At 71.8% G+C, this 51,961-nt stretch carries 47 protein-coding genes; 13 read left to right on the forward strand and 34 right to left on the reverse strand.

The annotated features are described in order from the left end of the window. Positions 1–281 precede the first annotated feature (281 nt). From guaA to BIU90_RS06620, 7 genes are all read right to left on the reverse strand, one after another. Positions 282–1,865 carry a glutamine-hydrolyzing GMP synthase gene (guaA, locus tag BIU90_RS06590; RefSeq protein WP_071299445.1) on the reverse strand — a complete coding sequence of 528 codons (1,584 nt, stop codon included), beginning with the start codon at positions 1,863–1,865 and terminating at the stop codon, positions 282–284. After that, positions 1,862–2,308, reverse strand: coding sequence for a DUF3817 domain-containing protein (locus tag BIU90_RS06595; RefSeq protein ID WP_071299446.1), 447 nt, complete (start codon positions 2,306–2,308; stop codon positions 1,862–1,864). The genes guaA and BIU90_RS06595 overlap by 4 nt, the downstream gene beginning before the upstream one ends. A 9-nt stretch (positions 2,309–2,317) precedes the next feature. Then, the gene (locus tag BIU90_RS06600) at positions 2,318–3,106 is read right to left on the reverse strand and encodes an SURF1 family cytochrome oxidase biogenesis protein (RefSeq protein ID WP_071299447.1); all 789 of its coding nucleotides are present in this window, start codon (positions 3,104–3,106) and stop codon (positions 2,318–2,320) included. Positions 3,107–3,111: 5 nt separating this feature from the next. Further along, complete coding sequence (locus BIU90_RS06605) at positions 3,112–4,527, reverse strand: cation:proton antiporter (RefSeq protein WP_071299448.1); 1,416 nt, start codon at positions 4,525–4,527, stop codon at positions 3,112–3,114. A gap of 4 nt (positions 4,528–4,531) precedes the next feature. After that, positions 4,532–5,065 (reverse strand): cation:proton antiporter regulatory subunit, encoded by a 534-nt coding sequence (locus BIU90_RS06610; protein ID WP_071299449.1) that lies wholly within the window; start codon positions 5,063–5,065, stop codon positions 4,532–4,534. Between the two features lie 125 nt (positions 5,066–5,190). Further along, positions 5,191–5,814, reverse strand: a complete 624-nt coding sequence (locus BIU90_RS06615; protein WP_071299450.1) for a response regulator transcription factor — start codon at positions 5,812–5,814, stop codon at positions 5,191–5,193. Then, positions 5,814–6,983, reverse strand: coding sequence for a sensor histidine kinase (locus BIU90_RS06620; protein WP_071299451.1), 1,170 nt, complete (start codon positions 6,981–6,983; stop codon positions 5,814–5,816). Before BIU90_RS06620 ends, BIU90_RS06615 begins: the two co-directional genes overlap by 1 nt. 149 nt (positions 6,984–7,132) lie before the next feature. On the opposite strand from BIU90_RS06620, the gene BIU90_RS06625 reads away from it, so the two are divergent. Both BIU90_RS06625 and BIU90_RS06630 read left to right on the forward strand, forming a co-directional pair. Beyond that, positions 7,133–8,224: an ABC transporter permease gene (locus BIU90_RS06625; RefSeq protein WP_071299452.1), complete on the forward strand. Its 1,092-nt coding sequence runs from the start codon at positions 7,133–7,135 to the stop codon at positions 8,222–8,224. Beyond that, a complete protein-coding gene (locus BIU90_RS06630) occupies positions 8,221–8,922 on the forward strand; it encodes an ABC transporter ATP-binding protein (RefSeq protein ID WP_071299453.1) in 702 nt (233 codons plus the stop codon). Before BIU90_RS06625 ends, BIU90_RS06630 begins: the two co-directional genes overlap by 4 nt. A 41-nt stretch (positions 8,923–8,963) precedes the next feature. On the opposite strand, the gene BIU90_RS06635 is transcribed toward BIU90_RS06630, so the two are convergent. From BIU90_RS06635 to BIU90_RS06660, 7 genes are all read right to left on the reverse strand, one after another. Further along, complete coding sequence (locus BIU90_RS06635; protein WP_071299454.1) at positions 8,964–10,835, reverse strand: glycerol-3-phosphate dehydrogenase/oxidase; 1,872 nt, start codon at positions 10,833–10,835, stop codon at positions 8,964–8,966. Positions 10,836–10,898: 63 nt separating this feature from the next. Further along, positions 10,899–12,020 carry a GuaB3 family IMP dehydrogenase-related protein gene (locus BIU90_RS06640; protein WP_071299455.1) on the reverse strand — a complete coding sequence of 374 codons (1,122 nt, stop codon included), beginning with the start codon at positions 12,018–12,020 and terminating at the stop codon, positions 10,899–10,901. Positions 12,021–12,115: 95 nt separating this feature from the next. Continuing rightward, positions 12,116–12,295, reverse strand: a complete 180-nt coding sequence (locus BIU90_RS18215; RefSeq protein ID WP_139195144.1) for a hypothetical protein — start codon at positions 12,293–12,295, stop codon at positions 12,116–12,118. Positions 12,296–12,458: 163 nt separating this feature from the next. Next, entirely contained in the window at positions 12,459–13,184 is a 726-nt protein-coding gene (locus BIU90_RS06645) for an ABC transporter ATP-binding protein (protein WP_071299764.1), read from the reverse strand. A gap of 77 nt (positions 13,185–13,261) precedes the next feature. Beyond that, positions 13,262–14,230: an ABC transporter ATP-binding protein gene (locus BIU90_RS06650; protein ID WP_071299456.1), complete on the reverse strand. Its 969-nt coding sequence runs from the start codon at positions 14,228–14,230 to the stop codon at positions 13,262–13,264. After that, positions 14,223–15,209, reverse strand: coding sequence for a branched-chain amino acid ABC transporter permease (locus tag BIU90_RS06655; protein ID WP_071299457.1), 987 nt, complete (start codon positions 15,207–15,209; stop codon positions 14,223–14,225). The genes BIU90_RS06650 and BIU90_RS06655 overlap by 8 nt, the downstream gene beginning before the upstream one ends. 13 nt (positions 15,210–15,222) lie before the next feature. Then, a complete protein-coding gene (locus BIU90_RS06660; RefSeq protein ID WP_368086271.1) occupies positions 15,223–16,662 on the reverse strand; it encodes a branched-chain amino acid ABC transporter permease in 1,440 nt (479 codons plus the stop codon). 258 nt (positions 16,663–16,920) lie between these two features. Here BIU90_RS06660 and guaB point away from each other — a divergent pair, with 258 nt between their 5' ends. Together guaB and BIU90_RS06670 are read left to right on the forward strand one after the other, a co-directional pair. Next, on the forward strand, positions 16,921–18,423 hold the full coding sequence (guaB, locus tag BIU90_RS06665) for an IMP dehydrogenase (protein WP_071299458.1): 1,503 nt from the start codon (positions 16,921–16,923) through the stop codon (positions 18,421–18,423). A gap of 255 nt (positions 18,424–18,678) precedes the next feature. Next, positions 18,679–20,016, forward strand: a complete 1,338-nt coding sequence (locus BIU90_RS06670) for an ABC transporter substrate-binding protein (protein WP_071299459.1) — start codon at positions 18,679–18,681, stop codon at positions 20,014–20,016. A 147-nt stretch (positions 20,017–20,163) separates the two neighbouring features. On the opposite strand, the gene rarD is transcribed toward BIU90_RS06670, so the two are convergent. Next, entirely contained in the window at positions 20,164–21,105 is a 942-nt protein-coding gene (gene rarD, locus BIU90_RS06675) for an EamA family transporter RarD (RefSeq protein WP_071299460.1), read from the reverse strand. A 155-nt stretch (positions 21,106–21,260) separates the two neighbouring features. Then, positions 21,261–21,557: a co-chaperone GroES gene (gene groES, locus BIU90_RS06680; RefSeq protein ID WP_056121496.1), complete on the reverse strand. Its 297-nt coding sequence runs from the start codon at positions 21,555–21,557 to the stop codon at positions 21,261–21,263. Positions 21,558–21,703: 146 nt separating this feature from the next. Here groES and BIU90_RS06685 point away from each other — a divergent pair, with 146 nt between their 5' ends. Further along, positions 21,704–22,909 carry a class I SAM-dependent methyltransferase gene (locus BIU90_RS06685; RefSeq protein WP_071299461.1) on the forward strand — a complete coding sequence of 402 codons (1,206 nt, stop codon included), beginning with the start codon at positions 21,704–21,706 and terminating at the stop codon, positions 22,907–22,909. A gap of 42 nt (positions 22,910–22,951) precedes the next feature. Here the strand turns inward: BIU90_RS06685 and BIU90_RS19155 are convergent, their stop codons facing one another. From BIU90_RS19155 to BIU90_RS18625, 5 genes are all read right to left on the reverse strand, one after another. After that, complete coding sequence (locus BIU90_RS19155; protein WP_071299462.1) at positions 22,952–23,737, reverse strand: DUF4190 domain-containing protein; 786 nt, start codon at positions 23,735–23,737, stop codon at positions 22,952–22,954. A 68-nt stretch (positions 23,738–23,805) separates the two neighbouring features. Continuing rightward, entirely contained in the window at positions 23,806–24,855 is a 1,050-nt protein-coding gene (tsaD, locus tag BIU90_RS06695) for a tRNA (adenosine(37)-N6)-threonylcarbamoyltransferase complex transferase subunit TsaD (protein ID WP_071299463.1), read from the reverse strand. Next, positions 24,848–25,387 carry a ribosomal protein S18-alanine N-acetyltransferase gene (rimI, locus tag BIU90_RS06700; protein ID WP_254786967.1) on the reverse strand — a complete coding sequence of 180 codons (540 nt, stop codon included), beginning with the start codon at positions 25,385–25,387 and terminating at the stop codon, positions 24,848–24,850. The genes tsaD and rimI overlap by 8 nt, the downstream gene beginning before the upstream one ends. Beyond that, on the reverse strand, positions 25,384–25,998 hold the full coding sequence (gene tsaB / locus BIU90_RS06705; RefSeq protein WP_071299464.1) for a tRNA (adenosine(37)-N6)-threonylcarbamoyltransferase complex dimerization subunit type 1 TsaB: 615 nt from the start codon (positions 25,996–25,998) through the stop codon (positions 25,384–25,386). Before tsaB ends, rimI begins: the two co-directional genes overlap by 4 nt. Positions 25,999–26,024: 26 nt before the next feature. Next, positions 26,025–27,899 carry a hypothetical protein gene (locus tag BIU90_RS18625; RefSeq protein ID WP_175470150.1) on the reverse strand — a complete coding sequence of 625 codons (1,875 nt, stop codon included), beginning with the start codon at positions 27,897–27,899 and terminating at the stop codon, positions 26,025–26,027. A gap of 59 nt (positions 27,900–27,958) precedes the next feature. On the opposite strand from BIU90_RS18625, the gene arr reads away from it, so the two are divergent. From arr to BIU90_RS06730, 4 genes are all read left to right on the forward strand, one after another. Next, a complete protein-coding gene (gene arr, locus BIU90_RS06715; RefSeq protein ID WP_071299466.1) occupies positions 27,959–28,417 on the forward strand; it encodes an NAD(+)--rifampin ADP-ribosyltransferase in 459 nt (152 codons plus the stop codon). Between the two features lie 121 nt (positions 28,418–28,538). Further along, positions 28,539–29,456 carry a CPBP family intramembrane glutamic endopeptidase gene (locus BIU90_RS06720; RefSeq protein ID WP_071299467.1) on the forward strand — a complete coding sequence of 306 codons (918 nt, stop codon included), beginning with the start codon at positions 28,539–28,541 and terminating at the stop codon, positions 29,454–29,456. Beyond that, entirely contained in the window at positions 29,443–30,708 is a 1,266-nt protein-coding gene (locus BIU90_RS06725; protein WP_139195145.1) for a sensor histidine kinase, read from the forward strand. The genes BIU90_RS06720 and BIU90_RS06725 overlap by 14 nt, the downstream gene beginning before the upstream one ends. Next, positions 30,705–31,373: a response regulator transcription factor gene (locus tag BIU90_RS06730; protein ID WP_071299468.1), complete on the forward strand. Its 669-nt coding sequence runs from the start codon at positions 30,705–30,707 to the stop codon at positions 31,371–31,373. Before BIU90_RS06725 ends, BIU90_RS06730 begins: the two co-directional genes overlap by 4 nt. Here BIU90_RS06730 and tsaE read toward each other — a convergent pair. The 5 genes from tsaE to glmS are packed head-to-tail and all read right to left on the reverse strand — an operon-like array spanning position 31,370 to position 36,381. Further along, the gene (gene tsaE, locus BIU90_RS06735) at positions 31,370–31,855 is read right to left on the reverse strand and encodes a tRNA (adenosine(37)-N6)-threonylcarbamoyltransferase complex ATPase subunit type 1 TsaE (RefSeq protein ID WP_071299768.1); all 486 of its coding nucleotides are present in this window, start codon (positions 31,853–31,855) and stop codon (positions 31,370–31,372) included. The two genes, BIU90_RS06730 and tsaE, sit on opposite strands and share 4 nt — an antisense overlap. Before the next feature lie 38 nt (positions 31,856–31,893). After that, positions 31,894–33,057: an alanine racemase gene (gene alr / locus BIU90_RS06740; protein WP_175470151.1), complete on the reverse strand. Its 1,164-nt coding sequence runs from the start codon at positions 33,055–33,057 to the stop codon at positions 31,894–31,896. Next, the gene (alr, locus tag BIU90_RS06745) at positions 33,054–34,157 is read right to left on the reverse strand and encodes an alanine racemase (protein ID WP_071299469.1); all 1,104 of its coding nucleotides are present in this window, start codon (positions 34,155–34,157) and stop codon (positions 33,054–33,056) included. Before alr (BIU90_RS06745) ends, alr (BIU90_RS06740) begins: the two co-directional genes overlap by 4 nt. Further along, the gene (locus BIU90_RS06750) at positions 34,154–34,525 is read right to left on the reverse strand and encodes a holo-ACP synthase (RefSeq protein ID WP_071299470.1); all 372 of its coding nucleotides are present in this window, start codon (positions 34,523–34,525) and stop codon (positions 34,154–34,156) included. Before BIU90_RS06750 ends, alr (BIU90_RS06745) begins: the two co-directional genes overlap by 4 nt. A gap of 8 nt (positions 34,526–34,533) precedes the next feature. Beyond that, entirely contained in the window at positions 34,534–36,381 is a 1,848-nt protein-coding gene (gene glmS, locus BIU90_RS06755; protein ID WP_071299471.1) for a glutamine--fructose-6-phosphate transaminase (isomerizing), read from the reverse strand. Positions 36,382–36,452: 71 nt separating this feature from the next. Between glmS and BIU90_RS06760 the strand changes: the two genes are divergently transcribed. Beyond that, on the forward strand, positions 36,453–36,938 hold the full coding sequence (locus tag BIU90_RS06760; protein WP_071299472.1) for a glutathione peroxidase: 486 nt from the start codon (positions 36,453–36,455) through the stop codon (positions 36,936–36,938). A gap of 103 nt (positions 36,939–37,041) precedes the next feature. Continuing rightward, on the forward strand, positions 37,042–37,986 hold the full coding sequence (coaA, locus tag BIU90_RS06765) for a type I pantothenate kinase (RefSeq protein WP_071299473.1): 945 nt from the start codon (positions 37,042–37,044) through the stop codon (positions 37,984–37,986). Between the two features lie 138 nt (positions 37,987–38,124). On the opposite strand, the gene glmM is transcribed toward coaA, so the two are convergent. From glmM to BIU90_RS06795, 6 genes are all read right to left on the reverse strand, one after another. Next, positions 38,125–39,498, reverse strand: coding sequence for a phosphoglucosamine mutase (gene glmM / locus BIU90_RS06770; protein ID WP_071299474.1), 1,374 nt, complete (start codon positions 39,496–39,498; stop codon positions 38,125–38,127). A 22-nt stretch (positions 39,499–39,520) separates the two neighbouring features. Next, a complete protein-coding gene (rpsI, locus tag BIU90_RS06775) occupies positions 39,521–40,006 on the reverse strand; it encodes a 30S ribosomal protein S9 (RefSeq protein WP_071299475.1) in 486 nt (161 codons plus the stop codon). A gap of 36 nt (positions 40,007–40,042) precedes the next feature. Continuing rightward, positions 40,043–40,489: a 50S ribosomal protein L13 gene (rplM, locus tag BIU90_RS06780; RefSeq protein WP_071299476.1), complete on the reverse strand. Its 447-nt coding sequence runs from the start codon at positions 40,487–40,489 to the stop codon at positions 40,043–40,045. A gap of 235 nt (positions 40,490–40,724) precedes the next feature. Next, positions 40,725–43,796, reverse strand: a complete 3,072-nt coding sequence (locus BIU90_RS06785; protein WP_071299477.1) for an ExeM/NucH family extracellular endonuclease — start codon at positions 43,794–43,796, stop codon at positions 40,725–40,727. 109 nt (positions 43,797–43,905) lie between these two features. Then, complete coding sequence (locus BIU90_RS06790) at positions 43,906–44,652, reverse strand: MBL fold metallo-hydrolase (RefSeq protein ID WP_071299478.1); 747 nt, start codon at positions 44,650–44,652, stop codon at positions 43,906–43,908. Then, positions 44,649–45,539, reverse strand: a complete 891-nt coding sequence (locus BIU90_RS06795; protein ID WP_071299479.1) for a tRNA pseudouridine(38-40) synthase TruA — start codon at positions 45,537–45,539, stop codon at positions 44,649–44,651. The genes BIU90_RS06790 and BIU90_RS06795 overlap by 4 nt, the downstream gene beginning before the upstream one ends. Positions 45,540–45,641: 102 nt before the next feature. On the opposite strand from BIU90_RS06795, the gene BIU90_RS06800 reads away from it, so the two are divergent. Next, a complete protein-coding gene (locus BIU90_RS06800; protein ID WP_071299480.1) occupies positions 45,642–46,634 on the forward strand; it encodes an ATP-binding cassette domain-containing protein in 993 nt (330 codons plus the stop codon). After that, a complete protein-coding gene (locus BIU90_RS06805; protein ID WP_083403768.1) occupies positions 46,631–47,461 on the forward strand; it encodes an ABC transporter permease in 831 nt (276 codons plus the stop codon). Before BIU90_RS06800 ends, BIU90_RS06805 begins: the two co-directional genes overlap by 4 nt. Here the strand turns inward: BIU90_RS06805 and BIU90_RS06810 are convergent. Together BIU90_RS06810 and BIU90_RS06815 are read right to left on the reverse strand one after the other, a co-directional pair. After that, positions 47,443–50,691, reverse strand: coding sequence for a BTAD domain-containing putative transcriptional regulator (locus BIU90_RS06810; protein WP_071299481.1), 3,249 nt, complete (start codon positions 50,689–50,691; stop codon positions 47,443–47,445). The genes BIU90_RS06805 and BIU90_RS06810 overlap by 19 nt on opposite strands. A 29-nt stretch (positions 50,692–50,720) precedes the next feature. Beyond that, positions 50,721–51,848, reverse strand: coding sequence for an aromatic acid exporter family protein (locus tag BIU90_RS06815; protein WP_071299482.1), 1,128 nt, complete (start codon positions 51,846–51,848; stop codon positions 50,721–50,723). Positions 51,849–51,961: the final 113 nt, after the last annotated feature.

Raw genomic sequence — 51,961 nt, forward strand, 5'->3', positions numbered from 1 at the left:
CGATCGCCGGGGCCCTTCGTCGTTCGCGGTATGCGGTAGCGCTGGTCGCAGCCCGCACCCCACAGCCCGCAGCCAGAAGCCCGCAGCCCGCAGCCCGCAGCCCGCAGCCCGCGAGGTTCCACAACTCGCCGCTCGTGTCCGCCGAGGTGTCACGAACACCCGGTGCGTCGCCTCGAGATGCCGGAATTCTGGAACCTCGGGGGGCCCGACGAACGACGAAGCGCCCCACGAACGACGAAGGGCCCGACGCCTGCGCGCCGAGCCCCGTCACCGCGGGAGGATCACTCCCACTCGATGGTCCCCGGCGGCTTCGACGTGACGTCGAGCACGACGCGGTTCACGTCGCGGACCTCGTTGGTGATGCGGTTGGAGATCTTGGCGAGCACGTCGTACGGCAGGCGCGTCCAGTCGGCCGTCATCGCGTCCTCGGAGGACACCGGGCGCAGGACGATCGGGTGACCGTAGGTCCGGCCGTCCCCCTGGACGCCGACGGAACGGACGTCGGCGAGCAGGACGACCGGGCACTGCCAGATCTCGTCGTCCAGACCGGCGGCGGTCAGTTCCTCGCGGGCGATCGCGTCTGCAGCGCGGAGGATCTCCAGCCGCTCCTTGTCGACGGAACCCACGATGCGGATGCCCAGGCCCGGACCGGGGAACGGCTGGCGGCCCACGATGACCTCGGGCAGCCCGAGCTCGCGGCCGACGGCGCGGACCTCGTCCTTGAACAGGGTGCGCAGCGGCTCGACGAGCTTGAACGTCATGTCCTCGGGCAGACCGCCGACGTTGTGGTGCGACTTGATGTTCGCGGTGCCCGATCCACCGCCGGACTCGACGACGTCGGGGTAGAGCGTCCCCTGCACGAGGAACTCGACCTGACCGTCGTCGGACGGGTCGGCGCGCGCCTCGAGCACGAGGGCCTCGGCGGCGGCCTCGAACGTCCGGATGAACTCGCGCCCGATGATCTTGCGCTTCTGTTCCGGGTCGCTGACGCCGGCCAGGGCGTCGAGGAACTGCTGCTCGGCGTCGACGGTGACCAGACGGACACCGGTCGAGGCCACGTAGTCCTCTTCCACCTGCTTGCGCTCGTCGGCGCGCAGCAGCCCGTGGTCGACGAACACGCACGTCAGCTGGTCACCGACGGCCTTGTGCACGAGCGCGGCGGCGACGGCCGAGTCCACCCCGCCCGACAGCCCGGCGATGACCCGCGCGGAACCGACCTGCTCGCGGATGCGGGCGACCTGCTCCTCGATCACGTTGTTCGAGTTCCAGTCGCCCGGCAGCCCGGCGGCCCGGTGCAGGAAGTTCTCGAGCACCGCCTGCCCGAACGCCGAGTGCTTGACCTCGGGGTGCCACTGCACGCCGTAGAGCTTGCGCTCGTCCGAGGCGAAGGCCGCGACCGGCGTGGAGGGGCTGGACGCCAGGACGGCGAACCCCTCGGGTGCCGCGGACACGGAGTCGCCGTGCGACATCCACGTGGTCTGCGACGCGGGCTGTCCGCCCAGCAGGACACTGTCGGTGCCCGTCACGTCGACGGCGGTCGCGCCGTACTCGCGCAGGCCGGTGTTCGCCACCGTGCCGCCGAGGGCCGATGCCATCGCCTGGAAGCCGTAGCAGATGCCGAGCACGGGGACGCCAAGCTCGAGGATCTCGCCGTCGAGCGCCGGGGCGCCTTCCTCGTACACGGACGACGGACCGCCGGACAGCACGATCGCGGCCGGGTCCTTCGCCCGGATCTCGGCGGCACTCATCGAGTGCGGGACGATCTCGCTGTAGACGTTGGCCTCACGCACACGTCGCGCGATGAGCTGCGCGTACTGGGCTCCGAAGTCGACGACGAGGACGGGACGCTGGTCGGTCTCGCTCACCGAGCGCTCTCTTTCTCCCGCGCCTGCTGCGCGGTCAGCTCGTGGTAGGTGGTCATGGCGGCCTTCTGCATGCGGTGCTCGACCACGAAGGACATGAACGGGATGATGCCGCCGAGGGCGATGAGCAGGAACCGCGACGGGCGCCAGCGCATGATGCTCCACAGGCGGAAGTCCATGAAGAGGTAGACGACGTACAGCCAGCCGTGGGCGATGAGGATCGCGATCGACAGGTTGAACGTGCCGGGGGCTTCACCGGCGGTGCCGTTGGGGACGAAGAACGGCCCGTTGCCGAGCTGCATCTCCCGCTGGAGCGGCGTGTACTTGATGATCACCTCGACCACCAGGGCGAGCAGCAGCACGCCCGTGATGTACGCGGAGATGCGGTACAGCCGCACCGCCCCCGGGATCTTGGGGATGTCGCGGGTACGGACGGTCAGGGCCATACGGCAATCCTACCGTCGGTCGGCGACGGCCTCGGCTGGCTGTGGATCCGTGGAGCGAGCCTGTTCGCGCTCGTCCTCCTCACGCTCCCAGGTGTCCTTCACGAAGCGCCACCAGAGGAACACGGCGAACCCGGCGAAGACGACCCACTCGATCGCGTAGAACAGGTTGAGCCAGTCGAACTGGACCTCGCGCGTGGGCGCCCGGTCGGCGATGGTGCCGAGGTCGGCCTGCGCTGCGGTGGTGCCGTCGGCGACGACGTAGCCGCCGTACATCCGGTCGTCGAACGCCTTCCAGGTGTTGACGAACCGAGCGGGCGCGACGGCCGAGTACGCGGACTGCTGGAACGCGTCCTGGTCCGGGGACTCGGACGGGTAGTAGCGGCCCTCGACCGTGATCGACGCGTCGTCCGTCAGGCGGTCGCCACCGGCGATGGCGGCCGAGCGCTGGTCGGACCAGCCGATGACGACCGGGAGGCTCGCCCCGGTGGTCGTGTCGACCATGTGTCCGACGGTCTGGTAGCGACCACCCCCGCTGCGGCCGGTCAGCACGGTGGTGTCACCGGCGACGAAGCGCCCGGTGACCGTGACCTTCTGCCCGGCGAGGCTGTCGCCCACGCCCCGTTCCGGCTTCGAGACGTCGGAGAGCACGTGCCGCGTCTCGGTGGTGGCGGGCTGCGGCTTGCCGTTCTCGATGCTGCGTTCCAGCTGCCACTTGCCCAGGGCGGCGAACACCGCAGCGAGGACCAGCGCCAGCACCAGCAGCGCGATCCACCTCGGTCGACGTGCGACGGCCCACATGCGTGTCAGTACTCCGGATCGCGTGCTCGGACCGGGCGTTCGGGACGCTCGGCGGGGATCTCCACGGACGACGTGCCCGTGCTCACCGTCTCCGGCTCGGGCTCGGGCGTCGTCTCCGGTGCACCATTCTCGCGCTCGTCCCTGCCAGCCGCCTCCACGAGGGCGATCTCCTCGGCGAACCGACGGTCGCGCTCGGCCTTGCGCGCAGCGGCTGCCTCGGCGGCGGCACGCTCGCGGCCGCGGAGCTTGCGCACCCGCGCTGGGCGGAGCACGAGGCGGCCGATCCGGTCCGAGTTCGTGGCCAGGATCGGCCCCAGCACGGCCATGATCAGGACGTACAGACCCGCGAACGCGGTGATCCGTTCCTCGAGCCCGGCGGCGGCCGACAGCGTCGCGAGGATCAGCGCGAACTCGCCCCGGTTCACCAGGATGACGGCGGTGTTGATGCCCTGCTGCGCGGAGAACCCGTTCATGCGGGCGACGAGCTGGCCGGCGACGGCGTTCAGCACGACGGTCATGCCGATCGCGCCGAGGACCGGCCAGAACACCTCGCCGAAGGTCGACACGTCGAGCCCGAGCCCGAAGTTGACGAAGAAGAACGCCGCGAAGACGTCGCGCATCGGCAGGGCGAGCTGCTCGATGCGGTCGCGGTAGCGGGTGGCACCGCAGAGCAGCCCGATCACGAAGGCACCGATGGCGTCGGTCACGCCGAGCAGGTCGCCGATGCCGCCGAACATCACCGCGAGCCCGAAGAACAGCACGGTGAAGAGCTCGTCGTCGCGCGTGGCGAAGATCCGCGAGACCTGCTTGCCACCCCAGCGGGCCAGGCTGAACATGACGATCAGGAAGCCGAACGCGAGCGCGAGCTTGCCGATCACGCCCCAGATGTTCGTGTCGCCGGACAGCACGACCGACACGATCGCCAGGTAGATCGCGATGAAGACGTCCTCGATCACCGTGACGCCGAGGATCATCGGGGTCTCGTCGTTCGCCAGACGCCGCAGCTCGATGAGGAGCTTCGTGACGATCGCGCTCGACGACGTCGCCGTCATGCCCGCGATCACCAGGGCTTCGCGGGTGCCCCACCCGAGCGAGAAGCCGAACGCGAAGCCGACGGCCATGTTGATCGCGACGTACGTGCCGCCGGAGACCAGGAGCTTGCCGGCGTTGCCGTAGAACTCTTCCTGGTCGAACTCGAGCCCGAGGTTGAACAGCAGCAGGATCAGCCCGAAGGTCGCGATCAGCTCGATGGTGTGCGACTCGACGCTCAGGCCGATCCACGGGGTGTGCGGGCTCGCGATGAGCCCGACCACCATGTAGATCGGGATGGCCGGCAGCCCGATGAGCTTGCCGAGCCGGCCGAGGACGTAGGCGATGAGGAACAGGCCGCCGATGGTCAGCAGCTCACCACCCAGGTGCATGCCCCTAGCTCCGGGGCGGCGCCTCGGCCGCGGAAGCCGCCGCGAGCGCACCGCTGCGGTAGAACGAGAACGCCTTCGCGACCTTCTCGGGAGCGCCGGCGACCACGATGGTGTCGCCCGGGAAGACGACGAAGTCCGCCGAGGGTGCCGGGTTGGCGCTGTCGCCACGCACGACGGCGACCACGGTCAGGCCGATGAAGCCCGAGTCGTGCAGGTCGCCGAGCGGCTTGCCGGCGATGGCGTCGTCGTAGTCCACGGAGAACCAGTCGATCGACAGCCCGGGGATCTCGTCCAGCTTGTCGAGGCCCTCGGTGATGCGGGTGCCGCCGAGCAGTTCGGCGAGGGTGTGGGCTTCGTCGTCGCTCAGGCGCAGCGAGACCTTCTCGGACTTGTCGGCACCGTCGGAGACGTCGGCGAAGGAGATGAGGTCGGAGTGACCCGACCGGTGCGTGATGACCCCGCACTTGCCACCGTCGTCGGTGTAGAAGCTGTGCAGCACGCCGACTCCGGGGAGTTTGACGCGATGAACGTCGACCATGATGGCTCCCTTTCCCAGGACACCCATGCTAACCACCGGGACCCGCCACCCATTCCCCCTGTGGAGAACGAGCACTGTGGAGAACGAGCACGGTGGAGAACCCGACGCACGGGTCCGGGCAGCCGTCACCGCAGGACGCCGAGGCCCCGGGCGGCGGACACCGCGGCCGTCCGCGACGAGACCCCCAGCTTCGAGAACACGTGCACCAGGTGCGACTTCACCGTGGCGTCGGTGATGTGCAGCGTCCGGGCGACCTGCCCGTTCGAGGCACCGTCGGCGACGAGCCGCAACACCTCGATCTCGCGCGCGGACAGGTTCACCTGCGGCGAGCGCATCCGCTCGAGCAGCCGTGCGGCGATGGCCGGTGCGAGCGCGCTCTGCCCGGCGGCTGCGGCGCGCACCGCGGCGATGAGCTCCGCGGGCGGGGCGTCCTTCAGCAGGTACCCACTCGCGCCGGCCTCCACCGCACCGAGGATGTCGCCGTCGGTGTCGTAGTTCGTCAGCACCAGGACGTACGGCGCGGGTTCGAGCGCGCGGATCCGCCGCGTGGCGTCCGCACCCGTGGTGTCCTGGCCGAACTGCAGGTCCATCAGCACGAGCTCGGGGTCGCACGACGCCGCGAGCTCCACCGCACGGTCGGGATCACCCGCCTCGCCGACGACCTCGATGCCCTCGGCAGCCTCGAGCAGCGCGCGCAGGCCGGCCCGGACGACGGGGTGGTCGTCGGCGATCACGATGCGGACGACCATCAGCGCTCCAGGACCACGCGCAGGACGGTGCCGCGCCCGGGGCTGGCGTCGATGTCGAGCGTCCCGCCGAACTGCGCCACCCGCTCGGCGATGGCCCGCAGGCCGAACGAGTCCGACGTCCCCGATCGGTCCTGGACGGCCTGCGGGTCGAACCCGACGCCGTCGTCCGTGACGCTCAGGCGGACGAGGTCCTGGCCGACCGAGAGCTCGAGCCGGGCCCGGTGTGCGTGCGCGTGCTGCTCGACGTTCGCCAACGCGCCCTGGGCGATGCGGAGCACGGCGGTCTGCAACTGCATCGGCAGGTCGTCCGCCCCGGTGACGTCGACCTCGACCGCCAGGTCCCCGTCTGGGCGGCGGGTGCCCGCGAGTCGTCGGAGTGCCGCCCCGATGCCCTGGTCGAGCGAGGGCGGACTCAGCTCGCGGATGAAGCGGCGGGTGTCCGCCAGTCCCTCGGCCGCGGTCTGGCGCGCGAGCCGGACGTGCTCGATCCCCGGTCGGTCCGCGTCGACGGCCTCGGCCGCGTGCAGGAGCATCTGGATGCTCGACAGGCCCTGCGCGACGGTGTCGTGGATCTCGCGTGCGAGTCGAGCGCGTTCGGCGAGCGCCCCCTGCTCGTGCTGGGTCGCCGCGAGTTCGCGCTGGGTGGCGAGGAGCTCGGCGAGGATCGCTTCGCGTTCGGCGGCGTTCCGGCTCAGGGTCCGGGAGCCCAGACCGATGAGCAGGGCGACGCCGGCCCCGACCAGCGGTCCGACGACCCCGCCGACCGTGAAGCCGCTGTGGACCCCGAGTGCGACGACCGCGACGAGTGCTGCGAGGACGACGGCGGCGGGGCCGGTCCAGCGGGGCAGCACGTGCAGGTAGAGGAAGAAGAGCGGGAACGCCAGGTAGGCCGCGTCCGGCACGAGCACCATGAGCAGGACCCACAGCACGGAGAGCGCCGACACCCACAGCGTGGTCGTCCTCCGGCGACGTGCGACGTCGACCCCGGCGACCCGACCGCCGAGCAGGTACACGACCGCGAAGAGGACCACGACGACCAGGGCCACCCACACCGACGGCGACCGGACGACGAGCACGCGCACGACGACGACCGCCAGCAGCACCGCGACGAGGGCGTGCAGGCCGCGGCGCAGGCCGGCGAAGACGTGCCGGGGATTCGTGTGGGGCATCTCCCTCCCAGGGTAGGCACCGACCGGCCGGGCCGGATCAACCGAAAGTCGGAGCGCAGGACCGACCGCGGTGGCGATGGCGCGCGAGACGCCGACGGCGAGGGTGGTGGACGTGCCGCGGAGGGTCCTCGGCACCGGAAGGGAACACCGTGTTCGTCGCCTGGCGCGACCTCCGACATGCCCGAGGACGCTTCGTGCTCATCGGTGCCGTCGTGGCGCTCATCACCCTGCTCGTCGGGTTCCTGGCCGGGCTCACCGGCGGGCTCGCGTCGCAGGACGTCTCCGCCGTCCTCGGCCTGTCCGGCGACCGCGTCGTGCTGCAGCAGCCGGCCTCCGGGTCACCGTCCTACGCGCAGTCCACGATCGGACGGGAGGCCGTGGCCGGTTGGCAGGACGCGGCGGGGGTCGACGAGGTGGTCCCGGTGGGCATCGTGCAGGGTCGCGCCACCGTCGGTGCCGCGGGCACCCGCGGGTCGGACGACGCCGTCGGCGTCGCGCTCTTCGGTCTCGAGGGCGTCCGGTCGACCGTCGGGGCGCTCGCCCCGCGGAACAACGACGAGGTCGGGCTGTCCGCCGGTGCCGCCCACGACCTCGGCGCGGTCGTCGGCGACACGGTGACGATCACCGGCACGGCCTACCGCGTCGCCGTCATCGGCGGCGACGCCTGGTACAGCCACACGCCCGTCGTGGCGATGACGGCCGAGGCGTGGGCCGCGGCGGACCGACGCCTCGGCGGATCGGGCGAGCCGAGCCTCCTGGCCGTCTCCGGCACGCCGGACTGGGACGCCGTCGCCGAGCGGACGGACACCGCGGCGAGCACGCCGCTCGGCAGCCTCGGCGCCCTCGAGACCTTCCGGTCCGAGGTCGGGTCGCTCGGTCTGATGATCGTGATGCTCTTCGGGGTGTCCGCGCTCGTGGTCGGGGCGTTCTTCACCGTGTGGACGATGCAGCGCTCGGCCGACGTCGCCGTCCTCAAGGCCCTGGGCGCCAGCACGCGGTCCCTGGTCCGCGACGCACTGGGGCAGGCCCTCGTCGTCCTCGCGGTCGGGATCGGCGTCGGCACGGCGGCCGTCGTCGTCCTCGGCGCCCTGGCCGGCGGGACGCTGCCGTTCCTCCTCAGCCCCCTCACCACGCTCGTCCCCGCGGTCGCGATGGTGGTGCTCGGACTCGGCGGCGCGGCCGTCGCGCTCCGCACCGTCACCGCCGCCGACCCCCTCACCGCCCTCGGGAGCAACCGATGATCACCTTCGACGACGTCACCCTCACCTTCCCCGACGGCGCCGGACGCGTCACCGCGGTCGACCGCGTCTCGCTGTCTGCACCGCGCGGCGTCGTGACCGGCATCACCGGCCCGTCCGGGTCGGGCAAGTCCTCGCTGCTCGCAGTCGCCGCGACGCTGATCCGGCCGGACTCCGGCTCGGTCCGGATCGACGACGTCGATGCCTCGGGCCTGTCGCGCGACGCCGCGACGACGCTCCGTCGCGAGCGCATCGGGATCGTGTTCCAGCAGTCGAACCTGCTGCTGTCGCTGACCGCCCGCGAGCAGCTGCTCGTGATGGGCGAACTCGGTGGGTCGGACCGCGCCGGGCGCCGTCGGATCGCCGCCCGGGCCGACGAGCTCCTGGCAGCGGTCGGGCTCGACGGCCAGGCGGGCAAGCGTCCCGCGCAGCTGTCGGGTGGGCAGCGGCAGCGGGTGGCGATCGCACGGGCCCTGGTGCACGAACCGAGTGTGCTGCTCGTGGACGAACCCACGAGCGCGCTCGACCAGGAGCGCGGGGCCGAGGTGATGGCGCTCCTCGCACGCCTGACGCACGAGCGCTCCACCGCGACGATGCTCGTCACCCACGACCTGGTGCACCGGGCGACGCTCGACGCCGTCGTGACCATCGTGGACGGCGCGGTGGTCGAGGCGACCACCCGCCAGCCGCAGCCGGCGTGACGGCGCCGCGCCGAGCCTCCTGGACGTGACGGCGGCGGGACCTACTCCGGTTCCGTCGTCTTCTCGCCGACCACCTGCTCGTCGCTCGCCTTCGCGCCCTCGGCGCCGTCGCTCCGGCCACCGCCGACGACCACGTCGTCCTCCTCGAAGCCGAAGGCGATGTCCGGCGCCTCGAGTCGGACCCGGTCGGCCGACGCGTCGTCGGGCTCGAGCTGCGACGCACGCTCGGCGGCGACGCGCTTGAGGTAGTTGGCGACCTCGGCCTCGGTGGTCTCCTGGTCCCAGCCGAGCACGTCGGCCATCAGCTTCGCGGCGACGGGGGCTGCGGACTCGCCGCGGTCCCAGGCCTCGATCGAGATGCGGGTGCGGCGGGCGAGCACGTCCTCCAGGTGGAGGGCACCCTCGTGCGAGGCGGCGTAGACGACCTCGGCCCCGATGTAGTCGTCGGCCCCGGGGAGCGCCTCGGCGAGGGCCGGGTCCGCCTTCACCAGGTCGAGCACCTCGGTCGCGAGGGTGCCGTAGCGGTTCAGCAGGTGTTCGATCCGCACCTTGTGCACGCCGAACGTCTTCGCCGTGCGGCCGCGCCGGTTCCACGCCGCCGGGTAGCCCTCGGCACCGAGCAGCGGGATGTCCTCGGTCGTCGACGCGGGGATCCGGCCGTCCATGGCGGCCACCGCCTCGTCGATCGCGTCCTTGCCCATCACCCGGTAGGTGGTCCACTTGCCGCCGGCGACGACGACGAGACCCGGGGCGGTGTGCGTGACGACGTGCTCGCGGCTGAGCTTCGACGTGACGTCGGACTCCCCCGCCAGCAGTGGGCGCAGGCCGGCGTAGACGCCCTCGACGTCCTCGCGTGTGAGCGGGACCCGCAGCACCTTGTTGACGTGCTCGAGGATGTAGTCGATGTCGGCGGCCGTCGCAGCGGGGTGGGCCTTGTCGAGGTACCAGTCGGTGTCGGTGGTCCCGACCAGCCAGTGCCGACCCCACGGGATGACGAACAGGACGCTCTTCTCGGTCCGCAGGATCATGCCCATGTTCGACTGGAAGCGGTCGCGGGGCACGACCAGGTGCACGCCCTTGGACGCCCGCACCTTGAACTGTCCGCGGGTGCCGACCATCGCCTGGGTGTCGTCGGTCCACACCCCGGTCGCGTTGACGACCTGCTTGGCGCGGATGTCGAAGCGCTCGCCGGTCTGGATGTCGTGGGCGTGCGCGCCGACGACGCGCTCGCCGACCTTGATGAACCCCTCGATGCGGACCCGGGACGCGGCGTGGGCGCCGTACGAGGCCGCGGTGCGGACCAGCGATGCGACGTAGCGCGCGTCGTCGACCTGCGCGTCGTAGTAGGTCATGCCGCCGACGAACGCGTCCTTCTTCAGCGCGGGCATCGACTTGAGCACCTGCGTGCGGCTGAGGTGCCGGTGGTGCGGGACGCCGGGGGGACGGCCGCCGGACCAGCTGAAGGCGTCGTACATCGCCATGCCGATCCCGATGTAGAAGCGCTCCCACACGCGGTGGTTGAGCGGGTACAGGAAGCGGACGGGCTTGACCAGGTGCGGGGCGATCCGCTGCAGGAGGAGCCCGCGTTCGATCAGCGCCTCGCGCACCAGGGCGAAGTTGAGCTGCTCGAGGTACCGGATGCCGCCATGCACGAGCTTGGACGACCGGCTCGAGGTCCCCGAGCCCCAGTCGCGCGCCTCGACGATGCCGACGCTCAAGCCCCGGGTGACGGCGTCGAGGGCACTGCCGCCGCCGACGATCCCGCCGCCGACGACCAGGACGTCGAGCTCCTTCGTCTTCAACGCCTCGATCGCGTCGGCGCGTTCATCCGGTCCGAGCTTCGCCCGGGGGTCGAACCCCGCCGTGCCGAACGCACCGCTGGGTGTCTGCTTGCCCGAGACCGTCGTTGCCATCTTCGCCTCCGCTGCCGTTGCGAGCGGCACCGAAGCGTCACCCGCGCCGTGCGGGTGCCACCGTCACTGCTGGTGGTACGGCGCCACGACCACTTCTACTCGCTGGAACTCCTTGGCGTCGGAGTACCCCGTCGTCGCCATCGACCGGCGCAGGGCACCGACGATGTTCGCGCGGCCGTCCCACGTCGGGGTCGGACCGTTCAGCACGTTCTCGAGCGGCGCGATCGTGCCGACCTCGACACGACGGCCGCGGGGCAGCTCCGGGTGGTGCGCCTCGGCACCCCAGTGGAAGCCGCCGCCGGGCGCTTCCGTTGCGCGAGCGAGCACCGTGCCGAGCATGACGGCGTCGGCGCCCATCGCGATCGCCTTGACGACGTCGCCGGCAGTGTCGAGGCCGCCGTCCGCGATGACGTGCACGTACCGGCCGCCGGACTCGTCCATGTAGTCACGACGGGCACCGGCGATGTCGGCCACCGCGGTCGCCATGGGCGCGTGGATGCCGAGCGCGGCCCGGGTCGTGGACGCGGCGCCACCGCCGAAGCCGACGAGCACGCCGGCCGCACCGGTGCGCATGAGGTGCAGCGCTGCGGTGTAGGTCGAGGCACCGCCGACGATGACGGGGACGTCGAGCTCGTAGATGAACTTCTTGAGGTTGAGGGGCTCGGTGTTCTGCGACACGTGCTCCGCCGACACCGTGGTGCCGCGGATGACGAACAGGTCCACGCCGGCGTCGACGACGGTCTGCGAGAACTCCTGCGTGCGCTGCGGGCTGAGCGACCCGGCGACGGGGACGCCCGCGGCACGGATCTCGGCCAGGCGTGCGGTGATCAGCTCGGCCTTGACCGGCTCGGCGTAGATCTCCTGCATGCGCTTGGTGACGTTGCCGTCGGTGAGCGTCTTGATCTCGTCGTAGAAGGGGGTCGGGTCCTCGTACCGGGTCCACAGCCCCTCGAGGTCGAGCACGCCGAGGATGCCCAGGCGCCCCATCTGGATCACCGTCGCGGGCGAGGACACCGAGTCCATCGGCGCCGCGAGGATCGGGGCCTCGAACGTGAAGGCGTCGATCGACCACTGGACGTTGACGTCCTGCGGGTCGCGGGTGCGCCGCGAGGGAACCACCGCGATGTCGTCGAACGCGTACGCCCGACGTCCGCGCTTGCCTGCACCGATCTCGACTTCACTCACCCGGCAAGCCTACCGGGCGGGGTGCGCGGGTGACACGGCGTGGGCGGGGGGGGCCGCGGGGCGCGTGGCGGTGCGGCGCCGGGCGGCGCCGCGGCTCAGCGCCGACGCCGGCGCTGCCGGAGCATCCGCAGCGTCAGACCGAGGCCGAGCGCCAACACGACGAGCACGACCAGCAGGGCGGCTGCGACCTTCACGAGCAGGGCCGCCCCGATGAAGAGGACGGCGAACACGACCCACACCAGCACGTCCATGGCGAGCGCCGCGATCCTGTCCACGTCGAGAACGGTACTCGCGTGGCGGAGCCGCACCGGGCCTCCCGTCCGGGTGCAGGGCGGACCGGGCATGCAGGAGCGGGGCCGTGCGGCGCGACAGCGACTGCGCACGACCCCGCTCGATGCCGGTCCCGCCCCCACAGCGGCACCGGCGGGTCGACCCCCCCTACTTGGCGGCGTCGACGTCCTTGGCGAGCGTCCCGAGGTAGAGCTCGATGACCTTGGGGTCGTCGGCGAGCTCGCGCCCGGTGCCCGAGTACGCGTTCCGCCCCTGGTCCAGCACGTACCCACGGTCGCAGATCTGCAGGCACCGGCGGGCGTTCTGCTCGACCATGATGATCGACACGCCCGCCTTGTTGATGCGCCGGGTGCGGATGAAGGTCTCGTCCTGCCGCACCGGCGACAGCCCGGCGCTCGGCTCGTCGAGCAGCAGCACCTTCGGGTCCATCATCAGCGCGCGGGCCATCGCCACCGACTGCCGCTCACCACCCGAGAGCGACCCGGCCCGCTGGCCCCGCCGCTGCGCGAGCACCGGGAACAGGTCGTAGATCACCTCGAGCCGTTCGGCGAACTTCGACGGCCGCAGGTACAGCCCCATCTGCAGGTTCTCCTCGATGGAGAGCGAGGGGAAGACGTTGTTCGTCTGCGGGACGAAGCCGACGCCCGCCTGCACGAGCTTGTTCGCCTTCATGTTCGTGATGTCCTCGCCCTGCAGCGTGACCGAGCCTTCACGGACCGAGACCAGCCCGAACAGCGCCTTGAGGAGCGTCGACTTGCCCGCACCGTTCGGTCCGATGATGCCGATGAGCTCGCCCGGGTAGCACTCGAGGTCACAGCCGTTGAGGATGTTCACGCCGGGCAGGTATCCGGCGACGAGCCCGCTGGCCCGCATCACCGGTTCGACGGTGGCCGTCGCCCCACCGGTCGGACTGGAGGCTCGGCCCGCGTCCACGGGTCCGCTCGCGTCGGTCATCGGGTCGCCTTCCCGTCGTCGGCGGACTCCGCCGTGTCTGTGTGCGTGCTCGGTCCGTCGGTCGTCTGGTCTTCCTCGGCGACCTGCTCCGCGAGTTCCTCGTACGTCTCCTCGGTGAGGAGCGCGTCGTCACCGAGGTCGGTGTCGTGGTGCGCCCCGAGGTAGGCGTCGATGACGGCCTGGTCGTCCATCACCGTGCTGGCCGGGCCCTCGGCGACGACGCGACCCTCGGCCATCACGACCACCCAGTCCGAGATGTGCCGGACCATGTGCATGTCGTGCTCGACGAACAGCACCGTCATGCCGTCGTCGCGGAGGGACTGGATGTGCCCGAGCAGCGACTGCGTCAACGCCGGGTTCACGCCGGCCATCGGCTCGTCGAGCATGATCATCGTCGGGTCGGACATCAGCGCCCGGGCCATCTCGAGCAGCTTCCGCTGGCCGCCCGACAACGATCCGGCGTAGTCGTCCTTCTTCTCGAGGAGCTTGAAGCGCGCAAGCAGGTCCTCGGCCTTCGCGGTGATCTCCCGCTCGCGCTTGGACCACAGCGGCTTGACCAGCGCGGCGAAGAAGTTCTCGCCCGGCTGGTCCTTGGCGCCGAGCAGCATGTTCTGCATCACCGTCAGGCGGGAGAGCGCCTTGGTGAGCTGGAACGTGCGGACCATGCCGGCCCGGGCGACCTTGGCCGCGCCGGTGTTGCCCAGCGTGGCCCCGTCGAAGACCCACGTGGCGTCCTTGCCGCTGGACGGCTTGTCGAAGCCGGTCAGCAGGTTGAAGAACGTGGTCTTGCCGGCACCGTTCGGCCCGATGAGCGCCGTGATCGAGCCGCGCTGGACCTCGAGGTGGTCGACGTCGACCGCGGTCATGCCGCCGAACCTGCGGGTGATGTTGTCGACGGTGAGGATCGCGTCGGGCTTCGCGGCGCCCGGGGTGTGCGAGACCGTGCCGGTGGATGCGTCAGACACTGAAGGTCAGCTCCTTCTTGTTCCCCAGGAGTCCCTGTGGGCGGAAGACGATGAGCAGCATGAGCGCGACGCCGACGAGCACGTAGGAGAACTGCTCCGCCTGCTGCGAGTTCATGATCGAGTTGGGGATGAAGTCGCCGGCCAGGGTACGGATGCCGAGCCGGACGACGAAGAACAGCACGGCACCGAGCACCGGGCCGAACACCGTCGCGGCACCACCGAGGATGAGCGCCGTCCAGATGAAGAACGTCATCGAGCGGCCCATCGCGTCCGGCTGCACCGAACTCGGCAGGACGTAGATGATGCCGGCCAGGGCACCGAGCGCCCCACCGAACACGAGCGCCTGCATCTTGTACGAGTAGACGCTCTTGCCGAGGGACCGGACGGCGTCCTCGTCCTCGCGGATGGCCTTCACGACACGGCCCCAGGGGCTGCGCATGAGCAGGAACAGGACGAGGGTGAAGAGCGCGACCAGACCCCAGCCGACGATGCGGATCCACCAGCCGTTGACCCCGTTGTTGGAGTACGTGAACCAGAGGATCGTCGTGGTGCCGTCGGGCAGGAAGCTCAGCGCGTTGAACGGGTCGCGGTAGCTCGAGCCGGTGATGCCGTTCGAGCCACCGGTCGTCGAGGTCAGCAGACTCGACCGACCGACCATCCGGATGATCTCCGCCCCGGAGATCGTCACGATGGCCAGGTAGTCGCCGCGGAGCCGCAGCGTCGGGATGCCGAGGATGATCGCGAACACGATCGCGACGAGCAGGGCGACGAGGACGGCCATCCCGAAGGGCAGCCCGTTGGTGATCGAGATCGCGAAGCCGTAGGCACCGAGCAGCAGGAACGCCGCCTGGCCCATGTTCACCAGGCCGGTGAGGCCGAAGTGCACGTTGAGCCCGATCGCGGCGAGCGCGAACGCGGCCGTCGTGGGCGCGAGTGCCTCTTGTGTGAGGGCACTGAGGAGGTTGACGAGGTAGTCCATGGCGAACGCTCCCTTAGCCGATCCGCTCGGCACGGCCGAAGATGCCCTGCGGCCGGAACAGCAGGATGAGGATGAGGATGACGAGGGCCGTGGCGTACTTGAAGTCGCCCGGCAGCACGAGGTTGGTGAGCTCCACGACGACGCCGATGATCATCGACCCGACGAGGGCGCCGTACGCGGTCCCGAGGCCGCCCAGGGTGACGGCGGCGAACATGAGCAGCAGCAGCTGGAGACCGGTCTGCCAGTTCACGCCGTTCAGCACGAGCCCGAGCATCACGCCCGAGAGCCCGGCGAGACCGGCGGCGAGCGTCCACACGAAGCGGATGACCCGGTCGACGTCGATGCCCGAGGCCGATGCGAGTGCCGGGTTGTCCGACACCGCGCGGGTGGCACGGCCGAAGCGGGTCTTGGCGAGGAACAGGCCGGTCGCGATGAGCACGGCGAGTGCGATGCCCATCGCGACGTAGGACTGCACCGTCAGCGTGACCCCGGCGAACGTCACCGTCTGCGGGTTCCCCTGCTGGATGCGCACGGTCGAGGCGCCGAAGAAGTACTGGAAGGCGTACTGCGCGGCGATCGACAGACCGATCGTCACGATCATCAGCTGCGTCAGGCTGATGCGCCGACGCCGCAGCGGCTTCCAGATGACCATGTCCTGGAAGTACCCGCTCGCCGCACAGAGCACCACGACGATGACGCCCGCCAGCCAGATGTTGAGGCCGAGCTGGTTCGCGAACAGGTAGGCCAGGAGCCCGCCGAGCGTGACCTGCTCACCGTGGGAGAAGCTCGACAGCCCGGTCGTGCCGTAGATCAGCGACAGCCCGATCGACGCGAGCGCGATGAGCAGCCCGAGCCGGATGCCGGACACGAACTGCTGCCAGGCACGGGCCGCCGTGACGCTCGAGGTCGCCTCGGAGGTGGTCGCGCCCTCTTGGTCGGAGAGCTGGAAGATCTGCCCGGCGTTGGCGTTGAGGTTCGCCTGCACCGTGCGCTCGGCGTCGGCCGCGTTGGTCAGGAACTGCCCCTTCGGCAGCGACTGCTGGTCGACGGTGACGCTGTACTGCCCGGCGGCCGGCACGCTCACGGACCAGCGGCCGGCGTCCGTGGTGGTCGACGTGGCGGAGAAGCCGGCCGGACCGGTGACGTCGACGTCGACGCCCACGGCGGGCTTGCGCTCCGAGTCGAGGATCGTGCCCTGGATGCACCCGTTCGTCGGGCTGACGGTGCAGGGCTGGGTGCTGGACGGTGCGGAACCGGTGCCGGTCGAGGCTGACGCCGACGCCGAGGGCGTCGCACCCGCGCCGATCGCCGGCGCACTGACCGCCCAGTCGATGAGGAAGGTCGCCAGGAACGCCGTGACGAGCACGACGACGAGCACCAGTCGGCGACGGCCTGGCGCCCCGGGGCGGAACCGGCGCAGCAGCGCCGGCCCCGCAGGAGTGATGGATCCCACGGAAGAGCCTCTCGTTCGGATGTGCAGGAACCTAGGGCGGATTTGTGTCGCAGGTGTTTCCGAAACGTTCCCTGTGTGATTCGTGCCGAAACTGTGACCATGTGGAGGAAGCGACCCTGCGGGCGCGCCCCGGGCCTCCCGTCCGGCCTCTGCCGGTCGGAATGGGCGGTCGGTCGCGCGCGTTAGCATGGTCCATCCGGAACCCGACGCTGCGTCCCGGTGTTGCCGACCACTTCACCTCGCCCACGAAGGGGACCCATGGACCAGCCGGATCCGTTCGGATTCATCGGACTCACGTACGACGACGTCATGCTCCTGCCGGGGCACACCGACGTCATCCCGAGCGAGGCGTCCACCGCGTCCCGGCTCACCAAGCGGATCTCGGTGAACGTGCCGCTGCTCTCCGCAGCGATGGACACCGTCACCGAAGCCCGCATGGCCATCGCCATGGCGCGCCAGGGCGGCATCGGGATCCTGCACCGCAACCTGTCGATCGAGGACCAGGCCGCCTACGTGGACAAGGTCAAGCGGTCCGAGTCGGGCATGATCACGAACCCGGTCACCACCACGCCGGACGCCACCGTGGCCGAGGTCGACGCGATCTGCGGCCAGTTCCGGGTGTCGGGCCTGCCGGTGGTCGAGGACGACGGCACGCTCGTCGGCATCATCACGAACCGCGACATGCGTTTCGTCGCCGCGTTCGAGCAGCAGACCACGCTCGTCCGTGACGTCATGACGAAGGCGCCGCTCATCACCGCCGCCGAGGGCATCGACCCCGAAGAAGCGGTGGCGATCTTCGCGCAGCACAAGATCGAGAAGCTCCCGTTGGTGGACGCCGACGGCAAGCTCCGCGGGCTCATCACGGTCAAGGACTTCGACAAGAGCGAGCAGTACCCGGACGCGACGAAGGACGACGAGGGCCGCCTGCGCGTCGGTGCCGCCATCGGCTTCTTCGGCGACGCCTGGGAGCGCGCGGTCGCACTGCGTGACGCCGGGGTCGACGTGCTCGTCGTCGACACCGCCAACGGCGAGAGCGAAGGCGTGCTCGACATGGTCCGCCGCCTCAAGGCCGACCCCTCGTTCGCCGCGATCGACGTGATCGGCGGCAACGTCGCGACCCGTGCCGGTGCGCAGGCGCTCATCGACGCCGGCGTGGACGCCGTCAAGGTGGGCGTTGGCCCGGGCTCGATCTGCACCACCCGCGTCGTCGCCGGTGTCGGCGTGCCGCAGGTGACCGCCGTGTACGAGGCCTCGCTCGCCGCGCGCGAAGCCGGCGTCCCGATCATCGCCGACGGTGGCCTGCAGTACTCGGGCGACATCGCGAAGGCCCTGGTGGCCGGCGCCGACACCGTCATGCTCGGCTCGCTGCTCGCCGGTACCGACGAGTCCCCCGGCGACCTGGTCTTCGTCAACGGCAAGCAGTTCAAGGCCTACCGCGGCATGGGCTCGCTCGGCGCGCTGCAGACCCGCGGCAAGAAGACCTCGTACTCGAAGGACCGCTACTTCCAGGCCGACGTCCCCTCGGACGACAAGCTGATCCCCGAGGGCATCGAGGGTCAGGTGCCGTACCGCGGCTCCGTCGGCAACGTCGTTTACCAGCTCACCGGTGGGCTCCGGCAGTCGATGTTCTACGTCGGCGGTCGCACGGTCCCCGAGCTCAAGGCCCGCGGCAAGTTCGTCCGCATCACGGCGGCCGGGCTCAAGGAGTCGCACCCGCACGACGTGCAGATGGTGGTCGAGGCACCGAACTACACGCGGTAGCGCACCCGGTCCGGATGACGGCGGCGGTCCCCTCGGGGGCCGCCGCCGTTCTGCGTGGGAGCGACGCGCACGAGCGGGCGCGCGCGCACGTGTGCGCCTGCTCAGCTTCGTCACGGCTCGGTAACGAAACGTCCAGGTTCGGATTTCGTCACACGCGCGAAACACAATCGCCCTACTTTTGCCGCATCCCACACGGGGGCGTCGCACTCGACCCGATGCGACTCCAGGCCTCCGTGCCGAGAAAGGGTTCCACGGATGATCAGAACCACCCGCGCCACCACGGCGCTGGCACTGGCGGGAGCGGCAGCGGTGCTGCTCGCGGCGTGCTCCACCGCAGGCAGCACCTCCGACCCCTCGTCGTCATCGTCCTCGTCGTCGGCGAAGAAGGACCCGGCGGCGAGCTGCAAGGCCCCGTCCTCGCCGGGCACGGACGCGCTGAAGATCGGTACGATCCTGCCGCTGACGGGCTCGCTCGCGTACCTGAACCCGCCGGCCGAGTCCGGCGTGGGCCTGGCCGTCGAGGACATCAACGCGGCGGGCGGTGTCCTCGACAAGGACGTCACCATCGACCCGCAGACCGACTCCGGCGACAGCACGGACATGACGGTCTCGAGCTCGGCGGCGACGAAGCTCGTCAACGCCAAGGTCCCGGTCGCGATCGGCGCGGAGTCGTCCTCGGTCACGCTCAACGTCATCGACCAGCTCACCAGCAGCTGCATCGTGGAGATCTCCCCCGCCAACACGGCGACCGACCTGTCGGGCTACTCGTCGTACTACTACCGGACCGCTCCGCCGGACTCGGTGCAGGGTTCGGCGCTCGGCCAGCTCGTCACCGGAGACGGCAACGCCAAGGTCGCGTTCCTGGTCTTCAACGACACGTACGGCACCGGCCTGCGCAACTCGGTCCAGGCGGCCGTCGAGTCCTCCGGTGGCCAGGTCGTCTACGGCGGCAAGGGCAAGGGCCAGGAGTTCCCGCCCGGACAGACCACGTTCTCGTCCGAGGTCACTGCGGCACTCGCCTCGAAGCCGGACGCGATCGTCGTGCTGGCGTTCGACGAGACGAAGTCGATCGTCCCCGAGCTCGTCTCGCAGGGCTGGGACATGTCGAAGGTCTACATGTCGGACGGCAACACGGCCGACTACGCGAAGGACTTCGACCCGGGCACCCTCAAGGGCGCGCAGGGCACCATCCCCGGTGCCTCGCCGAAGGACGACCTGAAGCAGCGCCTGGTCGAGTACTACAAGAAGTCGTCCGGCAAGGACCTCGCCGACTTCTCGTACGCGGCTGAGTCCTACGACGCCACCACCCTGGCCGCCCTGGCCGCGGTGAAGGGCAAGGGCACCGACTCCGGGACCATCCAGGCCAACATGGACAAGGTGTCCGGGGCCGACGGCGGTACCGAGTGCTCCACCTTCGCCGACTGCAAGAAGCTGCTCGACGACGGCAAGGACATCCACTACACGGGGCCGTCCGGCATCGGGCCGTTCGACTCGAACAACGACCCGTCGAGCGCCTACATCGGCATCTACAAGTTCGACGACCAGAACACCCCGCAGTACCAGAGCGCGATCCAGGGCTCGGTCAAGAAGTAACACCAGCGAGCACATCGCGAAAGCGACAGTTCTCCGCGGAACCCCCGTGGAGAACTGTCGCTTTCGCGTTGGTGAAGCACACAGGCGGCGCCAGCGGCCGGCAGGCGGCCAGCGGCCGACACGGACAGGAGGCCCGGCTCGGCCCCGTCAGGCCGCTGCGGCAGGCAGCGGCACCCGTCGGGCGCGGCGCGCCGCCACGAACGAGTCCGTCGTCAGGACCAGCAGTGCGAGCCACACGATCGCGAATCCGATCCACCGCGAGGTGCTCATCGCCTCGTGCTGCACGGCCACGCCGACGACGAGCTGCATCACCGGGGTCAGGTACTGCGTCAACCCGAGCGTCGACAGCGACAGCCGACGAGCCGAGGACGCGAAGAGCAACAGCGGCACCGCCGTCGCCGGACCTGCCGCGACCATGAGCAGCGCGTGGCCCCAGCCGGCACCGCCGAAGGTGATCCCGCCGCCGAGCCCCGTCACGCCCATCACGACGAGCGCGACCACGGCGACGGGCACCAGCCACATCGTCTCCATCGTCAACCCGCTCAGCGCGTCGACGGTCCCGCCCACCCGCTTCTTGACCAGGCCGTACAGCCCGAACGAGAACGCCAGCACGAGCGAGATCCACGGCATCTGCCCGTACCCGACCGCGATGACGACGACGGCCACGACGCTGATGCCGACCGCCGCCCACTGCGCCGGACGCAGGCGCTCGCGGAGCAGCACCACGCCGAGCGCGATCGTCACGAGCGGGTTGATGAAGTAGCCCAGTGCGGCCTCGACCGTGTGGCCGGTCGTCGTCGCCAGCACGTACACGGTCCAGTTCACGACGATGAGGACCGCGGCGATGCCCATGACGCCCATCACCCGGCGCTGGGCGATCAGGCAGCGGGTCCGGAGCCACGACCGGGTGAGGGCGATGCCGACCACGCAGAAGCCGAGCCCGAAGACGATCCGCCAGGCGACGATCTCGAACGCGCCGGCGGGGGCCATCGCCGTGAAGAGGAGCGGCATGAGTCCCCACAGGCCGTAGGCCACGACGGCCTGCAGGACACCGACGGATGCCTCGCTCCGGGCCACGCGCTCACTCACGCACCAATGCTACGGACGTGGAACGACATCCGGGGCCGAGCCGGGCCTCCTGTCCGGAAGCGACGCGACGGAAGCGACGCGCCGGACGCGACGGGCCGGGAACGGCGAACGCCCCGCCAGCTGGGCTGACGGGGCGTTCGACGAGTGGAGCGGTCTCAGTGCTCGATGACGGCGAGGACGTCGCGAGCGGAGAGGACCAGCAGGTCCTCGCCCGAGTACTTGACCTCGGTTCCGCCGTACTTGGAGTAGATGACCTTGTCGCCGACGGCGACGTCGAGCGGCACGCGGTTGCCGTTGTCGTCGATGCGACCCGGACCCACGGCCACGACCTCGCCCTCCTGCGGCTTCTCCTTCGCGGTGTCCGGGATGACGAGACCGGACGCAGTGGTCTGCTCCGCCTCGACCTGACGGATGACGATGCGATCTTCGAGCGGCTTGATGGTGACGGCCACGGTGACCTCTTCTTTCTCGGTACTGACTGGTACAGATGAAAACCGGTTGGCACTGGACACACGAGAGTGCCAGTGCCAACTGTAGAGGGCTGTTGGCACTCGGTCAATCCGAGTGCCAGCGCTCCGGTTGGTGACAGGATCGTCTCATGGACGCCGCCGATCTCGCCCAGCTCCTGACCCCGCAGGGCATGGCGCTGCTCGACCGGACGCCGAACGTCTCCGACGACGGCGAGATCGTCCGCGTCGTCTCGCGGCTGCGGGCCGAGGGGCACGATCCGGGGCTCGTCGCGGCCGTCCTGACCCAGGCGAAGCTGCGGCAGAAGGCCCGCGGCAAGTTCGGCGACTTCGCGGGCCGGATGCTCTTCACAGAGGCCGGCCTCGAGCAGGCGACCCGGCTCGCCGTCGCGGCGCAGCACGCCGGACGGTTCGCCGCCGCGGGGCTGCACCGGGTCGCGGACCTGGGCTGCGGCATCGGCGGGGACGCGATGGCGATGGCGGCGCTCGACCTCGACGTGACCGCGGTGGACCGGGACGAGGTCACGGCGGCAGTGGCGACCCACAACCTCGCACCGTGGCCGGACGCCCGCGTGGAGCTCGGCGATGCCGCCTCGTTCGACCTGTCGCGCGTCGACGGGGTCTGGATGGACCCGGCCCGACGGACGACGGGGCACACGAACACGCGGCGCCTGGCCGACCCGGACGACTGGTCGCCCTCGCTCGACACGGTGTTCGCAGCCGCCACCACCACCCCGACCGGCGTGAAGCTCGGCCCGGGGATCGACCGCGACCTGGTCCCGGACACCGCCGAGGCGCAGTGGACGTCCGTCGACCGCGAGGTCGTCGAGCTCGCTCTCTGGTTCGGGCCGCTCGCCCGACCGGGCATCCGCCGAGCCGCGACGGTCATCGGCACACACGGCATCGCCGAGCTGACCGCCGCTGCCGACGCCGAGGACGTCGAGGTCGGCCCGATCGGCGCGTACCTCTACGAGCCCGACGGTGCCGTCATCCGCGCACGGCTGATCGGCGACCTGGCACGGTCGATCGACGGCCGGATGCTCTCCGAGGGGATCGCGTACGTCACGTCGGACCGTGCCGTGACGACACCGTTCGCGCAGGGCTTCCGGGTGCTCGACACGATGCCGCTCGACGTCAAGCAGCTCAGCGCCCGCCTGGCCGCCGAGGGCGTCGGCACCGTCGAGATCAAGAAGCGCGGGGTGGACGTCGACCCTGCCCAGTTCCGGAAGCGCCTGCGGCTGCGGGGCGGCTCACGACGCATGACGCTGGTGCTCACCCGCCTGGAGGGACGGCACACCGCCGTCCTGTGCGACCGGCTCACCGAGGCGGTCGGCTGAGCCAGCCGCACCCCGGCCGTCCGGACCGCCTGATTGAGCGCGTCAGCCGATGAACGCGCCGGCGCCCGAGCCGAAGTCGTCGCCGTAGTCCGAGTAGCTGCCCGAGTTGCTGATCGCGACGACCAGGAAGATGATCCAGATCAGCCAGATGCCCGTCATCACCCACCCGGCGATGATGCCGGTGAGCGCGAGGCCACGGCCCTGCTCGCCGGACTGTCGGATCCGACCGAGCGCCAGGTGGCCGAGGATCGCGCCGGCGGGACCGAGCAGGATCGCGACGACGAAGAGCGGGATCGCGCCGAGGCCGAAGACGATCGACAGGATCGCGAACAGGTTCGTCTTGGGGCGCTGCGCGTAGGGCTGGTAGCCGGTCGCGGCGTAGGGGTTCTGGGCCTGCTGCTGGGCGTAGGGGTTGTACTGCCCCTGGCTGGGCTGCTGGCCGTACTGCTGCTGCGCGTACGGGTTCGCCGGCTGCTGCCCGTACTGCTGTTTGGCGTACGGGTCGGGCTGCTGGCCGTACTGCTGCGGCTGCCCGTACTGCTGCGGCTGCTGCTGCGCGTAGGGGTTCGGCGCCTGCTGGCCGTACTGCTGCGGCTGGCCGTACTGCTGGCCGGGCTGCTGGCTGGGCTGCTGCCCGTACGGCTGGGGCTGGCCGTACTGCTGCTGGCTCGACTGCTGCTGTCCGGGCTGCTGCTGTCCGGGCTGCTGCGGGGTGTCCTGGCCGTACCCGTTCGGTTCGGCAGCGGAACCGGGTGCGGGAGCGGATGCGTCCGGGCGCTGCCCGTCCGACTGCTCGCCCGGCTTCGGCCACTGGTTCTGATCGGACACGGTGCACCCCTCTCGACGACCCCGGTGGCCGTCGAGAGCGATCCTCCCACACGCGTCGGACGGCGGGTTCAGACCTGGACGGTCGTCACCGGCAGCGTGGAGTCGGCTGCGATCCCGAGGTCGCTCGGTGCGTGTCCCTCGGCGACGAGGCGCGCACCGACGGCCGCGATCATGGCACCGTTGTCCGTGCACAGGTCGAACGGCGGGATCCGGAGCGCCACACCCGCGGCGGCACACCGCTCCGTGGCGACCGCCCGCAGCCGGGCGTTCGCCACGACGCCGCCACCGAGCAGCAGTCGTGGGACGCCGGTGTCGCGGCAGGCGGCGAGCGCCTTCGTCAGCAGGACGTCGACCACGGCCTCGCGGAACGAGGCGGCGACGTCGGCCACGGGGACCTCGCGCCCCTCGTCACGGCAGCGCTCGACCCACCGCGCGACCGAGGTCTTCAGCCCGGAGAACGAGAAGTCGTAGCGGTGCGCGACGAGGTCCTTCGGCAGGGTCAGCCCGCGGGGGAACCGGATCGCGGTGGGGTCGCCCTCGGCCGCGGCCCGGTCGATCTGCGGCCCGCCGGGGTAGGGCAGCCCGAGCAGCCTCGCGACCTTGTCGAAGGCCTCGCCCGCGGCGTCGTCGATGGTCTCGCCGAGCAGTTCCACGTCGCCGACCAGGTCCCGCACGAGCAGCAGCGAGGTGTGCCCGCCCGAGACCAGCAGCGCGACCGTGGGCAACTCGATCGTGCTGCCGTCCGCCCGCAGTACGTCCGCCCCGACGTGGCCGACCAGGTGGTTCACCCCGTAGAGCGGCTTGCCGGTGGCCACGGCGAGCGCCTTCGCGGCCCCCACCCCGACCATGAGCGCTCCGGCCAGGCCTGGTCCGGCCGTGACGGCCACGGCGTCGAGCTCGTCGACCGTCACCCCGGCATCGGCGAGGGCGCGTTCCAGGGTGGGCGTCATCGCCTCGAGGTGCGCCCGCGCGGCGACCTCGGGGACGACGCCGCCGTAGCGCGCGTGCTCGTCCATGCTCGACGCGATGACGTTGGCGAGGAGCGTCGTCCCGCGCACGATGCCGACCCCCGTCTCGTCACAGCTCGTCTCGATGCCGAGCACCAGCGGTTCAGTCATCGCGCGTCTCCTGTCCGATCGGGCCCGGTCCGGTCCGTGGCGCGGTCGGCGCGGCGGCCAGCTCCGCCCGCATCACCCACGCGTCGACCCCGTCGGGTTGGTAGTAGCGCGGCCGGGTGGCGATGTGCTCGAACCCGAAGCCGGTGTACATCGCCTGCGCGACCGGGTTGTCGGCGCGGACCTCGAGGAACACCTCGTGGACCCCGCGGCGCCGGGCCTCGTCGAGGAGCTCGGTGAACAGCACGCGACCGATCCCGTACCCTCGGTGCTCGGCCGCGACGGCGATGGTCTGCACGTCGGCGACCGGGTTGCCCGCGAGCGAGGACAGCCCGGCGTACCCGACGATCGTCGGCGCACCGCCCTCGGTGGTCTCGACGACGACGTAGTGGCCGTGCGGGGACCACAGCTCAGCGGACATCTGCGCAGCGGACCAGGCGTCGGTCGGGAACGACGCGTGCTCGAGCCACATCACGTCGTCGAGGTCCTGCGGGTGCGCGCGCCGCAGGCGCAGCCCGTCGGGCAGCGACGTCACCGCGCCACCCGCTTCGGCGCGCCCGGCATCGTGACGTCCGGGTCGCGCAGGTAGAGCGGGGTGTCGTCGGCGAAGGACGCGCCGGACGCGAGCCGGTCCGCTGCGAGCACCCCGAGCCTCCCGGCCGGGATGGTGACGGCGGTGACCCGCCGGAACCGACTGGAGGCTCCCAGCACGTCGTCCAGGTCCGCCGGCCTGGCGAGTCCGGGGCCCGCAGTGCGCGCGCCGGCTCCGTCGTGGACGCTCCAGTGGACCTCGCGCCGGCGGGCGTCCGTCAGGACGACGAGCGGCGCACCGTCGGCCTGTTCGGCCGCCACGGCGTCGTGGCTGACGAGCGGGTGCACGGGGACGCCGCGCGCCGCGGCGAACGTCCGCGCTGCCGCGATGCCGACCCGGAGTCCGGTGAACGGTCCGGGGCCCATCCCGGCCACGACACCGGTGACGTCCGCGGCGACGATGCCGGCGTCGGTCAGGACGTCGGCCAGGAACGGGCCGATGACCTCGGCATGGCGCCGGGTGTCCTCGGTCGAGCGCTCGGCCAGGACCTGGCGCGTGACCGGGTCGACGACCGCGACGGAGGTCCCGGCTGAGGTGTCGATCGCGAGCAGCACCCGTCCATCGTAGGCGCGCGCGCCGGTCAGTCCTCCTCGGGCGGCTGGTCCGGAGCTGCGCTGCGCCGAGCGGACCGCCGTGCCCAGGCGGAGGTGGCGACACCGCCGCCGAGCAACGCTGCCGCAGCGCCCGCGGTGGTGCCGAGCTCAGCACCTGTCCAGGCGAGTCGGCCGGCGCGCCCGGGACGCTGCCCGGTCGGTCGACCGCCCGCGGCGCCGTCCCGGGATCCGGCGTCGGGGTCGGTGTCGGTGTCGGTGGGCGAGGGTGTGGGCGTGTCGGTCGGTCCGGGCGTCGGACGGGGGTCGGGTCCGGGACCGGGACCGGAGTCCGTCGTCGGGACGTACGTCCGGCGGCCGAGCAGCGGCGGGCCGTCACGGACGGTGATGCTCGCTTCGATCGTCGCGGACGCGATGGTCAGCACCCCGTCCTGCACACGGTGTTCACCGGGCAGGAGCGGCACGATCGTGCGGTGCATGCCCTCGACGTCACCGGCGAGGTGTGCTGCGTTGGTGAACGTGATCGACGATCCCGGCACGGGGGCGTACTGCCCGAGGTCGCCGACCGTGACGACGAACGGACTGACCGCACGGACGAGGTAGTCGCCGAGCGTCGAGAAGTCCGGCTCGACGGACTCGTCGGGGAACCCGACGAACTCCATCTCGAACAGCTGCGGCAGCACCAGGACCGGGTTCGCCGGGTCCTGCCACGTCGCGACCACCGGGTCGATGTGCGGCGCGAACCGCGCGTCGTCCTCGCTGAGCCGCTCCGCCACGCGCCGCCGGAGCGCAGGATCCACCGGCGGGACCGTCGCAGCGGGGGCGACGTGCTCCAGCAGGGTCTCGACCGCGGTGCGCCCAGCGCGGAACCCCGGGGCGGGATCCACGTCGATGCGTCGCAGGAGCTCGCCGACGGTGCTGCCGATGAGGTACGAGCCGCCGCGGTTCCCCTGCGTGATGAGGTAGTCGAACGTGTCGGCTATGTCGAGCTCGGGATCGGCGGCGCGCAGGATGCCGAGCCGGTCGAGGTCGGTCATCGCGGGCTGCCCGTCGGCCTCCGCCATCGCGAGCGCCGCGACGAGCATCTCGTCCGCGAAGTACTTGGCGGACCCCTCGGCGATGTCCTTCTCGCGGCGGAGGACGACGTCGTCGGGGTACCGACGCGACCAGTCCGTCACCCGACGGGCGAGCCTGGGGAGCAGGGTGTCCGCGTCGTCCGGTGCGCCGAGGGCGTCCGAGGCAGCGACGTAGACCTGGAGCCTGGCCAGGGTGCGGTCGAGGTCGCCCGGGTACTCGGTCGCGATCTGCACCGTGTCGCGACCCCACCCCTGGCCGACCTGCACGACGCCGTGGAAGGACTCGTGCGTCGCCAGGATGAACAGCCCGGTCGCGAGCGCGTCCGTCGGGGACATCGGTCGCTGCAGGTCGGGGTAGAAGTCCTTGATGTCGTCGAAGGCCCGGTACAGCCGCACTGCCGGCGCTCCGTTCCAGGTGACGAACGCGAACCCCGCGGACATGATGCCCGGGATCAGCGGGGCCGCCTCCGCCGCAGCTGCGTCGATCGGGGTGGTCCCGTCCGGTCGGATCTCGACGGCGGGGTCACCCGGGTGCACTGCGTCCGGGTCCTCGAGCATCAGGATCGCCATGGACGGGTACGGGGTGTCGGAGAACACCGCCGGGCTGTCCGCCCACTGCCGGACCAGGCGCTGCAGGGCCGTAGCCGTGCTGTCGAAGGTGGCGGGCGCGGTCGGGGCTGCAGTTCCAGAGACGTCGGCGGCCGCGGCGGCAGTCTCGCCGAGAACGCGCAGCATCCCGGCTGCCGCGGCGGAGGCGGCGACGGCCGTCAGGAGCGTCCGCCGACGGAGCACCGGAGCAGGAGGGCGAAGTGGAGGTGTCGAGGACATCCCGGGACCATATCAGAATGTTGTATTTCATCAGGAAGCAGTCGTCGTAGGGTGTCCGCATGAGCGACGTCCGCGGCGAGGGGCCGTTCTTCCACGGCACCACCGCAGCCCTCGTGGTCGGCGACCTGCTGACGCCGGGGTTCCGGTCGCGGTACCGGCCCGAGGTCGTGATGCGCCACGTCTACTTCACGGCGCTCGTGGACGGCGCCGGGCTGGCCGCCGAGCTCGCGGTGCTGCTCGCGACCCGCGATGCAGCCGCTGCGGACGGTCCGTCTGCGGGCGAGCCCGTGCTCCCGCGCGTGTACCGCGTCGAACCGACGGGGCCGTTCGAGGACGACCCGAACCTGACCGACAAGAAGTTCCCGGGCAACCCGACCCGGTCGTTCCGCAGCGCCGACCCGGTGCGCATCGTCGCCGAGGTCACCGACTGGACCCGGCTGACCCCCGAGGCGCTGCAGCTGTGGCGCGAACGCCTCGCCGTGCTCACGGGGAACGGTGGCGGCGAGATCATCAACTGACGCGTCTCCTCCGAAGGGATGGTGTCCGGCGCTTCCTCCCGATGCCGGTCGTCCGGCGTGCGCACCGTTCCTAGCGTCGACGTGTGGCCGATCGTCGGTCACGCATCCGACGGAGGACACCATGACCACCATCGACCGGCCTCGACCCCAGGCTCCGGGCAGCGCCTCGGGCCTCGTCCGCCGACACCCGCTCGTCGCGTTCGCGGTCCTGGCGTGCGGCCTCAGCTGGCTCGCCTGGATCCCCTACGTGCTGTCGCCGCACGGCCTCGGCGTGTGGGACCTGCACGTCCCGGAGCTGTTCGGCTCCGCGCAGCTCGCCGGGGTCCTGCCCGGGGCGCTGCTCGGCCCGCTCGGCGCGGCGTTCGTCGTCACGGCGGTCACCGACGGTCGCGCGGGACTGCGCACCTGGGTCGGTCGGCTCTGGCGGTGGCGCGTCGCATGGCAGTGGTACGCCCTGGCGCTCGTCGGCGTCCCGCTCCTGGTGCTCGCCGCCGGCGCGATCGCCTCGGGCGGCGTCATGCGTGCGCCGTCCTTGATCGCCCTCGCGACCCTGGTGCCCGCCCTCGCCCTCCAGATGGTGACGACCGGCCTGTCCGAGGAGCCCGGCTGGCGGGACTTCGCGCTCCCCCGGCTGCAGCGTCGCTTCGGCCCGCTCGGTGCCGCGGCGGTCCTCGGCCCGCTGTGGGCACTGTGGCACATGCCGCTGTTCCTGTCCGACTGGGGCGGCTGGCCGGATGCGCACTGGACGGCACCGCTCGTCTTCGCCGGCTTCACGATCACCTTCAACGTCGTGATGGCGTGGGTCTTCAACCGCACGGGCGAGAGCCTGCCGCTGTCCGTCCTGCTGCACGTCGGCGTGAACAACACGGTGTCGGTGCTGTGGACCGACATGTTCCCGGGCATCGACGCCGACCGCGGGGTGCTCGTGCTGTTCGTCGGCGCCACCGTCGCCGCCACCGTGATCGTCATCGCCACCCGGGGTCGCCTCGGGTACACCGGCGAGCGCTCCTCCGTAGACTCCGCTCATGGCCAGCGCTGACGCCCGCGAGCCGGTCGCCGCACCGGTGCGCCGCCGTGACCTCGTCGTCGCCGCCGTCGTCGCTGCCGTGTCCGTCTCCCTGCTCACGTCCCTGCCCGCGCTCGACGCGACGGATCCGGACGCCGTGCCGCTCGACGCACCGGCGGTGGCCTCGGTCGGCTGGTCGCTGCTGCTGAGCGTCCTGCTCCTGCAGTCGGCCGCGCTCGTCGTCGTCCGCCGGGCACCCGCCACGGTCCTGGTCGCCGTCGCCGTGCTCGGCGTCGTGCCGGCGGCGAGCGCCGGTGGCACGGCGGGCCTGACGGCGCTGCCCGTCGGTGTCGCCGTCGTCCTGCTGACCCTGCTCGTGCCTCCGGTCCGGCGGTGGCCGGCCCTCGCCCTGGCCGGGGCGCTCGTCGCCACCGCCTCGGCCGTGAACGCCGTGGTCGCCCTGGACACGCCGCTCGGCCTCGCGGTCGGCCAGGGTGTCCTGCAGGCGGTCGGCACCGTCGGGCTGCCCCTGCTCGCCACGCTCGTCGTCCGCTCCCGCCGCGAGGTCCGGTCCGCCCGCACGGCCGAACGCCACGCGATGGTCGACGCGACCCTGGCACGTGAGCGTGCGGCGATGGCCCGGGAACTCCACGACATCGCTGCGCACCACCTGTCCGGCATCGCCCTGATGGCCGGGGTCGTCGACCGCCAGATCGACACCGAGCCCGACAAGGCCCACGCCGGGGTGCGACAGGTCCGCGAGCAGAGCACGGCCGTCCTCGACGACCTCCGCCGCCTGGTCGGCCTGTTGCGCGACGACACGGCTGCCGGGCGGTCCGTCGAGACCTTCGCGGCCCTCCCGGCCCTGGTCGAGCGTGCCGCCGTCGACGCGCGCTACACCGTCCTGACCGACGACCCGGACGCGCCGGTCGGCGCCGGGGTCGGCCCGCTCGCGCAGCTGGCGGCGTACCGGACCGTCCAGGAGGCCCTGACCAACGCCGCCAGGCACGCTGCGGGTTCCGTGTGCACCGTCCAGGTCGACGACCGGTCCCCGGACACCGTCACCGTCGTGGTCCACAACGACCGGCCCGGTCGGCAAGCCGACGGTCGGCCCGGTCGGCCCGTCGACGGCCGGCCCGACGGGCGGGCTGCGTCGAGCGGCTTCGGGCTGGTCGGCATGCGCGAGCGTGCGGAACTGGTCGGTGCCACCCTGTCGCACGGCCCCGCCGCGGACGGCGGATGGGACGTCCGGCTGGTCCTGCCCCGGGACGGTGGTGCCGCGTGATCCGCGTGCTCGTCGCCGACGACCAGGCGCTCGTCCGTGCCGGGATCGCCGCGCTCCTGGACGCCGAACCCGACCTGGAGGTCGTCGGGGTGGCGAGCGACGGCGCCGAGGCACTGGCGCTCGCCCGCTCGACCCGGCCGGACGTCGCGTGCCTGGACATCCGGATGCCGGCCGTCGACGGCATCGAGGTCGCCCGGCAGCTCTGCGCACCCGACGCCGACCCCGCGGTGCCCGTCCTGATGCTCACCACGTTCGACCTCGACGACCTGGTGTTCGGCGCGCTCGAGGCCGGCGCGTCCGGCTTCCTGCTCAAGGACGCCGACCCGGACACCATCGTCGGGGCCGTCCGGCAGGTGGCCGCGGGGAACGGCACGATCGACCACCAGCTCACCCGCCGGGTCCTGCGGGAGTTCGTCGAGCGCCGGCAGCTGCAGCCCGTGACGGGCGGCCGCGCCGACGGGCTGCTCACCGCCCGCGAGCGCGACGTGCTGCTGCTGTTGGCCCAGGGCATGTCGAACGAGGAGATCGCCGGCACGCTGGTGGTCGAGCTGTCGACGGTGAAGTCCCACGTGGCACGGATCCTGCCGAAGCTCGGCGTGCGGTCGCGGCTGCAGGCGGTGGTGTGGGCGTACCAGAACCGCATCGTGCGGCCCGCCGGGGACTAGAGCGCCACGCCGTCCCAGCGCGGGCCCGTGCCGGTGACGACCACGCGGCGGGGCTCGTCGGGGACGTCGTCCGGGTCGGTGTCCTCCGTGCCCGGCGCGTCGCCCGGGCCGGTCGCGCCTGGCGCCTCGCCCGCGCCGGTCGGGCGGGAGATCTCGACGTCGAGCACGCTGTCACTGATGCCGTCGACCATGCCCCGGCCCCACTCGACCACCACGATCGCGGCGTCCCAGTCGAGGTCCAGGTCGTCGAGCTCGACCGGGTCGGACAGCCGGTAGGCGTCGACGTGCACCAGGTCCGGACCGGCCGTCGTGGGATGGGTCCGGGCGAGCACGAACGTCGGGCTCGAGACCTGCCCGCGAGCACCGAGGGCCGCTCCGAGCCCGCGCGTCATGGTCGTCTTGCCGGCGCCGAGCGGCCCGGTCAGCACGACGAGGTCCCCACCGCGCAGGACCCCGGCCAGCCGTGCACCGAGCTCCCCCATCGCGGCACTCGACGCGACGGTGGTGTCGAGCAGGACGTTCACGCGTGCTCTCCGCGCAGGTACGCGCCGACCCGGCCTTCGACCGAGTGGCCCTGGTACACGCGGGGCACCCGGGGGCCGATGCGGCAGACGATCTCCTCGCCGATGGTGTCGAGCGCCTCGCCCCACTCGAGGACGGTCGTCTCGTCGTGCTCCCCGGTGCCGAACAGCACGACCGTGTCGCCCACGCGGACGTCGTCGTCGCCGACGTCGACCAGGAACTGGTCCATCGCGACCCGACCGGCAATCGGGTAGCGCGTCCCACCGATCGCCACCTCGACACGGCCCTGCGCGAGGCGCGGCACCCCGTCCGCGTAGCCGACGGGCACGAGCGCGAGGGTGGTCTCCGCCGAGGTCCGGTACGTGTAGTCGTACGAGACGCCGGTGCCGGCCGACACGCGCTTGGTCTTCGCCACCGACGCCGTCAGGGTCATCACCGGCTCGAGCCCGAGGTCCGCCGCCGAGACACCGTCCGCGCCGGGGATGCCGAACAGGTTCGCCCCCATCCGGACCATGTCCTTGCGGTACTCCTTGCGCGTCAACCCGGCGAGCGAGGCGGCGACGTGCTCCATCGGCAGGTCCAGCCCCAGGTCCTCGGCCTGTTCGACCGCCCGGTCGAACAGCGACACCGCGGTGGCGTCGTCCTCGTCCGAGGACTCGGCCAGGTGCGTGTAGGCCGCGACGACCTCGATGCGCCCGGCGCGCTGGGCGTCCCGCGCGAGTTCGACGAGCGCGGGCCAGTCGTCGAGCGACGACCCGTCGCGGTGCAGGCCCGTGTCGACGCCCAGGTGCACCCGCGCCGGTCGGTGGTCGACGGCGTCGACGACCCGCTGCAGCTCGGCGACGTTCGAGACGCCCAGGTCGAGCGCGGAGTCGATCGCGTCGCGGAAGTCCAGCGCCGGGTCGTGCTGCCAGGTGAACAGGTGGACGTCCTCGCCGACACCGATCGCCCGCAGCCGCAGTGCCGCGGGCACGGTGAGCACGCCGATCCAGCGGATGCCGGCGTCGACTGCGGCCAGGGCGATCGGCTCGAGGCCGTGCCCGTACGCGTCGGCCTTCATGATCGCCATCACCTCGACGGGGTCCATCCACCCGCGGACCAGGTCGAGGTTGGCGCGGTAGGCGTCCAGGTCGACCACGGCCTGGCGCAGGGGCGCGCTCACGTCGTCCTCCGTTCGATGCTCCGGCCGAGCCGGGCGACGACCTCGTAGTTGATGGTGCCGACCGCGGCGGCCCAGTCCTCGACCGCGGGGTCGCCGTTCGCGGGGTCGCCCCAGAGCACGACCTCGTCACCGACCGCGACGTCCGCGTCGCCGATGTCGACGTGCATGGCGTTCATCGCCACCCGGCCGACGACCGGGAACCGACGGTCACCGATGCGGACGGACACGTGGTTGCCGAACGCGCGGTCGAACCCGTCCGCGTACCCGAGGCCGATCACCGCGAGCCGCGTGTCGGTCTCGGCGCGCCAGGTGTAGCCGTAGCTGACGCCGTCGCCCGCGGGCACGACGACCGTGCGCAGCACCGCCGCGGTCAGCCGCATCGCCGGGCGCAGTCCCAGCTCGGCCGAGGTCCGGTCGGGGAAGGGACTGAGTCCGTAGAGCGCGATGCCGACCCGCGCCAGGTCGCGACGGGTCTCGGGCAGCGCGATGCTCGCGGCGCTGGCGGCGAGGTGCACCACGTCCGGACGGATCCCCCGTGCGGCGAGCCCGTCGAGGGCCCGCTGCAGGGCGGCGTCCTGGTCGAGGTCGTCGGAGCGCGACGCGTTCGACAGGTGGGACATGAGTCCTTCGACCCGGGTCCGGGCACCGGCACGGGCGAGGGCGCCGGCGCGGTCGAAGAGCTCGGGCCACTCGGACTCGACGGCACCGTTGCGGCTCAGGCCCGTGTCGACGCAGACGTGCACGGCGGGGACCTCGGCGTCGGCCGCGCTCGAGAGCTGCTCGACGCTCGACACCGCCGGGGTGATGCCGTACTGCGCCGCACGCCGGAAGTCCTCGTCGGGGGCGTGCAGCCAGGCGAGGATGCGGACGCCCTCGTCGATGCCGGCCTGCCGGAGCGCGATGCCCTCGTCGATGTCGGCGACGCCGAGCCACTCCGCGCCGGCGTCCACGAACGCGCGGGCGGCGTCAGCCGCGCCGTGCCCGTAGCCGTTCGCCTTGACGACGGCGACGACGCCGGACGGGGCCACCTGGTCGGCGAGCGTCGCGTAGTTGGCGATCAATGCCTCCCGGTCGACCGTGATCCCGGTGAACGCACTCACTTCTCTCCCTCGATGACCACGAACGCCGTCGCGATCCCACCGTCGTGCGACAGCGACAGGTGCACCGACCCGACGCCGCGCGCCGCCGCCACCCGCTGTGCCTCGCGCCGGAGCGTCAGCGACGGGTTCCGCTGGTCGTCGGAGACGACCTCGAGGTCCTGCCAGCTCAGTCCCGCACTCGACCCGAACGCCTTGATCAGCGCCTCCTTCGCCGCGAACCGCGCGGCCAACGAGGCGACCGGACGCGGCTCACCGTCACGGAGCTGCTCGGACGGCGTGAACAGCCGCGTGCGCATCGCCGGCGTGCGCGTGAGCACCCGCTCGAACCGCTCCAGGTCCACGACGTCGACCCCGATGCCGATGATCACGTCCGTGACTACTCGACGGTGACCGACTTCGCCAGGTTGCGGGGCTGGTCGACGTCCAGCCCCTTGGCCGCAGCGAGTTCCATGCCGAACATGTGCAGCGGTGCGACCGCCAGCAGCGGCTCGAACAGCGGCGTCGCGAGCGGGATGCGGAGCACCTCGTCGGCGAAGGGCAGCACCGCGGCGTCGCCCTCTTCCGCGATGGCGATCACCCGGGCACCGCGCGCGCGGATCTCCTGGATGTTCGACACGACCTTCGGGTGCAGCGACCGGGCGTCACGCGGCGACGGCACGATCACGAAGACGATCTGGCCGGGCTCGATGAGCGCGATCGGACCGTGCTTGAGCTCGCCCGCGGCGAAGCCCTCGGCGTGGATGTAGGCGAGCTCCTTGAGCTTGAGCGCACCCTCGAGCGCGATCGGGTACCCGACGTGGCGGCCGAGGAACAGCACGCTGCGGGTGTCCGCCATCCACTTGGCCAGCTCGGCCACGCCCGAGGCGTCGGCGATGGTCTGCTCGAGCTTGCCGGACAACCCCTCGAGCTCGGCGACCTGCTCGGCGATCTGCGCAGCGCTCAGCGTGCCGCGGAGGGTGGCGAGGTGGAGCCCCAGCAGGTAGAGCGCGACGCCCTGCGCCAGGAAGGCCTTCGTGGACGCGACCGCGACCTCGGGGCCGGCGTGCGTGTAGATCACCGCGTCGGACTCGCGCGGGATCGTCGCACCCTGGGTGTTGCAGATCGAGAGGACCTGGGCGCCCTGCTCACGGGCGTACTTGACGGCCATCAGCGTGTCCATCGTCTCGCCGGACTGGCTGATCGAGACGACGAGCGTGCGGTCGTCGAGCACCGGGTCGCGGTACCGGAACTCGTGCGCGAGCTCGACCTCGACCGGGATGCGGGCCCACTGCTCGATGGCGTACTTGCCGAGGATTCCGGCGTAGGCCGCGGTGCCGCAGGCGATGACGATGACGCGGTCGACCTGCTGCAGGCGCTCGGCGATCGGGTCGAGGTCGGTCAGGGTGACGGCGCCGTCGTGCACGCGGCCGAGGATGGTCTTGGCGACGGCCTCGGGCTCCTCCGAGATCTCCTTCGCCATGAAGGAGCTCCAGCCGCCCTTGTCCGCGGCGGAGGCGTCCCAGTTCACCTCGAACTCGCTCGGCTCAGCCGGGCTGCCGTCGAAGTGGATGACGTCCACGCCGTCGGGGCGGATCGTCGCGATCTCGTCCTGCCCGATGGACAGCGCGCGCTGGGTGTACGCCACGAAGGCCGCGACGTCCGACCCCATGAAGTTCTCGCCGTCGCCCAGCCCGACCACAAGGGGCGAGTTGCGACGGGCACCGACGACGACACCGGGCTGGTCGGCGTGCACCACGAGGAGCGTGAACGCGCCGTCGAGTCGCTGCACGGTCTGCTGCATCGCGCTCGTCAGGTCGCCCGTGACGCGGAACGCCTTGGCGACCAGGTGCGCGGCGACCTCGGAGTCGGTCTCGCTGAGGAACTCGACCCCGTCGGCGACGAGCTCGTCCCGCAGCGTCGCGAAGTTCTCGATGATGCCGTTGTGGATCAGCGCCAGCTTGCCGCCGTCGGCCAGGTGCGGGTGGGCGTTCTCGTCCGTCGGGCCACCGTGCGTCGCCCAACGGGTGTGCCCGATGCCGGTGCCGCCGTCCGCGATGGGGTGCTCGGCGAGTTCGTCGACCAGCATCTGCAGCTTGCCGGCCTTCTTCGCCGAGGTCAGGTCACCGGCCGGGTCGATGACCGCGATGCCGGCCGAGTCGTACCCCCGGTACTCGAGTCGTCGCAGCCCACCCAGGAGCACGTCCGTGCTGCTCTTGCTGCCGACGTAGCCCACGATTCCACACATGGCGTCGATCCTACGATGCCGTCGAGCCCGCTCACTGCGAAGCAGCAGACCCCGGGGATACCGTGACCGACATGGGACGTTTCGACGACATCGCCATCACCACGCTGCACGGCGAGCAGACCACCTTCGGCGAGTACGGCGACAAGGCGGTGCTCGTGGTGAACGTCGCCTCGCGCTGCGGCCTCGCGCCGCAGTACGAGCAGCTCGAGGAGCTCCAGAAGACCTACGGCCCGCGCGGGTTCACGGTGCTCGGGTTCCCCAGCAACCAGTTCCTGCAGGAGCTCGGCTCGTCGGAGGCCATCGACGAGTACTGCTCCACCACCTGGGGCGTCACCTTCCCGATGTCCGAGAAGGTCAAGGTGAACGGCGGCGGCGCGCACCCCCTCTACAAGGAGCTCAAGCAGACGCCGGACGCCGCGGGCAAGGCCGGCCGCGTGATCTGGAACTTCGAGAAGTTCCTCGTCGCGCCGGACGGCACCGTCACGCGCTTCCGCCCCACGACGAAGCCGGACGCCCCCGAGGTCATCGCCGCGATCGAAGCGGCACTGCCCGCCTGAGCCGTCGCGCCCGGCGCTCCCGCGGCATCGGACGGGAGGGCCGGATCGCGCTGGCAGCGCGCGTCACGTCCGCCGCGCCTCCCGGCTGGTTACGCTCGTTCCCATGCCGATCCCGGAGACCACCGTCGCGCACCCGACCCCCTTCGTGGAGATCCCGCGTGAGGAGTGGGCCCAGCTCGCGCCGAAGGAGCACCTGTCCCTGACGGAGCGGGAGATCGTCCAGCTGCGCGGACTCGGCGACCGGCTCGACCTGAACGAGGTGCAGGAGGTCTACCTCCCGCTCTCCCGACTGCTGACGCTGTACGCGGCGGGGGCGCGCGACCTGCACGCCCAGACCAGCCGCTTCCTCGGCGAACGTGCCGGACGCACGCCGTTCGTGATCGGTGTCGCCGGGTCGGTGGCCGTGGGGAAGTCGACCGTGGCGCGCCTGTTGCGGGAGCTGACGAAGCGCTGGCCGGACACTCCGCGCGTGGAACTCGTCACCACCGACGGCTTCCTGTACCCGAACGCCGAGCTCGAGCGCCGCGGGATCATGGACCGCAAGGGCTTCCCGGAGTCCTACGACCGGCGCTCGCTGCTGCGGTTCGTCAGCCAGGTCAAGAGCGGGGCGGCCGAGGTCCGGGCACCGTTCTACTCGCACCTGGTCTACGACATCGTCCCCGACGCCGAGATCGTCGTGCGGCAGCCGGACGTCCTCATCGTCGAGGGCCTCAACGTGCTCGCGCCGCCGCTGCACGGGCGACTCGCGCTCTCCGACCTGTTCGACTTCACGATCTACGTCGACGCCAAGACCCGCGACATCGAGTCCTGGTACGTCGACCGGTTCCTGGCCCTGCAGGAAGAAGCCTTCGCGAGCCCGGACTCGTTCTTCCACCGGTTCGCCTCGTTGTCGCGCGAGGACGCGGTCGAGACGGCCACGCAGGTGTGGCGGGCGATCAACGAGCCGAACCTGGTGGAGAACGTGCTGCCGACGCGCTCGCGGGCGACGCTCGTGCTGAAGAAGGGCGCGAACCACAAGGTCAACTCGGTGCTGCTCCGCAAGATCTGAGCGGGCGGCGGGCGGGCGGCGCGGGTGCGGCCGGCCCTGCGTCGTTTGCGTTGGCACAACGAGAAGCACCCCGCGCCACGCGATCACGTGGTTCGGGGTGCTCTCGCTTGTGCGAACGCGATGCGCACCGCCCGGGTCCTACGCGGCGTCGAGCCCCAGCCGGTCCTCGACGACGGCCGCGAGCTCCTCGGCGATGCGCTGGGCGTCCTCCTGCGAAGCGGCCTCGACCATGACGCGGACGACCGGCTCGGTGCCCGACGGACGCAGCAGCACGCGGCCGGTGTCCCCGAGCGAGGCGGATGCGGCAGCGACCGCGTCCTGCACGCCCTGGTCGGCCAGCCCGTGCCGGTCGACGCCCTTGACGTTGAGCAGCACCTGCGGGAACACCGTCATGCACGCGGCGAGCTCGGCGAGGGTCCTGCCCGTGCGGGCCATCTCGGCGACCAGGTGCAGCCCGGTCAGGATGCCGTCACCCGTCGTGGCGTACTCCTGGAAGATGATGTGGCCGGACTGCTCGCCGCCGAGCGAGTAGCCGCCCTCGTTCATCTTCTCGAGGACGTAGCGGTCCCCGACGCCGGCCTCGATCACGGTGATGCCCGCGTCGGCCATGGCGCGCTTCAGTCCGAGGTTCGACATGACCGTCGCGACGAGGGTGTCGGACACCAGGTGCCCGCGCTCCTGCAGCGACAGCGCCAGGATCGCCATGATCTGGTCGCCGTCGATCGCGTTGCCCTGGGCGTCGACCGCCAGGCACCGGTCGGCGTCACCGTCGTGGGCGATCCCGACGTCGGCACCGGCTTCGAGCACGGCGCGCGCCAGGTTGTCGATGTGGGTGGACCCGACACCGTCGTTGATGTTCCAGCCGTCCGGCTCGGCACCGATCAGCGTCACGCGGGCACCCGCGTTGACGAAGACCTCGGGCGAGACACCTGCGGCGGCACCGTTGGCGCAGTCGAGCACGACGTGGATGCCGTCGAGCCGGTGCGGCAGCGTGCTGAGCAGGTGGACGACGTAGCGGTCCTCGGCGTCGGCGAAGCGCGTGATGCGCCCGACACCGATCCCGGTGGGGGTGGGTGCCGACTGGTCGTGCATCGCGGCCTCGATGCGGTCCTCGACCTCGTCGGGGAGCTTCTTGCCGCCCGTGGCGAAGAACTTGATCCCGTTGTCGGGAGCCGGGTTGTGCGAAGCGGAGATCATCACGCCGAAGTCGGCGTCGACGTCCGCGACCAGGAACGCGGCAGCGGGGGTGGGGATGACCCCGGCGTCGAGCACGTCGACGCCGGCGGAGGCGAGCCCGGCGGCGACGGCCGCACCCAGGAACTCGCCGGAGACGCGCGGGTCGCGCGCCAGGACCGCGCGGGGGCGCGGTCGGCCGGACGCCCGGCGGGCGTCCGCATGGTGTCCGTGCGTGAGCACGGCCGCGCTGGCCTGGGCAAGACCCAGAGCCAGCGCGGCCGTCAGCTCGCCGTTGGCGAGTCCACGAACACCGTCGGTACCGAACAGACGCGGCATGACGATCGGGTTCGTCGAGCGACTAGCGCTTCGAGAACTGCGACGCCTTGCGGGCCTTCTTGAGACCGGCCTTCTTGCGCTCGATGACGCGGGCGTCACGGGTCAGGAAGCCGGCCTTCTTCAGCGTGGCGCGGTTGTTCTCGCGGTCGATCTCGTTCAGCGTGCGCGCGATGGCGAGGCGCAGGGCGCCGGCCTGACCCGAGGGGCCACCACCCGTGATGCGGGCGGTCACGTCGTAGGAGCCGAGGAGCTCGAGCACCTTGAACGGGTCGTTGATGAGCTGCTGGTGCAGCTTGTTCGGGAAGTAGTCCTCGAGCGAACGGCCGTTCACCACGAACGAGCCGGAGCCCGGGACGAGGCGGACGCGCGCGATGGCCTCCTTGCGGCGCCCGACGGCACCGCCCGAGACGTTGAGGATCTGACGGGGAGCGGCCTCGGCAGCGGCGGGTGCGCTCTCCGTGGTGAAGCTCTCCGGGGTCTGGTCGAGGGAGTCAGCGATCTGTGCCATGAGTTGTCTTGTTCCTTGAAGTCGTCGTGGCCGCTGTTACTGCGAGACCTGGTCGAAGGTGTACGTCTTGGGCTGCTGTGCGGCGTGGGGGTGCTCGGCACCCGCGTACACCTTGAGCTTCTTGAGCTGCTCGCGGCCCAGCGTGTTCTTCGGGAGCATGCCGCGGATCGCCTTCTCGACGGCGCGGGTCGGGTGCTTCTCGAGCATCTCCGGGTAGGAGGTCGCGGTCAGGCCGCCCGGGTAGCCCGAGTGACGGTAGTAGACCTTCTTGGCGAGCTTGGAGCCGGTGAGGGCGACCTTGTCCGCGTTGACGATGATGACGAAGTCACCCATGTCCATGTGCTGGGCGAAGGTGGGCTTGTGCTTGCCGCGGAGCAGGGCGGCGACGTGCGAGGCGAGTCGGCCGAGGACGACGTCGGTCGCGTCGATGACGATCCAGTCGTGCTGGACGTCAGCCGGCTTCGGTGAGAACGTGCGAGTCACAGGAGTGCTGCTTTCGTGTCGAGGTGAGGAGTCCGTGAATCCCACTCCGGTGCGGTGTTCTGCGGGTGACACCCGGTGAACGCCACGGTGGAGGGCTCATCTGACTGTCTGGCACACAGCGGTGCGCAGACCAAGGTGAGAGCTTACCGGACGCGACTCGCCCGGGTCAAACGTGGGCAGGAACGGACGGGAGGCTCGGTGCCAGCTGGCACCGAGCCCCCTGACCGCATCGTGGCTACGCGGCGCTGACGCGGCGACGGCGCGCGACCAGCACGCCGGTCCCCGCTGCGAGCAGCAGCAGCGCGGCAGCGATGCCGCCACCCAGCTCCACACCCGTGAACGCCAGCTCCCCCGTGACCGCACCCGTCACCGGGTCGACCCGGATCGACGTCCACCCGATCAGCGACCCGTCCGCCGCCGTCACCGCGAGCCGGTGCGCTCCCGGAGCCGTCCCCGCCGGGATCATCACCCGCACCGTCCCGTCAGCAGCGACCGTCACCGTGCCCAACAGCACCGGGTCCGAGAACAACCACACGCTCACCTGCTGACCGGCACGCCCCGCACCCACACCGACCGTGATCGTCTCCCCCGCACGAGCCGAAGCCGGCGCCGTGACCCCACCCCGCAACGCCGCGGTGAACGCAGACTCCGCCGGCGCGACCGGCACCGACGTGCCCGGCGTCGGGGCCGGGGTGCTGCCACCACCCGGCGTCGGAACCGGCGTTGAACCACCGTCACCCGGCGTCGGCGTCGTGCCGCCGGCCAGGTCGAACCCGATCAGGATCGGGTCGTGGTCGCTGGCGCGGTACACGTCGGGCGTGTACAGGTTCGTGACGTTGTAGTCGTACCGGCTGTACTCCAGGCCCACCGACTCGACCGAGTTGATGTTCCAGATGTCCACGCCCGTGACCGTCGCGAGGGCCGCGGGCGAGGCGAGCACGTGGTCGAGCGATCCGCTCAGGCCGCTGAAGACGTACGACCACTCGGCCTCGTCCAGCGCGGGACCGAGGTCCGTGTAGCCGGCGTCGCCCAGGACGACCATCGGGTCCTCCTTGCTGTAGGCGTTGAAGTCGCCGAGCATGAACACCTTGTCGGTGCCGTACTGCTGCTGCATCGCGGTGGAGAAGGTCACGAGCGCCTTCGCCTGGCGGACGCGGTCGGCGTTCGAGGCACCCTGCCCGTCACCCTGGTCGGCGTTCTCGCCGGTGCCGGAGCCCTTGGACTTGAAGTGGTTCGCGATCACCAGGAACTCGTCGTCCGCCGTGCCGCCGACGGGACGGAACGCGTCCGCGACGGGCTGCCGGGCGTTCGTGAACGCCGAGTCGAGCAGGATCGTCGACTCGCCGGTCGGGGCGACCCGCGCCTTCTTGTAGATGAGCGCCAGGCGGATGACGTCCTCGCTCGCCGGCAGCACCTTCGGCGAGCGCACGTAGTCCCACGTGTCGCTGCCGGTCGCGGCGTTGAGCGCCCCGACGAGCGTGGCGTCGGCCGCGTCGCGGTCCTGACCGAAGCGCGCGGAGTTCTCGATCTCCTCGAGGGAGACCACGTCGGCGCCGAGGTCGTTGATCGCCGTGACGATCTTGACCTGCTGGCGGGCCAGGGCAGCGGCGTTCGCGGCGCCACGGGCGTCACAGCCCGAGTTCACCGTCACCGGGTTGTCCAGACGGTCGCGGTAGTACGTGCAGCCGGTCAGCTGGTCGCCCGTGGTCGGGAAGTAGTTCAGCACGTTGAAGCCGGCGAGCTTGAGGTCACCGCCGACGTCCGCGGGCTTCGTCGTCCGCACGTTCGAGAACGCGACGGGCAGGTCGGCCTTCGGGGTGGCGCCCGAGATCGGCATCGTGGGCTGGAACTTCCACCCGCTGTTGCGGTAGTCGAGGACGACCGGCTTCGAGAACGTCGCGGCAGCGCCCACCGTGACGGGGCCCTGCGTGAGCCACGACACCGGCACGTCCTGGTTCAGGTGCCCCTCGCGCGGCAGGAAGTTCGTGCTGGCTCCGTCGTCGAGCGTGACCTTGCGCGCGGCGTTGTCCGCGGCGACGGAAAGCGCCTCGGCGGACCCCGGGCGGGCGACCTCGGTCGGCTGGATGAGCCGCTTCGTGCCCGTGGCCAGGACGACCTCGCCGTACTGGTTCGTCGTGTAGTTGTCCGCGACCGTGTAGTCACCCTGCGGGGCGAGGAGCATGCCCTCGAGCGATTCGCGCTGCGCATCGGTCGACGGGAACGCCACGGCCGCGGGCTGCGGTGCGACGACCCCGGCGGTCGGCAGCTGGGTCAGGCCCGCGGCCGAGGCGACCGTCAGCTCGGTGAGGCCGTTGAACTCGGACACCGCGCCGGTCAGCTGCACGTGGTCGCCCTGCTTGACGGTCGCGACCGTGGCCGACGAGTACACGAACACGGCGTCGGAGGCGGTGTGGGTGGCGAGGTCGATCGCGCCACCCGTCCCCGGGGTCTGGACGTAGTAGCCACTGAACCCGCCGGTGGCGTAGACCGCGGTGACGACGCCGGTCGTGGTGACCTGCTTGCCGACGTACGGCGAGGTGTCGGTCGTGCCCTGCAGCTGGGCGATCGTGACGGTCTCGGCCGGGGTGCCCGGGTCGGTCGGCGTGCCCGGGTCCGTCGGGGTCGTCGGGTCGGTGGGCGTGGTCGGCGCTGCCGTCTCGCCCTTCGCGTTCGTCGGGGTGACGGTCGTCGTGTTCGTGAAGTCCGCCGCGTTGTCACCGGTGTCGGTGGTGCCCTGGCGCACGAGGGCGTTCGGGGTGCCGTTCGGGCCGTCGACGGCCGCCGGGCCGGTGCCCTCGAAGGTGTTCGACGTGCCGTAGCCGAGCACGTCGACCACGCCGGCGGTCCCCTCAGCGACCGCGCCGGCGGGGAGCGCCAGACCGGTGGTGGTGTCGGCGAGCACGAGCGTGCCCGTCGTCCCCGACGGAGCGAGCGTGGTCACGGCGTCCGGCGTCGGGAGCGCCTTGCCCGCGGTGCCGTTGCTGTTCATCTGCACCAGGTACGAGCCGTGCGCGGGAACGGTCCCGGTCAGGGTACCGATCGCCTTGAACGCGTCGGTGCTCGCCGTGGCGCGGTACTGCACGGACCAGCCGTCGACGGTGACGGCGGTGTCGGTCGGGTTGCCGATCTCCACGAACTTGTTCGTGAAGAAGGCGTCCTTGGAACCGCCCTTGAGGTACGCCTCCTGGATGACGAGGCCGTCGCCGGCGGTGTTCGCGCTGGCGGCGGTGACGGATGCGAGCGGTGCGGCGAGGAGCGTCGCGGCGACCGTGGCGCACAGCAGGGTGCGCCGGGTGGAGTGGAGCATGCTGACCTTCGGTGAGTGGTCGTGGACCCTCGAACGCTAGCCACCTGCAGAGTCCCTCAGGTTGCGGTCAGGTAAATGATTGCCTTCTGCAGCAGACCGTCGCGGCCGATCAGGCCCCGACGGGCACCCACTCCCGCCCGACCCGGTGCACCGCGGGCCCGTGCCCGGGCAGCAGGATCTCGGGCATCGGCAGCGCCTGGGCGGACTCCACCGCCGCGGCCTGGTCGTGCGTGAAGAACGGCGTGATCATCCGTGGTCGTGGGCTCCACGAGCGCGGCTTCGTGTCGTGGTGGGAGACGACCGCGTCCCCGGTGACGATCGCGTCAGCGGCCGGCAGCAGGTACGCGGTCGACCCGTCGGTGTGCCCGACCGCGGGGAACGGCGTGATGGCCCGGCCCTCGAAGTCGCGGCCGGTGAAGGCCCGGGCGGAGGGCACCGCGACCGGTCGGAGTGCGTCGGAGCGGACGGCCCGCCCGAGCCAGCGCAGCACGCGCGGCGACGCCAGACGCCCACCGATCTCGGCCGGGGTGACCTGCTGCCGAGCGGGACCGCGGACGTTGTCGAGCTCGTCAGCGTGGGCCAGGACCTCGACGCGGGGCAGGCGCTCGAGGATCCCCGGGATGCCGCCCACGTGGTCGACGTGTCCGTGCGTGACGTAGATGCGGCGCAGGTCGGCGAGGTCGTGGCCGGCGTACCGCACGGTGTCGAGCACCAGGCTGGTGTCAGCGGGGTAGCCAGCGTCGATCAGGGCGACGCCGTCCTCTTCCGCCAGGACGACCCAGTTCGACACGGGTCCCTCGACGAAGACGACCCCCGGGGCGACGGAGACGACGGAGCGGGGTTCGCGGGAGCTCATGCCCCGACGGTATCCGAGCCCGGCAGCGCCGACCGACGCGCCCGCGTCTGGGTCGCCCGTGCGGCGAGCTCGTCGTCCGCCGGGTAACCGACTTCGGTCAGCGTCAGCCCCTTCGCCGGGGCCACCTTGAACGCGCTGGTCCGCTCCCCCGCGACCCGGAGCTCCTGCAGGCGGTCGGCGCCGAAGCGCGCCTCGCCGACGGCCATGGTCGCCCCGACCATCGCCCGGACCATGGAGTGGCAGAAGGCATCGGCCTGGAGGCTCGCCACCAGCACGCCGTCCGGCTCGCGGTCCCAGCGGAACTGCTGCAGCGTCCGGATGGTCGTCGCGCCCTCGCGCGGCTTGCAGAACGCCGCGAAGTCGTGCAGCCCCAACAGCGTCAGCGCACCGCGCTCCATCGCCGCCGGGTCCAGACGCCCCGGGTACCAGAGCGTGTGCCCACGACGACGAGGATCGTGGGCGGCGTCGGCGTCCGCCACCCGGTACTCGTACCGTCGCCACACCGGCGAGAACCGGGCGTCGAACCCGTCCGGCGCGACCGAGGCCCGGGTCACGACGACGTCGCCGTCCGCCCCGGCGATCCCGTTGACCCGCTTCACCAGCCCGTCCAGCGGCGACCGCCCGGCACCCCGCTTCGGCGCCGTCAGCGCTCCCCACTGCGCCGCGTCCAGGTCCAGGTGCGCGACCTGCCCGGTGGCGTGCACGCCGGCGTCGGTACGTCCGGCCACGGTCAGCAGCGGCGGGACGCCCCACCGGGTGAACACCGTGGCGAGCGCGGTCTCGAGCGCTCCCTGCACCGTCCGCAGGCCCGGCTGCCGAGCCCACCCGGAGAAGGCCGCTCCGTCGTAGGCGACGTCCAACCGGAGCCGCACGGTTCCCTCACTCACACGCCAACGGTACCGACGTCAGCGCCGCGTCAGTGCCGCGTGAGCGCCCGGCGGCACGATCGACCTCGACATCGACGGACTCGTGACGAAAGGACCAACGCGATGACCACCACACCCCTCGCGGTCGAGGCCGTCGGCCTCGTGAAGACGTTCGGGCAGAACCGAGCGGTGGACGGTGTCGACCTCCGCGTCGAGGCCGGCACCGTCTACGGCGTGCTCGGGCCGAACGGCGCCGGCAAGACCACCACGATCAGCATGCTCGCGACCCTGCTGCGGCCGGACGCCGGCGAGGCCCGCGTCTTCGGGCACGACGTCCGCCGCGAACCGCAGGAGGTCCGCCGGCTCATCGGCGTCACCGGGCAGTACGCCAGCGTCGACGAGACGCTCAGCGCCACCGAGAACCTCGTCGTCTTCGCCCGGCTGCTCGGACTGTCCCGGGCCGAGTCGAAGCGGAAGTCCACCGAGCTGCTCGAGCGCTTCGGCCTGACCGAGGCCGCGAACCGGCCGCTCCGCGCGTTCTCCGGCGGCATGCGGCGCCGGCTCGACCTCGCCGCGAGCCTCATCGCACAGCCGCCGCTGATCTTCCTCGACGAACCGACGACGGGCCTCGACCCGCGGACCCGTGCGCAGATGTGGGACACGATCCGCGAGCTCGTCACCACCGGCTCGACGGTCCTGCTCACGACGCAGTACCTGGACGAGGCCGACCAGCTGGCCGACCGCATCGCGGTGATCGACCACGGCCGCGTCGTCGCCGAGGGCACGAGCGACGAACTCAAGGCCTCGATCGGCACGGCGTCGCTGCAGCTCCGGCTGACCGACCCGCTCCGGGTCGACGCGGCGCGCTCCCTCGTCCGGACGGCGCTCGGCGTCGAGGCGGTCGCCAGCCCCGAGGGCGCACGGCTCACCGCGCCGATGACCGACCCGGACCGCGTGACCGACCTGCTCGTGTCGTTCCGCGACGCCGGCATCTCCCTCGCCGAGATGAGCGTGCAGAAGCCGACGCTCGACGAGGTCTTCCTCACCATCACCGGCTCGCCGACCGCCGATGCGGCCGACACCACCGACCGCGAGCTCGAAGGGAGCCACGCATGACCACCCTCACCACGACCGCGCCCGCCACCCCGCGCGTCACCCCACGCCCCGGGGTCGGCGGCACCGGGATCGGCGCCACCGTCCGCCAGTCGCTGACGATGGCCTACCGGGGCCTCATCAAGGTCCGCCGCACGCCCGAGCAGCTGTTCGACGTCACCCTCATGCCGATCGTCTTCACCGTGATGTTCACCTACATCTTCGGCGGTGCGATCGCCGGCAACGTGGCGGCGTACCTGCCGATCATCATCCCCGGCATCCTGGTGCAGACGAACATCACGTCGTCGATCGTCACCGGCGTCCAGCTCCGCGAGGACATGGACAAGGGCGTGTTCGACCGCTTCCGCTCGCTGCCGATCGCCCGGATCGCCCCGCTCGCCGGGGCGCTGCTGGCCGACACCGTCCGCTACGCCATCGCGACCACCATCACCTTCGTGGTCGGCATCATCATGGGGCTCCGACCCGCGCACGGCGTGTGGACGGTCATCGCCGCCGGTCTGCTCGTGATCGTCGTCGCCTGGGCGATCAGCTGGGTCTTCGCGTACTTCGGCGTGGTCGCCCGGACCGCGTCGAGCGTCTCGGGCATCTCGAACCTGGTGCTCTTCCCGCTGACCTTCCTGTCGAACGCGTTCGTCCCCGCGGACACCCTGCCGGACTGGCTGCGCTGGTTCTCCGAGGTCAACCCGATCTCGCACCTCATCACGGCCGTCCGCGACCTGATCAACCACGGCACCGTCGGCGGGGACCTGGTGTTCTCGCTCCTCGGCGCAGCCGTCATCGTCGCCGTGTTCGCACCGCTGACGGTCCGTGCCTACATGCGCAAGGCCTGACTCCCGGCCAGTTCCTCGAGCAGCTCGCGTGTCCGTCTGACGGCCTCGGCCCGGTCCCACCCGGCCGAGGCCGTCTCGGCGTCCACCGTCGCCCGCTCACCCACCGCCGCGACCACCAGCGGCCGCAGCCGCGCGTGGGTCAGCACGCCGAAGTCCTGGCGGGACCCGAACCGTCGCGCCAACGCCCAGCACCGCGCCGCCTCGGCAGCGCGGTCAGCACGGACGGCCGCCACGGCCAGCCCGAGCAGGGCCGTCCCGACCACCGGCAGGTCCAGCCACCGCGTGTGCAGGCGCAGCATCACGAGGGTCTGCACCCGCAGGGTGCGCGCCACGGTCTGGAGGCTCGGCGCACGCCCGTCAGACAGCCATCCGCCGGTCCCGCCCACGTCGGACCCGCCCACACCGGCTCCACGCCGAGCCGCCTCGTCCGCCGCGGCGATCCACGCGGCACCGGCCATCAGCGCCCAGTGCGGCACGGTGCGTCGTCTCGGCAGGACCACCGCCCAGGCCCGGGCGTACCCGGCAGCAGCCGCGTCGAGGTCGCCGGCGCTCCGCGCGCACTCGGCGGCGATCGCGATCGCCAGCACCTCGGTCTGCGCCGTCTCCCCGTCCGGACCGCCACGGGCCGCGACCGGCTGGACGGCCAGGTCCGCAGCGATCGAGCGGGCGAGGACGACGTCACCGGTCGCGGCGGCGCACAGCCCGACGGTCCAGCCGATCTCGTACAGGTCGTCCTCGGCGCCGAACACCTCGAGCTGGTCACGAGCGAGGTCGGCCAGGGCGAGCGCCTCGGCGTGCCGCCCGGTCTGGGCCAGCAGCTGCGTCCGGGTCACCGCACCGGAGCCGAGTGCCCAGGCGTCGTCGACCTGCTGCGCCAGGACGATGCCCCGGTCCGAGTACGCCAGCGCCCGGGCGAACTCGCCGTCGTTCTCGGCCAGGGGTGCGCTCAGCGTGTACGCCAGGCACGCGACGGCCGGGTCCGGCGACTCCCGGTACCGGGCCAGCAGCGCGAGCCCGCGTTCCGGACGCCCCAGGGTCAGCAGCAGTGCGGCCTGCGCGTCGAGCACCGGGGCGTCGGTCGGCCCGAGCCGGATGACGCGTCGCAGCGTCGAGATCGCCGTCGCCGCGGTCCGACGGTCCCCGAACGCCGCCGACCCGCCGATCAGGACGAGGCCGAGCACCGTCGCCGTGCGGTCCTCGGGGGCGGGGTCGTCCGTACGGAGCACCGCGACGACCTCGCGCGCGACCGCGAGCACCTCGCCGTGTGCCCCGCGCAGGGTCCAGTACCCGCCGAGCGCCGCGAACACCTGGGCGGCGGCGGTGCGATCACCGTCCTGCAGGGCCCAGCGGAGCACCGTGACCAGGTTGTCCGCCTCCTGCGCGACCTCGCGGAACCACCGGCGTTGGGCGTCCCCGGTCGCCGTGAAGAGCGTGCGGGCTGCCGCGAACCCCCGCCCCCACCGCACCATCGCCCGACGGACGACATCGGTCGTGCCGCGCTCGTCGAGACGTGCCGCGCCGAACTCGCGCACGGTCTCGAGCAGGCGGTAGCGCACGGGTTCGCCGGCACGCTCGACCAGCTGCACGAGGGACTGTTCGACCAGTTCGGCCAGGTCGTCGAGGGCGTCGTCACGGCGGTCGGCAGCGGCGACCGCCTCGACGGCCTCCACCGCCAGCCCGTCGGGGAAGAGCGCCAGGCGCGGCAGCAGGTCCTCGGCGCCCGGGCCGAGCAGCCGCCAGCTCCACTCGATCACCGCGAGCAGCGTCCGGTGCCGCTCCGGGGCACTCCGGTCGCCGCCCCGCAGCAGCGCGAACCGGTCGTCCAGGCGTCGCTCGATCTCCTCGGTGCTCATGCCGCGGATCCGTGCCGCCGCCAGTTCGATCGCCAGCGGCGAGCCGTCCAGACGCGTGCAGATCCGACGGACGGCGTCGACGGGCAGCACGGCACCGGGGCGAGCAGCACGCGCGCGCTCGGTGAACAGTCGGACCGCTGCGCCGTCGGCCTCCACCGGCAGCGGCGCGAGCGGCGCCACGACCTCACCGGCGATGGCGAGCGGGGCCCGCGAGGTGGCGAGCACGACGAGGGACGGCAGCGCGGCGAGCAGGTCGGCCACGAACCCGGCGACCTGGTCGACGAGGTGCTCGCAGTTGTCCAGCACGAGCAGGGTCGGTTCGTCACCGAGCGCACGGAACACCCGCGTGCGCAGGTCGGCGACGACCGCGTCGCGCAGGTTCCGGGCGCTGCGGACCTCGGCGATCCCGAGCAGCGCCCCCAGCGCGGGGACGACGTCCTCACCAGCGGTCAGTGACGCCAGCTCGAGCACCACCACCCCGCGATCGGCGGGCACGGCGGCCGCGACCGCCTGCGCGAGCCGGGTCTTCCCGAGCCCACCGGCGCCGAGGACCGTCACCAGCCGCTCGTGGGACAGCAGGTCCTGGACGGTGGCGACGTCGGCCTCCCGTCCGACCAACGCGTTCGGGGCGGCCCGCAGGCCGATGCGTCGGACGGCCCCGGAGTCGGCCGCGGACCGGTGCAGCAGGTCGGCGTTCAGCCGGACGAGCTCCCCGGACGGGTCGGCGCCCAGACCGTCGGCCAGGCGCTCCCGGTGCTCGGCGAAGACGGCGAGCGCCTCGCCGGTCCGGCCCGCGGCGGCCAGGGCCCGCATCGCACCGCCCACCGCGACCTCGTCGAAGGGGTCGGCGGCGGCTTCGTCGCACCAGACGGCCGCGGCAGCACCCACGTCTCCGGACGCCAGCAACGCTGAGCCGAGCGCACGGCGGAGGCCCCGACGCGCGCTCGCGGCACGGTCGGCCAGTGCGGTGCCGAGCTCTCCCTCGACGTCGGCGCCCGGGTCACCGCGCCACAGGCCGAGCGCGAGCTCCAGGGCCTCGGGGTCCTCCGTCGCCGCCTGCCGCTCCGCCCGCACCAGGTCGACGTCGTCGGGGTCGACGGCGAGCGCGTACCCGGTCGCCGTCGAGTCGACCAGGCCGTCGGCCGCGCTCCGGCGCACCCGTGAGACGAGCGTCTGCAGCGCGGCTCGCGCACCCTTCGGCCGGGCGTCGCCCCACAGCTCGTCGATGAGCGTCTCGGTGGTCAACGCGTGCCCGCGTGCGAGCACCAGCGCCGTCACGAACGACCGCGCGAGGGCCCCCGGCACCGGCGTCAGCGCACCGGTCGGGTCCTCGACCAGGACGGGCCCGAGGACGGCGATGCGGGGGTGCTGCGGCACGGTGCGAGTCTACGGACGCTGGTGCGCGGTCAGGAGGCCGCGCGACCCGCACGTGCCGACCCGAACGGCCCGGTCTTCGTGTCGATGTCGGCGGTCGCACGGCGCTCGGACTCGACGACGCCGCGCAACGACACGAGCGCGGCCGACGTGACCGCGACGTGCGACGGGTTCTCGCGCGAGGCGTCCAGCGCGCGCTCGACCTCGGCGATCGCCAGGTCAGCCGCTTCCTCCGGGCACTCGCCGCGGATCACGCAGGCGATCTGGTCGAGGGCCTTCGCCAGGGGTTCGGCGAACTCCGGACTGGGTCGTCCGACCTCCTCGGAGACCGGACCGGACCGGGCGACGAGCTCGGTCAGGTCCGTCGTGTACCAGGCGACCCGCTCGAGCGCACGGAAGCGGGCACCGTCCTGTTCCAGCCGGAGCCGTGACCCACGCAGGGCCCCGCGGGGGTTGACCTTCCGGCTCTCGTGCGCGATCGACACCCGCGACCGCACGTCCGCGATCGCCCGGTCGAGCCGGTCCTGCTGCCGGTCCCAGGCGGCGACGTCCCGCTTGCCCTCACGCATCACCGCGGCGAGCCCGTCGAGGTGGTCGGCGAGCACCTCGTTGACGGCGTCGATCCGGTGTTCGGCGTCCCAGAAGTGCAGCGGCGGGAACACCAGGAAGTTGACGAGCAGCCCGACCACGACACCGACGGCCATCTGCACGAGGTAGCCGAGGGAGTAGCCCTCGGCGTGGGCACCGCCGACCAGCAGGACGAACAGCGCGGCGGTCGACACCCACGAGCTGCCCTCGCCGAGCACCCGGAAGCCGCCGACGAGCACGCCGATCCCCACCGCGAGCGCGACGGCCAGGATGCCCGGGTCGCCGATCCACATCGTGAACCCAGCGACCCCGATCCCGAGCGCGATGCCGATCAGCGTCTGGATCCCGCTCCGGAGGCCCGCCCACACGGTGGTCTGCATGGCGATGACCGCGCCGAGCGGGGCGTAGTAGGGGTACTCGGAGGCCACCCCGGGCACGTGTCGGGCCACGAACCACGCGAGCGCAGCGGCTCCCGCGGCCTTGGCGGCGTGCAGCAGGCGTGGTTGCGTGCCGGACGTCCGGCTCCACCGCCAGACCCGTGTCCCCACCCCCGCGACGTGGTCGAATCCCATGTGTGTCCTCCGAGTCGGCCCTTCACCCGATGGGCCGACGGGTCACCCTACGGTGCCGCCACTGGGAGCGGAGCCCGGTCCGCGTGCGCTGGACACCACGAAGCCCCCGCAGC

The organism is Curtobacterium sp. MCBA15_001 (assembly GCF_001864835.1).
Classification (GTDB): domain Bacteria; phylum Actinomycetota; class Actinomycetes; order Actinomycetales; family Microbacteriaceae; genus Curtobacterium.

Excerpts from the sequence above, each read along its gene's own strand:
- BIU90_RS06635 (WP_071299454.1), bottom strand. The coding sequence starts at position 10,835 with ATGGCAACGACGGTCTCGGGCAAGCAGACACCCAGCGGTGCGTTCGGC.
- BIU90_RS06670 (WP_071299459.1), top strand. The coding sequence starts at position 18,679 with ATGATCAGAACCACCCGCGCCACCACGGCGCTGGCACTGGCGGGAGCG.
- glmM (WP_071299474.1), bottom strand. The coding sequence starts at position 39,498 with ATGCCGCGTCTGTTCGGTACCGACGGTGTTCGTGGACTCGCCAACGGC.
- BIU90_RS06645 (WP_071299764.1), bottom strand. The coding sequence starts at position 13,184 with ATGCGGGCCAGCGGGCTCGTCGCCGGATACCTGCCCGGCGTGAACATC.
- tsaE (WP_071299768.1), bottom strand. The coding sequence starts at position 31,855 with ATGGGGGAGCTCGGTGCACGGCTGGCCGGGGTCCTGCGCGGTGGGGAC.
- coaA (WP_071299473.1), top strand. The coding sequence starts at position 37,042 with ATGCCGATCCCGGAGACCACCGTCGCGCACCCGACCCCCTTCGTGGAG.
- BIU90_RS06620 (WP_071299451.1), bottom strand. The coding sequence starts at position 6,983 with ATGCCCCACACGAATCCCCGGCACGTCTTCGCCGGCCTGCGCCGCGGC.
- BIU90_RS06785 (WP_071299477.1), bottom strand. The coding sequence starts at position 43,796 with ATGCTCCACTCCACCCGGCGCACCCTGCTGTGCGCCACGGTCGCCGCG.
- BIU90_RS06720 (WP_071299467.1), top strand. The coding sequence starts at position 28,539 with ATGACCACCATCGACCGGCCTCGACCCCAGGCTCCGGGCAGCGCCTCG.
- rpsI (WP_071299475.1), bottom strand. The coding sequence starts at position 40,006 with ATGGCACAGATCGCTGACTCCCTCGACCAGACCCCGGAGAGCTTCACC.
- BIU90_RS06685 (WP_071299461.1), top strand. The coding sequence starts at position 21,704 with ATGGACGCCGCCGATCTCGCCCAGCTCCTGACCCCGCAGGGCATGGCG.
- BIU90_RS06655 (WP_071299457.1), bottom strand. The coding sequence starts at position 15,209 with ATGGACTACCTCGTCAACCTCCTCAGTGCCCTCACACAAGAGGCACTC.
- BIU90_RS06790 (WP_071299478.1), bottom strand. The coding sequence starts at position 44,652 with ATGAGCTCCCGCGAACCCCGCTCCGTCGTCTCCGTCGCCCCGGGGGTC.
- BIU90_RS06610 (WP_071299449.1), bottom strand. The coding sequence starts at position 5,065 with ATGGTCGACGTTCATCGCGTCAAACTCCCCGGAGTCGGCGTGCTGCAC.
- arr (WP_071299466.1), top strand. The coding sequence starts at position 27,959 with ATGAGCGACGTCCGCGGCGAGGGGCCGTTCTTCCACGGCACCACCGCA.
- BIU90_RS06595 (WP_071299446.1), bottom strand. The coding sequence starts at position 2,308 with ATGGCCCTGACCGTCCGTACCCGCGACATCCCCAAGATCCCGGGGGCG.
- guaB (WP_071299458.1), top strand. The coding sequence starts at position 16,921 with ATGGACCAGCCGGATCCGTTCGGATTCATCGGACTCACGTACGACGAC.
- BIU90_RS06600 (WP_071299447.1), bottom strand. The coding sequence starts at position 3,106 with ATGTGGGCCGTCGCACGTCGACCGAGGTGGATCGCGCTGCTGGTGCTG.
- glmS (WP_071299471.1), bottom strand. The coding sequence starts at position 36,381 with ATGTGTGGAATCGTGGGCTACGTCGGCAGCAAGAGCAGCACGGACGTG.
- BIU90_RS06815 (WP_071299482.1), bottom strand. The coding sequence starts at position 51,848 with ATGGGATTCGACCACGTCGCGGGGGTGGGGACACGGGTCTGGCGGTGG.
- BIU90_RS06800 (WP_071299480.1), top strand. The coding sequence starts at position 45,642 with ATGACCACCACACCCCTCGCGGTCGAGGCCGTCGGCCTCGTGAAGACG.
- BIU90_RS06630 (WP_071299453.1), top strand. The coding sequence starts at position 8,221 with ATGATCACCTTCGACGACGTCACCCTCACCTTCCCCGACGGCGCCGGA.
- BIU90_RS06605 (WP_071299448.1), bottom strand. The coding sequence starts at position 4,527 with ATGCACCTGGGTGGTGAGCTGCTGACCATCGGCGGCCTGTTCCTCATC.
- BIU90_RS06805 (WP_083403768.1), top strand. The coding sequence starts at position 46,631 with ATGACCACCCTCACCACGACCGCGCCCGCCACCCCGCGCGTCACCCCA.
- BIU90_RS06615 (WP_071299450.1), bottom strand. The coding sequence starts at position 5,814 with ATGGTCGTCCGCATCGTGATCGCCGACGACCACCCCGTCGTCCGGGCC.
- tsaD (WP_071299463.1), bottom strand. The coding sequence starts at position 24,855 with ATGACTGAACCGCTGGTGCTCGGCATCGAGACGAGCTGTGACGAGACG.
- BIU90_RS06760 (WP_071299472.1), top strand. The coding sequence starts at position 36,453 with ATGGGACGTTTCGACGACATCGCCATCACCACGCTGCACGGCGAGCAG.
- BIU90_RS06725 (WP_139195145.1), top strand. The coding sequence starts at position 29,443 with ATGGCCAGCGCTGACGCCCGCGAGCCGGTCGCCGCACCGGTGCGCCGC.
- BIU90_RS18625 (WP_175470150.1), bottom strand. The coding sequence starts at position 27,899 with ATGTCCTCGACACCTCCACTTCGCCCTCCTGCTCCGGTGCTCCGTCGG.